51 protein-coding genes and 2 riboswitches (2 of these 53 cut by a window edge) are annotated in these 57,391 nt (G+C 71.1%); of the genes, 20 read left to right on the top strand and 31 right to left on the bottom strand.

Annotated features, from left to right (window positions below):
• Both V1633_RS09315 and V1633_RS09310 read left to right on the top strand, forming a co-directional pair.
• Positions 1-955, top strand: partial view of an AMP-binding protein gene (locus V1633_RS09315; protein WP_331213776.1) — the 3' portion only. The gene continues 146 nt to the left of window position 1, outside the view; the window shows 955 of its 1,101 coding nt (coding positions 147-1,101); its start codon lies off the left edge, out of view; the stop codon is at positions 953-955.
• 16 nt (positions 956-971) lie between these two features.
• Positions 972-2,363, top strand: a complete 1,392-nt coding sequence (locus tag V1633_RS09310; RefSeq protein ID WP_331213775.1) for a B12-binding domain-containing radical SAM protein — start codon at positions 972-974, stop codon at positions 2,361-2,363.
• Between the two features lie 3 nt (positions 2,364-2,366).
• Here the strand turns inward: V1633_RS09310 and argJ are convergent, their stop codons facing one another.
• The 8 genes from argJ to V1633_RS09270 form a co-directional block, all read right to left on the bottom strand.
• Positions 2,367-3,521: a bifunctional glutamate N-acetyltransferase/amino-acid acetyltransferase ArgJ gene (argJ, locus tag V1633_RS09305; protein WP_331213774.1), complete on the bottom strand. Its 1,155-nt coding sequence runs from the start codon at positions 3,519-3,521 to the stop codon at positions 2,367-2,369.
• A gap of 57 nt (positions 3,522-3,578) precedes the next feature.
• On the bottom strand, positions 3,579-4,823 hold the full coding sequence (locus V1633_RS09300; protein ID WP_331213773.1) for an MFS transporter: 1,245 nt from the start codon (positions 4,821-4,823) through the stop codon (positions 3,579-3,581).
• Entirely contained in the window at positions 4,820-6,082 is a 1,263-nt protein-coding gene (locus tag V1633_RS09295; protein ID WP_331213772.1) for an ATP-grasp domain-containing protein, read from the bottom strand. The genes V1633_RS09300 and V1633_RS09295 overlap by 4 nt, the downstream gene beginning before the upstream one ends.
• A complete protein-coding gene (locus V1633_RS09290; RefSeq protein WP_331213771.1) occupies positions 6,079-7,305 on the bottom strand; it encodes a GNAT family N-acetyltransferase in 1,227 nt (408 codons plus the stop codon). Before V1633_RS09290 ends, V1633_RS09295 begins: the two co-directional genes overlap by 4 nt.
• Before the next feature lie 9 nt (positions 7,306-7,314).
• Positions 7,315-8,544, bottom strand: a complete 1,230-nt coding sequence (locus tag V1633_RS09285; protein ID WP_331213770.1) for an MFS transporter — start codon at positions 8,542-8,544, stop codon at positions 7,315-7,317.
• Positions 8,541-9,767 carry an argininosuccinate synthase gene (locus V1633_RS09280; RefSeq protein ID WP_331213769.1) on the bottom strand — a complete coding sequence of 409 codons (1,227 nt, stop codon included), beginning with the start codon at positions 9,765-9,767 and terminating at the stop codon, positions 8,541-8,543. The genes V1633_RS09285 and V1633_RS09280 overlap by 4 nt, the downstream gene beginning before the upstream one ends.
• A gap of 34 nt (positions 9,768-9,801) precedes the next feature.
• Positions 9,802-11,241, bottom strand: coding sequence for an argininosuccinate lyase (argH, locus tag V1633_RS09275; protein WP_331213768.1), 1,440 nt, complete (start codon positions 11,239-11,241; stop codon positions 9,802-9,804).
• 146 nt (positions 11,242-11,387) lie between these two features.
• Positions 11,388-11,975 carry a GNAT family N-acetyltransferase gene (locus tag V1633_RS09270; RefSeq protein WP_331213767.1) on the bottom strand — a complete coding sequence of 196 codons (588 nt, stop codon included), beginning with the start codon at positions 11,973-11,975 and terminating at the stop codon, positions 11,388-11,390.
• Positions 11,976-12,960: 985 nt separating this feature from the next.
• Between V1633_RS09270 and V1633_RS09265 the strand changes: the two genes are divergently transcribed.
• Both V1633_RS09265 and V1633_RS09260 read left to right on the top strand, forming a co-directional pair.
• Positions 12,961-13,977 carry an aldo/keto reductase gene (locus tag V1633_RS09265; protein WP_331213766.1) on the top strand — a complete coding sequence of 339 codons (1,017 nt, stop codon included), beginning with the start codon at positions 12,961-12,963 and terminating at the stop codon, positions 13,975-13,977.
• A 187-nt stretch (positions 13,978-14,164) separates the two neighbouring features.
• Positions 14,165-14,356: a hypothetical protein gene (locus tag V1633_RS09260; RefSeq protein WP_331213765.1), complete on the top strand. Its 192-nt coding sequence runs from the start codon at positions 14,165-14,167 to the stop codon at positions 14,354-14,356.
• Between the two features lie 57 nt (positions 14,357-14,413).
• Here V1633_RS09260 and V1633_RS09255 read toward each other — a convergent pair whose 3' ends face one another.
• The 9 genes from V1633_RS09255 to V1633_RS09215 form a co-directional block, all read right to left on the bottom strand.
• Positions 14,414-16,474: an acyl-CoA dehydrogenase family protein gene (locus V1633_RS09255; RefSeq protein WP_407951984.1), complete on the bottom strand. Its 2,061-nt coding sequence runs from the start codon at positions 16,472-16,474 to the stop codon at positions 14,414-14,416.
• 153 nt (positions 16,475-16,627) lie between these two features.
• Positions 16,628-17,239 (bottom strand): DinB family protein, encoded by a 612-nt coding sequence (locus V1633_RS09250; RefSeq protein ID WP_331213764.1) that lies wholly within the window; start codon positions 17,237-17,239, stop codon positions 16,628-16,630.
• A gap of 123 nt (positions 17,240-17,362) precedes the next feature.
• Positions 17,363-18,283 (bottom strand): serine hydrolase, encoded by a 921-nt coding sequence (locus V1633_RS09245; protein ID WP_331213763.1) that lies wholly within the window; start codon positions 18,281-18,283, stop codon positions 17,363-17,365.
• Entirely contained in the window at positions 18,276-19,055 is a 780-nt protein-coding gene (locus V1633_RS09240) for a hypothetical protein (protein ID WP_331213762.1), read from the bottom strand. Before V1633_RS09240 ends, V1633_RS09245 begins: the two co-directional genes overlap by 8 nt.
• Positions 19,056-19,122: 67 nt before the next feature.
• Positions 19,123-21,075 (bottom strand): EAL domain-containing protein, encoded by a 1,953-nt coding sequence (locus tag V1633_RS09235; protein WP_331213761.1) that lies wholly within the window; start codon positions 21,073-21,075, stop codon positions 19,123-19,125.
• Complete coding sequence (locus V1633_RS09230; RefSeq protein ID WP_331213760.1) at positions 21,072-21,626, bottom strand: RNA polymerase sigma factor; 555 nt, start codon at positions 21,624-21,626, stop codon at positions 21,072-21,074. Before V1633_RS09230 ends, V1633_RS09235 begins: the two co-directional genes overlap by 4 nt.
• A 440-nt stretch (positions 21,627-22,066) precedes the next feature.
• Positions 22,067-22,579, bottom strand: a complete 513-nt coding sequence (locus V1633_RS09225) for a DUF6328 family protein (protein WP_331213759.1) — start codon at positions 22,577-22,579, stop codon at positions 22,067-22,069.
• A gap of 258 nt (positions 22,580-22,837) precedes the next feature.
• The gene (locus V1633_RS09220) at positions 22,838-23,587 is read right to left on the bottom strand and encodes an SIS domain-containing protein (RefSeq protein ID WP_331213758.1); all 750 of its coding nucleotides are present in this window, start codon (positions 23,585-23,587) and stop codon (positions 22,838-22,840) included.
• A gap of 73 nt (positions 23,588-23,660) precedes the next feature.
• Positions 23,661-24,488 (bottom strand): alpha/beta fold hydrolase, encoded by an 828-nt coding sequence (locus V1633_RS09215; protein WP_331213757.1) that lies wholly within the window; start codon positions 24,486-24,488, stop codon positions 23,661-23,663.
• A gap of 64 nt (positions 24,489-24,552) precedes the next feature.
• Positions 24,553-24,661: riboswitch (TPP riboswitch) on the top strand.
• A 79-nt stretch (positions 24,662-24,740) separates the two neighbouring features.
• Between V1633_RS09215 and V1633_RS09210 the strand changes: the two genes are divergently transcribed.
• Genes V1633_RS09210 through V1633_RS09200 form a run of 3 tightly spaced genes read left to right on the top strand, consistent with a single transcriptional unit; the run spans position 24,741 to position 27,667 of the window.
• Positions 24,741-25,331, top strand: a complete 591-nt coding sequence (locus V1633_RS09210) for an ECF transporter S component (RefSeq protein WP_331213756.1) — start codon at positions 24,741-24,743, stop codon at positions 25,329-25,331.
• 36 nt (positions 25,332-25,367) lie between these two features.
• The gene (locus V1633_RS09205; RefSeq protein ID WP_331213755.1) at positions 25,368-26,870 is read left to right on the top strand and encodes an ABC transporter ATP-binding protein; all 1,503 of its coding nucleotides are present in this window, start codon (positions 25,368-25,370) and stop codon (positions 26,868-26,870) included.
• Positions 26,867-27,667 carry an energy-coupling factor transporter transmembrane component T family protein gene (locus tag V1633_RS09200; protein ID WP_331213754.1) on the top strand — a complete coding sequence of 267 codons (801 nt, stop codon included), beginning with the start codon at positions 26,867-26,869 and terminating at the stop codon, positions 27,665-27,667. The genes V1633_RS09205 and V1633_RS09200 overlap by 4 nt, the downstream gene beginning before the upstream one ends.
• A 33-nt stretch (positions 27,668-27,700) precedes the next feature.
• Here the strand turns inward: V1633_RS09200 and V1633_RS09195 are convergent, their stop codons facing one another.
• The 3 genes from V1633_RS09195 to V1633_RS09185 form a co-directional block, all read right to left on the bottom strand.
• A complete protein-coding gene (locus V1633_RS09195; protein WP_331213753.1) occupies positions 27,701-28,555 on the bottom strand; it encodes a phosphotransferase family protein in 855 nt (284 codons plus the stop codon).
• A 240-nt stretch (positions 28,556-28,795) separates the two neighbouring features.
• Entirely contained in the window at positions 28,796-30,754 is a 1,959-nt protein-coding gene (locus V1633_RS09190; protein WP_331213752.1) for a metallophosphoesterase family protein, read from the bottom strand.
• A 162-nt stretch (positions 30,755-30,916) separates the two neighbouring features.
• Positions 30,917-31,975 (bottom strand): HupE/UreJ family protein, encoded by a 1,059-nt coding sequence (locus V1633_RS09185; RefSeq protein ID WP_331213751.1) that lies wholly within the window; start codon positions 31,973-31,975, stop codon positions 30,917-30,919.
• Positions 31,976-32,319: 344 nt separating this feature from the next.
• Here V1633_RS09185 and V1633_RS09180 point away from each other — a divergent pair, with 344 nt between their 5' ends.
• Complete coding sequence (locus V1633_RS09180) at positions 32,320-32,985, top strand: type 1 periplasmic-binding domain-containing protein (protein ID WP_331213750.1); 666 nt, start codon at positions 32,320-32,322, stop codon at positions 32,983-32,985.
• Positions 32,986-33,141: 156 nt separating this feature from the next.
• Here the strand turns inward: V1633_RS09180 and V1633_RS09175 are convergent, their stop codons facing one another.
• From V1633_RS09175 to V1633_RS09165, 3 genes are all read right to left on the bottom strand, one after another.
• Positions 33,142-33,936, bottom strand: a complete 795-nt coding sequence (locus V1633_RS09175; protein ID WP_331213749.1) for an SDR family NAD(P)-dependent oxidoreductase — start codon at positions 33,934-33,936, stop codon at positions 33,142-33,144.
• A 232-nt stretch (positions 33,937-34,168) separates the two neighbouring features.
• Positions 34,169-35,608 carry an MFS transporter gene (locus tag V1633_RS09170; RefSeq protein WP_331213748.1) on the bottom strand — a complete coding sequence of 480 codons (1,440 nt, stop codon included), beginning with the start codon at positions 35,606-35,608 and terminating at the stop codon, positions 34,169-34,171.
• Between the two features lie 177 nt (positions 35,609-35,785).
• The gene (locus V1633_RS09165) at positions 35,786-36,490 is read right to left on the bottom strand and encodes a type 1 glutamine amidotransferase domain-containing protein (protein ID WP_331213747.1); all 705 of its coding nucleotides are present in this window, start codon (positions 36,488-36,490) and stop codon (positions 35,786-35,788) included.
• 126 nt (positions 36,491-36,616) lie between these two features.
• On the opposite strand from V1633_RS09165, the gene V1633_RS09160 reads away from it, so the two are divergent.
• The 6 genes from V1633_RS09160 (at position 36,617) to groL (ending at position 44,884) form a co-directional block, all read left to right on the top strand.
• A complete protein-coding gene (locus V1633_RS09160; protein WP_331213746.1) occupies positions 36,617-37,540 on the top strand; it encodes a LysR family transcriptional regulator in 924 nt (307 codons plus the stop codon).
• Between the two features lie 576 nt (positions 37,541-38,116).
• Positions 38,117-39,106 (top strand): glycoside hydrolase family 11 protein, encoded by a 990-nt coding sequence (locus V1633_RS09155; RefSeq protein WP_331213745.1) that lies wholly within the window; start codon positions 38,117-38,119, stop codon positions 39,104-39,106.
• 270 nt (positions 39,107-39,376) lie between these two features.
• Positions 39,377-39,593: riboswitch (cobalamin riboswitch) on the top strand.
• A gap of 116 nt (positions 39,594-39,709) precedes the next feature.
• Positions 39,710-41,962 carry a 5-methyltetrahydropteroyltriglutamate--homocysteine S-methyltransferase gene (gene metE / locus V1633_RS09150; RefSeq protein WP_331213744.1) on the top strand — a complete coding sequence of 751 codons (2,253 nt, stop codon included), beginning with the start codon at positions 39,710-39,712 and terminating at the stop codon, positions 41,960-41,962.
• A 202-nt stretch (positions 41,963-42,164) separates the two neighbouring features.
• Positions 42,165-42,512, top strand: coding sequence for a LapA family protein (locus V1633_RS09145; protein ID WP_331213743.1), 348 nt, complete (start codon positions 42,165-42,167; stop codon positions 42,510-42,512).
• A 95-nt stretch (positions 42,513-42,607) separates the two neighbouring features.
• Positions 42,608-43,144, top strand: a complete 537-nt coding sequence (locus V1633_RS09140; RefSeq protein ID WP_331213742.1) for a DUF5994 family protein — start codon at positions 42,608-42,610, stop codon at positions 43,142-43,144.
• Positions 43,145-43,312: 168 nt separating this feature from the next.
• Positions 43,313-44,884 carry a chaperonin GroEL gene (gene groL, locus V1633_RS09135; RefSeq protein ID WP_331213741.1) on the top strand — a complete coding sequence of 524 codons (1,572 nt, stop codon included), beginning with the start codon at positions 43,313-43,315 and terminating at the stop codon, positions 44,882-44,884.
• A 227-nt stretch (positions 44,885-45,111) separates the two neighbouring features.
• Here groL and V1633_RS09130 read toward each other — a convergent pair whose 3' ends face one another.
• Positions 45,112-46,374, bottom strand: coding sequence for an MFS transporter (locus V1633_RS09130; protein ID WP_331213740.1), 1,263 nt, complete (start codon positions 46,372-46,374; stop codon positions 45,112-45,114).
• A gap of 90 nt (positions 46,375-46,464) precedes the next feature.
• Between V1633_RS09130 and V1633_RS09125 the strand changes: the two genes are divergently transcribed.
• Both V1633_RS09125 and V1633_RS09120 read left to right on the top strand, forming a co-directional pair.
• Positions 46,465-47,085 carry a CGNR zinc finger domain-containing protein gene (locus V1633_RS09125; protein WP_331213739.1) on the top strand — a complete coding sequence of 207 codons (621 nt, stop codon included), beginning with the start codon at positions 46,465-46,467 and terminating at the stop codon, positions 47,083-47,085.
• An 86-nt stretch (positions 47,086-47,171) separates the two neighbouring features.
• Entirely contained in the window at positions 47,172-47,945 is a 774-nt protein-coding gene (locus V1633_RS09120; RefSeq protein ID WP_331213738.1) for a hypothetical protein, read from the top strand.
• A 16-nt stretch (positions 47,946-47,961) separates the two neighbouring features.
• Here the strand turns inward: V1633_RS09120 and V1633_RS09115 are convergent, their stop codons facing one another.
• Positions 47,962-48,597, bottom strand: coding sequence for a response regulator transcription factor (locus V1633_RS09115; RefSeq protein WP_331213737.1), 636 nt, complete (start codon positions 48,595-48,597; stop codon positions 47,962-47,964).
• Positions 48,549-49,784 carry a sensor histidine kinase gene (locus tag V1633_RS09110; RefSeq protein ID WP_331213736.1) on the bottom strand — a complete coding sequence of 412 codons (1,236 nt, stop codon included), beginning with the start codon at positions 49,782-49,784 and terminating at the stop codon, positions 48,549-48,551. Before V1633_RS09110 ends, V1633_RS09115 begins: the two co-directional genes overlap by 49 nt.
• A 180-nt stretch (positions 49,785-49,964) precedes the next feature.
• Here V1633_RS09110 and V1633_RS09105 point away from each other — a divergent pair, with 180 nt between their 5' ends.
• Positions 49,965-50,996: a fatty acid desaturase family protein gene (locus V1633_RS09105; protein ID WP_331213735.1), complete on the top strand. Its 1,032-nt coding sequence runs from the start codon at positions 49,965-49,967 to the stop codon at positions 50,994-50,996.
• Between the two features lie 76 nt (positions 50,997-51,072).
• Here the strand turns inward: V1633_RS09105 and V1633_RS09100 are convergent, their stop codons facing one another.
• The 3 genes from V1633_RS09100 to V1633_RS09090 form a co-directional block, all read right to left on the bottom strand.
• On the bottom strand, positions 51,073-51,489 hold the full coding sequence (locus tag V1633_RS09100) for an arsenate reductase ArsC (protein ID WP_331213734.1): 417 nt from the start codon (positions 51,487-51,489) through the stop codon (positions 51,073-51,075).
• A gap of 95 nt (positions 51,490-51,584) precedes the next feature.
• The gene (gene arsB, locus V1633_RS09095; RefSeq protein WP_331213733.1) at positions 51,585-52,733 is read right to left on the bottom strand and encodes an ACR3 family arsenite efflux transporter; all 1,149 of its coding nucleotides are present in this window, start codon (positions 52,731-52,733) and stop codon (positions 51,585-51,587) included.
• Positions 52,734-52,771: 38 nt separating this feature from the next.
• On the bottom strand, positions 52,772-53,149 hold the full coding sequence (locus tag V1633_RS09090; protein ID WP_331213732.1) for an ArsR/SmtB family transcription factor: 378 nt from the start codon (positions 53,147-53,149) through the stop codon (positions 52,772-52,774).
• Between the two features lie 117 nt (positions 53,150-53,266).
• On the opposite strand from V1633_RS09090, the gene V1633_RS09085 reads away from it, so the two are divergent.
• Positions 53,267-54,010, top strand: coding sequence for a metallophosphoesterase (locus tag V1633_RS09085; protein WP_331213731.1), 744 nt, complete (start codon positions 53,267-53,269; stop codon positions 54,008-54,010).
• Positions 54,011-54,179: 169 nt separating this feature from the next.
• Complete coding sequence (locus tag V1633_RS09080; RefSeq protein ID WP_331213730.1) at positions 54,180-54,893, top strand: alpha/beta fold hydrolase; 714 nt, start codon at positions 54,180-54,182, stop codon at positions 54,891-54,893.
• 114 nt (positions 54,894-55,007) lie between these two features.
• On the opposite strand, the gene V1633_RS09075 is transcribed toward V1633_RS09080, so the two are convergent.
• Positions 55,008-56,150, bottom strand: a complete 1,143-nt coding sequence (locus V1633_RS09075; protein WP_331213729.1) for an epoxide hydrolase family protein — start codon at positions 56,148-56,150, stop codon at positions 55,008-55,010.
• A gap of 275 nt (positions 56,151-56,425) precedes the next feature.
• Positions 56,426-56,959, bottom strand: coding sequence for a hypothetical protein (locus tag V1633_RS09070; protein WP_331213728.1), 534 nt, complete (start codon positions 56,957-56,959; stop codon positions 56,426-56,428).
• 153 nt (positions 56,960-57,112) lie between these two features.
• On the opposite strand from V1633_RS09070, the gene V1633_RS09065 reads away from it, so the two are divergent.
• Positions 57,113-57,391 carry the 5' portion of a YdeI/OmpD-associated family protein gene (locus V1633_RS09065; protein WP_331213727.1) on the top strand. 342 nt of this gene lie beyond the right edge of the window, so 279 of the gene's 621 nt are visible here — the first part of the coding sequence; the start codon lies at positions 57,113-57,115; the stop codon falls past the right edge of the window.

Genomic DNA, 57,391 nt, shown 5'->3' with positions numbered 1-57,391 from the left:
GGCCGACGCGGTACGGCTGGTGGGCCTGCGCGACGCCACCGACCAGGAGAGGTACGAGGAGGCGACCCGTCGTCGCCCGGTCGAGGACTTCGTGCCCCGCGACGTACGCGAGAGCGAACGGTTCCTCTGGGCGTCCCAGACCGGCGGCACCACCGGCGCGCCGAAACACGGCACCTGGGGCAGCACCTACTGGCGCGCGGTCCTTGACTGCTCGGATCACTTCCTTGACCGGCACGGCGTGCCGCGCGGACGGAACTGGCTGTTCGTGGGGCCGATGGGTCCACACACGACCGGCCGGCTCGTGGTCAACTTCGCCGAACGGCGTGGCGGGCGGTGCTTCTCCATCGACCTCGACCCTCGGATCGTGAAGATCTACGGCGAGGAGGGGATGACCGCCGCCTCGGACCGCTACCTGCGGCACATCTGGGACCAGGTGGAGGCGGTCGTCCGCAGCCAGGACGTCGGGGTGCTGTTCTGCACCTCCCGACTGCTCGAGATGCTGCCGGAATACCTGGACCCGGCGCTGCTCGGCGGCGTCCGCGCGATCGTGCACGCCGGTACCACCATGGAACCGGAGAGCCACCGGATCCTGCGCGAGTCGGTCTTCCCGGGCGTTCCGGTTGTCGGCATGTACGGCACGTCGACCACCGGCATCAGCTGGCAGAAGCCGTTCGAGCCGGCGGACGAGCACCGGGTGGTGTACGTACCCAGCTCCCCGCACCTGCTGCTGGACCTCGTCGACGACAACGGCGACGAGGTCCCGTACGGGGCGCAGGGGCGGGTACGCGTCTGGCGGCTCACCGACGACCAGCTCATTCCCGGCTTCCTCGAACGCGACCGGGCACGCCGGGTACGTCCGTACGGCGCGGCCGCCGAGGAGTTCCCGTGGCCGTGGATCGGCGATCCGTACAGCCCCGAATTCACCGAGCTGGGACGCGTCGAAGGCGTCTACTGACCTCCGGGAGGCAACCATGCGCATCCTGCTCGTCTGGCCCCGCAACCCACGGGCGGTGCTCAGCGACGCGCTGAGCTGCTGCGAACCGCTGCCGTTGGAGTACCTTGCCGGCGCGCTGCGCGGACACCACGACGTGACGATCCACGACCTGCGGCTCGATCCCCCGCTGGCCGAGTACGCCGCGACCGCCGAACCGCCGGACCTGGTCGGGGTCGCCGTCCCGTACACGACCAACGTCACCGTGGCCCGGGAGGTCACCCGGGAGGTCAAGCGGCTCTGGCCGCAGGTGCCGGTGGTGATCGGCGGCCACCATCCGACGGTCTCGACCGAGTGGCTGGACGGGTTCGCGGCCGACTACGTGGTGGCCGGCGAGGGTGCCGAGCCGCTGCGCCGGCTGATCGCGGCGGTGGAGGCCGGACGACCGGTCGAGCCGGTGATCGGTCTGGCCCCGTACCAGGCCCGGGCCGCGCTGCGCCGGGTGACCAAGCCCGCGCCGGCGACCCTCAACGAGCTGCCCGCCCCGGACCGGACACTGCTCGCCCGGCACCGGGGCTCGTACTTCCACTCCATCTACCGCCCGGTGGCCCTGGCCAGGTTCAGCGCGGGGTGTCCGTACCGCTGCCACTTCTGCTCGCTGTGGCGGATGACGGACCGGCGCTACCTGGTCAAGGAGGCCGAGCGGGTGGTCGGCGAACTCCAGCAGATCGACCAGGCCAACGTGTACGTCGTCGACGACGAGGCGTTCATCCAGCCGGAGCGGATGGGTGAACTGGCCGACGCCATCGAGGCGGCCGGGTTGCGCAAGCGGTACCACATGTACGTCCGGACCGACACGGCGCTGCGCCGCCCGGACGTCATCACCCGCTGGGCCGAGGTCGGGCTGGACTCGGTGCTGATCGGCGCCGAGTCGACGGCCGACGACGAGCTGACCGGGTACCAGAAGGGCACCACCGCGCGGCAGACCCGGCAGGCGTTGCGCCTGTTCCGGGAGTTGGGGGTCAAGGTACGGGCGAACTTCATCGTGCGCCCGTCCTGGGGCGAGGAGGACTTCGACCGGCTCGCCCGGACGGTCGACGAGCTGGCCGTGGACATGCCGAGCTTCTCCGTCCTGACCCCTCTTCCCGGCACCGACCTGTACGACGAGGTGCGGCAGGAACTCATCAGCGACGACCCGGAACTGTTCGACTGCTACCACACCCTGTTCCCGACGCGGCTGGCGCCGGCCCGGTTCTACCAGCGCCTGGCGGACGTACTGCTCGGCGCCAGTGCACGGGCCGGCGGCAGCGGAGGCGATCCGGCGGTCTTCTACTTCTCCACCGACGACGCCTTCGGCCGGATGGTGCAGACGGTCCGGAACGGTCACCTGGGCTTCCCGGATCCGGCTGACCCGGTCACCGCGGCGGTGTGACGGTCAGGTGGTGTAGTCGGCGTTCAGCCGGACGTACCCCTCGGTGAGATCGCAGCCGTACACCGTGAACGAGCCGTCGGCGATGCCGAGTCCGACCTCGATCAGCACCTCGTCGCCGGAGAGGTAGTCGGCGAGCCGGTGCAGCGTCTCCGCGCTCGGCTCGCTCGGATACAGCTCGGTGCCGCCGAACGCGATGCTGACCCGCTCCGGCACGATGTCGAGGTCGTCCTGGCACTTGCCGATCGCCATCGCGACCCGGCCCCAGTTGGGGTCGGCGCCGTGCACCGCCGTCTTCACCAGCGGCGAGTTGACGATGGTCTTACCGACCCGCTTGGCCTGCGCGTCGTCCCGGGCGCCGGACACCCGTACCTCGATCAGCTTGCTCGCACCCTCGCCGTCCCGGGCGATGGCCCGGACCAGTTGGAGCGCGACGTCGTACAACGCGTCGGTGAACTCGGCCCGGTCCACCGGGCCGGCCAGCCCGTTGGCGAAGATGGCCGCGGTGTCGCTGGTCGAGGTGTCGGTGTCGATGCTCACCGCGTTGAAGGTCCGGGCCACGACGTTCCGGAACGCCTCGTCCAGCTCGTCGGGGGCCAACTGGGCGTCCGTACAGAAGAAAGCCAGCATGGTCGCCATGTCCGGCTCGATCATGCCGACCCCCTTGGCGATGCCGACCAGTGTGGCCGCGCCGCAGCGCGCACTGACGACCTTCGGACGGGTGTCGGTGGTCATGATCGCCCGGGCCGCGCCGGCCAGGTCGGCGGCCGGGAACGGCCAGCTGAGTTCCGCCAGCCGGTGCCGGAGCTCGGCCATCGGGTACTGCCGGCCGATCACGCCGGTGGAGGCGATGAGAAGGTCGGTCTCGGTGAGGCCGACCGCGTCGGCGACGATCCGCCGGACCTCCTCGGCGTTGGCCAGGCCCTGCCGCCCGGTGGCCACGTTGGCGTTGCGGGCGAGCACCACGACACCCCGCGCCGTGCCACCCTTCGCGGCCTCCCGGCTGAGCAGCACGCTCGGCCCGACGAAGCGGGACCGGGTGAAGACCGCGCTGCACGACGCCGGCACCTCCGACACCAGCACCATGAAGTCGTCGGCCGAGTCCTTCAGGCCGACGTTCGCCAGGTAGGTACGGAAACCCTGCGGCGAAGGAACCTGCATTGGCGACCACCCCTGAGAACGAGAAGCATCGATGACTGCATGCAACGGATAGGCAGCTTACCCGGCGGATGTCCGGCCAGGCGGCGCTTGACGCGTCGTGCCGCGTACGGTCCGCGCCGAGCCGGCGGCCAGCGCGGACAGCGCGAGCACCCCCCACCACAGCACGGCCGGCCAGCGGGCCAGCAGCGCGGTGACGACAACCGGGACCAGCGCCCCCGCGGCGCCGACGAGCATCTGGTGGAACGCGAGGTGCCGGCCACGTCGGGCGGGCGGCGGCAGTTCGGTGAGCAGGACGAGCCCGGCCTGTGCGGCGACCAGTTCCCCGAGGGTGTAGCCGACCATGCCGACCAGCAGCAGCACCAGGAGCAGCGCCACGGCGTACCGCTCGACCACGAGGAAGGCCACCGCGAGGGTGCCGTGCAGCAGCGCACCGACGGCCAGCACCCGCCAGGGGTCGTGGCGGGTCAGCGCGGCACCCACCGGTACGTGACAGAGCGCGAGCAGTGCGGTGTTGACGGCGAAGAGCGTCCCGGCCACCCACGCCGGCTGCCCGAGTTGCACGATCACCACCACCGGCAGGGCGGCCTCGACCGCGAGCGCCACCGCCCACAGCGTCGCGGTGATCAGGCTGACCCGCAGGAATCGCGGGGTACGCCACGGCGGGTCGGGTTTGCGGTGCCCGTCGGCCGTACCGGACTCCGCCGAGGATCTCCCGGCGGGTAGCGACCCGTGCAGGAGCGCGGTGGCCAGGAAACTCACCGCGTTGGCGAGGGTGAGCACCAGGAAGCCGGTCCGCCCGTGGCCGACGAAGGCGCTGGCGATCAGCGCTCCCCCGCCGATACCGGCGTTGAACACCGCCCGGGACAGCGCGAGCCAGCGTCCCGCCTGACCGTCCGGCGCCAGCGCGACGGCGAGCGCCGGTGACGCCACCTGCTCCGCCCGGTTCGCGATCGCGACCAGCACACTGATCAGCAGGAAGGGCAGCACGCCCGGCAACGCCACGTACCCGACGAAGGCGGCGGCCCGGCTCAGCGACGCCACGACCAGCACCGTACGCGGACCGGCCCGGTCCACCGCCCGGCCGACCAGCGACATCGCCGGCAGCGCCGCGAACGCGGCGACGGTGAGGACGATCCCGACGGTACGCAGCGGCAGCCGGGCCACCTCCTGGAAGACCAGCAGGGCGTACGGGTAGAAGACGCCGGTGCCGAGGGCGTTCAACAGTCCCGCCGCGCCGTACCGGATCACTCCGGGCCCCCGGGCCAGCACGGCTGGTCGACCGGATCGGCGGAGTCGGTTCACCCGGGATCGATCTCGAAACTCAACTGGCCGACGGCGCTGTCCGCCCGACGCGCCGCCTCCGCCGCGGTCGTACCGACGGCCACCAGATATCCCAACAGGTCGACGTTGCTGCGGGGTGGGGCCAGCCGGGCACCCGGCTCGACGTCGACGACCAGGGCGGCCAGGCCCGGCAGCCGGCGTGCCAGGGACACGCCGTGCACCGCCCGCAGCCGGCCGGGTCCGGGCGCGGTCAGGTACCGCGAGGCCGCGCCGCGCACCGGCCCGGTACCCAGCACCGGTGCCAGTCCGATGTGCTGCCGGACGAGTTCGGCCGGCAGGTCGAGTCCGGTGCTCTCGCGGATCAGCCGGGTGATCTGGGCGCCCGCGACACGGGGGTTCACCTCCACCAGCTTCGGCCCGTCCGAGGTGATCTTGACTTCCACGTGGGCCGCCCCGAAGTCGTGCCCGACCGCCCGCAACGCCTCGGTGGCCAGCCCGACGCAGAGCCGCGTCACATCGGGCGGCAGCAGCGAGGGAAAGGTCTCCCCGAGTTCCACGAAGTACGGGTGCGGGCCGAGGAGTTTGTCGGTGACCCCGACCACGAGGTGGTGGCCGTCGACCGTGACCGTCTCCACGCTGGTCTCGTATCCGACGAGATACTCCTCGACCAACGCCCCGGGCGGGCGCGGCCGACCCCGGTAGTCGGTCGTCACCCCGATTGTCGCCCGTACCCGCTCCACCGCCTCGCGCTCCGTACGGCACAGTGTCACGCCGACGCTGCCCGCCTCGGTCAGCGGTTTGACGACACAGGGCAGACCGACCCGCGCGACGGCGTCCGGCGTCTCCTCCGGTGTCCGTACCCACTGGAACCGTGGCGCCGCCACACCCGCCGCCGCACAGGCGCGCCGGGTCGCCAGTTTGTCCCGGGCGGTCGCCGCCGCCGTCGGGTCGAGCCCGGGAAGGTGCAACTCCTGGGCGACGCGGGCCGCGACGTGGACGTTGTAGTCGGTCAGGGAGAAGACGCCGCGCAGGTCGGGGGCCAGGTCGGCGATGCTGCGCAGGACCGCGCCGGGGTCGGCGGTGTCGGCCTGCCGGACCTCGGTGACGTGTTCGGCGAAAGCCCGGGAGAGAGCGGGCGAGCCGGTGTAGCGGTTCGGGTCGGCGGTGACGAAGACGGTACGGAGTCCGAGTGCGCGGGCGGCGGCCAGCGGCGCGAATCCGAAGTCGGACAGGCTCGTCTCCACCACCGCGAAGCAGCCGTCCCCGGTCTGCCCGGTCATCCGGGCACCCCGGGCAGGGTTCGGAGCCAGCAGCGCTGGTCGGTGACGTGGCAGCCCCGGGACCGCTTGGCCTCGGTGCTGCCGAGCCCGTAGTGGATGGTGGTGACTCCGGCACCGGCCGCCTCCGCCACCAGGTGGTAGAAGAGCAGTTCGAAGTAGAGGGGCAACCGGGTCCGGCGCTGGTAGGGGTAGTCGAAGCCGGCCTGCCGGCAGTACCACTGGTCTGCGTGCGCGAGGACCAGCACGAACCCCCGGAGACCGCCGTCGGCGTACGCCTGCACCACGAACGCGTGCTGCCCGAAGGACTCGGCGACGGCGGCCAGGATGGCGGCTCCGCGATCCGGGTCCCAGTCGATGCCGTGTTTGCGCAGCAGGGCGACCTCCAGCCGGGCGAGTACGGCCAGGTCCACGTCCGCGAGGGGACGCGTGGTGAGCACCACACCCGCCGACCGGATCCGACGCCGTTCCGCGGCGACGGAGACCCGACGCTTGCGGGGCAGCGCGGCGAGGTATCCGGGAAACCCGTCCGCCGGCACGGTCAGGGTGCTGTAGCGGCCGGACACGAAGGAGCGGTAGCCACGGCCGCGCAGCACGCCGCCGAGCGTGTCGTCGCGGTCGTCGAGATACGGAAACGCCACCGACGCCGCCCGCCACCCGGTGGCGAGCTGTTCCAGGGCGGCCAGCAGCCGGTCCAGGTCGGCGGCGGTGGTGGCCGGGCCGGACAGCATCCGGGTGTGGCCGAGGTGTCGGCCACCGGCCACCAGGCCGGGCATCAGCGCGCCCGTCGCCGACCAGCCGGAGTCGGCGGGATCCGGCGGGCCGGCGGCGCCCGGCAGGCCGGCGAGGAACCCGGCGGCGTCCGGCAGGCCGGCGGCGAGGCTGTTGTGGAGGATCACGTCGGGCCGGCTGAGGACCCATGGCACGTCCACCGTGGCCAGCACCGCCGGCACCGCGGCGACGACCTGCCCGGCCCGGTCCAGCCAGAGATACCGCAGCGGTGCGGTGAGGCCCTCCTCGACCACCCGCAACCAGCGCCGGGTGAGGAAGAGGTCGTCCGGCCCGGCCAGCGCGTCCCACCCGGCGGGAAGCCCGGCCTCGTGCCCGCCGGACCGGGTCTGCCCGCCGGCACCCACCCGGGCACCGGCCGTGGGCAGGTCAACCCGGCGGTGTACCGACCCGCGCCCCACGCCCGACGTCAACGTCCCGGCCCCGGCACGTCCCACGCCCGGACGCTACAGCCGTACGACATCGGCTGCCCCGCGCTGCCCGGACCGGATCCCCCGTCGCAGCCCGACGATGGTGACGCCGAGCGCGACCGCCCACAGCGCCGCCAGCGACCAGGGCAGCCCGGAGGCGCCGAGCCAGTCCATGGCCGCACCCACGTACGGCGGACCGATCACGCCGCCGACCCCCCAGACGATCGCGAACGCGGTGTTGCCGAGCAGCAGACTCTCCCCGGGCAGGCTCTCGCCGAGAATGGCGAGTACCAGGGGGTAGCCGGCGAACGCCGCGCCGCCCCAGACCGCCACCAGCGGCCAGTACCAGAACCCGTTGCTGACGGCGGCGGGCAGGAGAAGCGCGCCGACACCGCCGGCGACGAGCGAGACCATCAGGGCGGAGCGGGCACCCAGCCGGTCGGCGAACCAGCCGAGCGGGTACTGGAAGACCACCTGGCCGATCAGCAGCACCGTGAGGGAGAGCGCCGCCAGCGCGGTGGAGAGCCCGGACTGTGTGCCGTACATCGGAAGGAACTGGAGGGTGACGCTGTCGAAGACGGAGACCGCCAGCACCGCGACCAGCAGCACGGACAGCGCCCTGGCCAGGGGACGCAGCGGGATGCCGCCGTCGACGAGCATCTGCGGCACCCGGTCCCGGGCCCACCAGAGCGGGACCAGGGCGAGGACCGGACTGGCGACGGCGACCAGCAGTCCCGCCGTGACCGAGCCGTCCGAGACCGCCAGCACGGCGGGACCGACCGAGAAACCCAGGGCCAGCACCGAGGTGTACGCGGTGAGCAGTTGCCCACGGTTCGACGCGCCGGCGATCGCGCCGATCCAGGTCTCGCTGAGGATGAACAGCGCCACGGTGCAGATGCCGAGCACGAAGCGGAGCGGGAACCACAACCACAGGCTCTCGGTGAGCCCCACGGCCACCAGGAGCACCGACACCCCGACCGTGGCGGCCACCATGACCCGCCACGGCCCGAGCAGCCGCACCATGGGCGGCACCAGCGGCGCGGCCAGCACCATGCCGAGCGGGGTCATCGCACCGTTGACGCCCATCACCGTCTCGGAGACCCCCTGCCGCTCCAGCATCATCGCGAGCAGTGGGTAGCTGATGCCCAGCGTGATCCCGAAGACCCCGCTGATGATGATGGGTACGATCGCCGCCCCCGTGCCGGGCGGCGCGGCGGACGCCGGCCGGCCCGGGGATCCCCGCTCGGCGCCGGAGGGGACCGTCATGCCAGCTCCGGTTCCGGCACCATGCCGTGGTTACGCGCCCAGACCCGGCTGGGCAGACCGAAGATGTCGATGAAGCCCTCCGCGCTGTCCTGGTTGAACGCGGACTCGGGGCCGTACGTGACGAGGTCGTACCGGTACATCGACTTCGGCGCGCTCCGTCCCACCACGGTCGAGACACCCTTGTAGAGCTTCAGCCTGATGTCGCCGGTGACGTACTGCTGGAGCGATCCGACGAAGCCGTCGAGTGCCTGCCGGAGCGGGCCGAACCAGAGCCCGTCGTAGACCTGCTTGGCGTACGCCTGCTCGATCGGTGCCTTGTGGGTGAGGACGTCGGCCGGCAGGACCAGGTTCTCCAGTTCGCGGTGCGCCTGGAGCAGCAGGGTCAGCGCGGGAGCCTCGTACAGCTCCCGTGACTTCAGACCGACGACCCGGTTCTCGATCATGTCGACCCGACCGACGCCGTGCCGGCCGCCGAGCTCGTTCAGCCGGGCCACCAGGTCGAGCGGTGCGCACGGCTCGCCGTCCAGACTGACCGGGACTCCCGCCACGAAGCCGATCGTCACGTACTCGGGGACAGCCGGCGCCGCCTCGGCGGACTGGGTGAGGGCCCACACCTCCTCGGTGGGCTCCCAGCTCAGGTCCTCGATCAGGCCCGCCTCGACGTTGCGGCCGAGGATGTTGAGGTCGATCGCCCAGGGCTTCTCCTTCGACACGTGCGGGGCGATGCCGAAGTTCTCCGAGTAGGCGATCGTCTCCGCCCGGCTGAACCCCCACCGCCGGGCCGGCGCCAGGATGGCCAGCCGGGGGTCCAGCAGGGCCACGGCGAGGTCGAGCCGGACCTGGTCGTTCCCCTTGCCGGTGCACCCGTGGGCGACGGCGTCGCAGTCGTACTCGTGGGCGAGGCCGACGAGGAGGTCGGCGATCAGCGGCCGGCCGAGGGCCGACGAGAGCGGGTACTGGCCGTCGTAGACGGCGTTGGCGGCCACCGCGGGGAAGCCGAACTCCCGCACGAACCGTTCCTTGGCGTCGACCACCACGGCGACGTCCGCGCCAGCCTTGAGGGCCTTCTCGCGTACGGGCTCCAGTTCGTCGCCCTGGCCGAGATCGGCGGTCATCGCCACGATGTACTCGCAGCCCATCTCGTGTCGGAGGTAGGGGATGCAGGCGGTGGTGTCCACTCCGCCGGAGTAGGCGAGGACCACGCGTCGGGGAGAAGCAGCCATGAGTTCGTCCTTGTCGTCTCGGTGTGCCGGGGAGTCAGGATGACCGGACCGGCGAGATCCGGTCGTTGCGGTCACGCATGGCCAGGGCCGCCTCGCGGACCAGGGCGGGTGCCGGACCGCCCGGGGAGTCGCGGCGTTGGACCGCGTGCTGGACGGAGAGGAACTCGGCCGGCAGGCCGGCGAACCGCGGGTCGTACGCGCTCACCACGTCGGGTGTGACGTCCTTCAGCTCCTTGCCCTGGACCTCGAGGAACTTGACCAGTCCGCCGACGACGAGGTGCGACTCCCGGAACGGCACCTGTCGGGCGTTCACCAGCCAGTCCGCGAGATCGGTGGCGACGGCGTTGCCCAGTTCGGCGTCGAGCGCCGTCTTGGCCGGCCGGAAGGTGATTCCCTCGATCATCGCGGTGGTCGCCCGGACGCAGACCTCGAGCGTGTCCGCGGAGTCGAAGAGAGCCTCCTTGTCCTCCTGCATGTCGCGGCTGTACGCGAGCGGAAGGCCCTTCATGACGGTCAGTACGGCGGTGAGGTTGCCGAAGACCCGGCCGGCTTTGGCCCGCATCAGTTCGGCGGTGTCCGGGTTACGTTTCTGCGGCATGATCGACGACCCGGCGGAGAGGTCTTCCGGCAGGTCGATGAAGGCGAACTGGGGGGTGCTCCAGAGCACCAGCTCCTCGCCGAGCCGGGAGACGTGCACCGCCAGGATCGCGCCGGCCGCGAGGTAGTCGAGGATGAAGTCCCGGTCGGAGACGGCGTCCAGGGAATTCCGCGTCGCGCGTTCGAAACCGAGTGCCCGGGCCGTCATGGCGGGGTCGATCGGGTGACTCGTACCGGCGAGGGCGGCGGCGCCCAGCGGCGACTCGTCGAGCCGCTGGCGGGCCTCCCGCAACCGGTCCCGGTCACGCAGGAACATCTCGCCGTAGGCCAGCAGGTGGTGCCCGATGGTGACCGGCTGCGCGCACTGCAGGTGTGTGAAGCCCGGCATGACGTCGGCGTGGTGGGCCAGTGCCTTGTCGACGACGGCCTCGATCGTCCGGTGCAGCAGGCCGTCGAGCCGGTCGATGGCGTCCCGTACCCACATCTTCGTGTCGACCGCCACCTGGTCGTTGCGGGACCGGCCGGTGTGCAGCCGGCCGGCGGTCGGTCCGATCAGCTCCCGGAGCCGTGCCTCGATGTTCATGTGCACGTCTTCCAGCGCGGGGTCGAACCGGAAGTCGCCGCTCGCGATCTCGGCCTCGATCTTGCGCAATCCGTCGATGATCTCCGTGGCCTCGGTCGGGTCGATCACGCCCCGGGCACCGAGCATCTCGGCGTGTGCGATGGAGCCGGTGATGTCCTGGCGGGCGAGCCGCCAATCGAAATGAACCGACGAGTTTATTTCCTCCAGCAGCGAACTCGCCCCTTGGTGGAACCGGCCACCCCACAACGGGTTGGCATCCTGGGTCTGTCGCACGGTCGTCTGATCTGTTGTCATGTCCTGCCTTGTCGTCGATTCCACGCCGGTGAACCCTCTCGGCACCACGCGGCGCCTGCGGCCCGACGGACCGCAGGGCCGAGATTGGCTCTATGGGAACAGTGCTCGCGGAGCGGCGGTTGTCACCCACCGCGTCCGGGATGCCGTCAGGGATTCAGCACCGCGATCTGGAATTTGAACTCACTGCCGAGTTCACGGGTCTTCCGACGCAATTCGCGGATCCGGTAGACGCTCCACAACCACTGCACCTTGTAAACAACCTTGAGGAAGAGCCAGCGACCGGCACGTCCACCGACGAATTCGTCCTCCTCGGTGAAGATGCGGAAGCCGCAGTCTCGGACGAGCTTCTCCATCACCGCGTCCGAGAAGAAGAGGATTTTGCGCCGGCCGTCGACCTTGAGCGTCCGCAGCACCGCCTGCAGCATGAATTTTCCGAAGCCCTGTCCGCGGAACTCCTCACGGACGTACACCACCGCTATCTCGCTCCAGTTGCCAGCCAGTTGGTGGACCAGGGTGGCACCGATGACCTCTCCGCCGTCCAGCCCGACCAGTACGAAGGTGTCACGCCCGCCGGTCCACTCCCGCCGACTGTAGCCCGTGATGTTCGGGGCGCGTCCGATTTCCGTCGTCATCAGTGCCGCCTCGTCCGAGGTCAGGGGCCGTCGCTGCACCTCTGCGGCACGCTGTCGCAGCAGCATGGCACCCCGTCCGCCGGTACCGCGTTGATCGGACATGGTCCTCCTCCTGATAGACGCTCCCGTGGTGCCGACGTCGCTCACATTGGCGGTCGGCGGTTTCCGTGGGCTCCGCAGCACGCCACCGAAGGGCGCTGAGCGGTCGGTGACCCATCACTGTGGACAGGCGGCGGCCCGCACGACGCTCACGATTCGCCACCCAGGGCCGTACGGCCGTAGGCAGCATGTGACAGGAGCACCATGGGTCGGGCCCGGATCTGTGCGAACGCGATCTTCCGCACCGGTCGAGGTGACGACAGGTCGCCCAGCTCGACAGGCACGCCCTAACCGGCGTTCTCCGTTATCTGGGTGATCCCCCCGCCGCACCCGGCGAACTCACCCGAGCGCCCTGCGCGGGGAGGGGTGGGTGTCTCCACATCATGCCTCGTCCCCCGTTTCAGCAAATCCCCGTCGTCGGCGCGCACCGACGGCCGACACCCGGTCGCCCCGGGTGAGTCACACAAAGGAATCCTGCTTCCAGCCACAATGCTGGAATGGCCCCGGAAGTGATCATGCGACAGCATGAGCCGTCGGCCGACATACGGTCTGGGATACCTCACCGCGTCAACGCCGATCATCTGTCGTCGATGTTACGTGGCCGCAATCTCCCGCACAGCCCCCGTCCCGGCAACTGAGATGGAGGTTTAGCGATCATTCCGCGTCCGGTCCGACCATCGACAGGACGGCCCAATCGGCTGCGAAACACCTGAAGACTTCCTGGACAACACTGATCACAGCCCCGGTTGAGGCAGCCGGAAGGGACATCACCGAAACAGTTTCTGTATCTCCGGAACAACATTGTTTATTTTTTGCGGCGGAGTTGTTTCGACCGCTGGTCATGGCCTACCCGGGTCAGCCGACGCCCGCCCGTCACGACCGGTTCCCCGGCCGGGCCGCCGGGCGATCCACCGCATCCGCCACCGACCTGGGCCGGTACGGTCCGACCGCCGCCGGGCCTTCCCGCCGCTGGCGGCAGAATCAGCCCGTGACCGAAACGAACCGTGATCGACAGACCGGCGGCCCGGGACAACCGGCGACCCGGGACGGCCATCCGACCGAGGAATTCCTCCGTCGACCGCTCGGCTCCACCGGACTGCCGGTGACCCCGATCTGCGTCGGCGGCGGTCCGCTGGGCAGCATGCCCGACCTCTTCGGGTACGACGTCAGCGCCGAACGCGGCACCGAGACCGCGCTCGCCGCGCTCACCGGACCGTTCAACTTCCTCGACACCGCCGCCGGCTACAGCGACGGGGAGAGTGAACGACGGATCGGCGCCGCGCTGGCCCGGATCGGTGGCGTGCCGGAGGGTTTTGTCCTGGCGACCAAGGTCGACCGGAACTTCGCCACCGGCGACTTCTCCGGCGACCAGGTACGCCGCTCCGCCGAGGAGAGCCTGGCACGACTCGGCCTGGACCACCTGCCGCTGGTCTACCTGCACGACCCCGAGAACATCAGCTTCGCGGCGGGAATGGCGCCGGGCGGACCGGTGGAGACACTGCTGGAGCTGCAACGCGAGGGAATCGTCGGGCAGCTCGGGGTGGCCGGCGGGCCGGTGGCGCTGATGGCGGAGTACCTACGCACCGGACACTTCTCCGCGCTGATCACGCACAACCGGTGGACCCTGGTGGACCGCTCGGCCTGCGACCTGCTCGACGAGGCGGTGTCGCTCGGCGTCGGCGTGGTCAACGGAGCGCCCTTCGGCAGCGGCATCCTGGCCAAGGGCCCGGCCCACTTCACCAAGTACGCCTACCGGCAGGCCGACCCGGAGGTGCTGCGCCGGATCCGGGCGATGGAGGAGGCGTGTGCACTGCACGGCGTACCGCTGGCCGCGGCGGCGCTGCAGTTCTCGCTCCGCGACCCGCGGATCACCTCCACCATCGTCGGCGTCTCCCGCCCGGAGCGGATCGCCGAGACCGCCCGACTCGCCACCTGGGACATCCCCGAGGAACTGTGGGAGACCCTGGCCCCGCTCACCGCCCCGAAGGACTTCTGGCTCTGGTGACGGACCGGCGCCGGGCCAGCCGGCCCGTCCGTCCGGCGGACGGCCGGTGTCGCGGCGCCGCCACGGCCGACACCGGGAAGACCGGACCACGACCAGCACTCGGAGAACGAGGTCGCGTCTCCGGAGGGGATTCGCTCGGCCTGGTCCTGGAAACGTATCGAGCACCGTGGGAGAAGGGACGGTGCGGATGAGGGAACAACGGCAACGGCGGTCACCGGTGGTCGTGACCCTGGTGATCGGACTCCTGCTCCTGGTCGCCTGGTTCGTGCTGGTGACCACGGTCGACCTCGGTGTCGGCGTCGGAAGCGCGATGATAGGGGCGGCGGCCGGCGTCCTCGCGGCAACCGTCTCCGTCGCCCTCCTCCGGCGACGGGACTGACCGCAGGGGCCGACTTCCGGCGAAGCGGAGGTCGGCCCCTGCCCGGTACCCGGCGGGTCAGGCGGAACCGGCCGCCGGCTCGGCGGGCGGAATCCGGCGGCGGACGTCCTCGGTCTCCGACGGGCCGGGCTGCCAGGTGGTCACCCAGGGCTGGTCACCGGACGGGGTGACGATCCCGTCCTCCAGGAAGGCGTACCGGCCGGCGAGGATGCGCTTCGCCGCCGTACCGTCGACCGGATCGGTGTTCTCCCACAGGGCCCGGAACAGGGCCGCGACCCGTACCTCGGCCTGCCGGCAGAACAGGTCGGCCAGCTCGACGCCCTCCGGCCGGACGTCACGCTCGGCGTGTGCCCGTACGCAGACCGCCGACATCGCGAACAGCTCGGCACCGATGTCGACGATCCGGCCCAGGAACGCCTGCTTGCGTTCCATCTTTCCCTGCCAGCGGGACATCGCGTAGAAGGTGGACCGGGCCAGTTTGCGAGAGGCCCGCTCGACCTGCCGCAGGTGGCCGGCGAGCACGCCGTACCCGGCGTACCCGGTGGGGTTCTGGCCGCGACCGACCGCGAGGGTCGGTAGCCACTTCGCGTAGAAGGCGCCGGCCTTCGCCCCGGCCCGGACCTTGCGGCCCAGTTCGGCGTCAGGGTCGATGATGTCGCCGGCCACCGAGAGGTGCGCGTCGACCGCCTCCCGGGCGATCAGCAGGTGCATGATCTCGGTGGAGCCCTCGAAGATCCGGTTGATCCGCAGGTCACGCAGCAACTGCTCGACCGCGACCGGACGTTCGCCACGGGCGGCCAGCGAGTCGGCGGTCTCGTAACCGCGTCCGCCCCGGATCTGGACCAGGTCGTCCGCGATCCGCCAGGCCATCTCGCTGGCGTAGAGCTTGACCAGCGCCGCCTCGATCCGGATGTCGTTGGTGTCGTCGTCGGCGAGCAGGCAGCAGAGGTCGAGCATGGTCTCCATGCCGTACGTCGTCGCGGCCATGAACGCGAGTTTGCCGGCCACCGCCTCGTGTTCGCCGACCGGCCGGCCCCACTGGACCCGTTCGGCGGCCCATTCCCGGGCCACGTTCAGCGCCCACTTGCCGGCACCGACACACATCGCGGGCAGCGAGAGACGCCCGGTGTTCAGCGTGCTCAACGCGATCCGCAGACCCCGCCCCTCGCCGCCGATGACGTTCTCGACGGGTACGAACACGTCGTCGAAGCGGGTGACGCTGTTCTCCAGCCCGCGCAGTCCGAGGAAGGCGTTGCGCCGCTCGACGGTGATCCCCGGCGTGTCGGCCTCGACGACAAACGCGGTGATCCCGCCACGCCGGTCCGCCGTCTTCGGCACCCGGGCCATCACGACCAGCAGGTTCGCCACCGTACCGTTGGTGGCCCAGAGCTTGACGCCGTTGAGCCGGTAGCCGGTGCCGTCCTCGGTCGGCTCGGCCGTACTGCCGAGCCGGGCCGGGTCGGAGCCGACGTCGGGTTCGGTGAGCAGGAACGCCGACACCTCGCCGGCGGCGAGCCGGGGCAGGAAGCGCTGCTTCTGCTCCTCGTTGCCGAACATCTTCAGCGGCTGCGGCACCCCGATCGACTGGTGCGCGGAGAGCAGCGCGCCGATCGCCGGGCTCACCGAACCGGCCAGCATCAACGCCCGGCAGTAGTGCAGGTTCGACAGCCCGAGGCCGCCGTACCTCTCGTCGATCTTCATGCCGAAGGCGCCGAGCCGGGCCAGTCCCTGGAACACCTCGTCGGGGATCCGGGCGTCCCGCTCGATGGCCGCACCGTCCACCTCGGAGCGGCAGTACGCGTCGAGCCGGCCGAGGAACTCCTCGGCCTTCGCCGTCCGCTCCGGGTCGGGTCGGGGCCAGGGCTCGATCAGGTCGAGCCGGAACCGGCCGAGGAACAGTTCCTTGCCGAAGCTCGGCTTGCGCCACTCCGACTCCCGGGCCGCCTCGGCGACCTGTCGGGCCTCGCGCTCGGAGACCTGGCCGCCCTCCTGGGGTGACGAGCCGACCTCCTTGGGCATCGGACCGACCCCGTCAGCGAGCGAACCGGCTCCGCCGGGCGGTGACCCGACGCCGTCGGATTCACCCGCCGCCGACGTGTTGTGCTGAGTCGTGGTCACGGCAACCCCCTGACGTGTGAGGAAGGGCCCCTGTTATCGGTTTTTGTCGAGGAGGGGCCCCCTGTTAACGCCTACAACCAGTAAGGACAAAGCTACTCCCATTTGTTACCCAGCGGTAGCAAGAGTTATGCCAGCCTGCGGCGATCTTGTCCTCTACCGTGGACGGCCGGCGGGGCCAGCGTCCCGGGCCTGCTCCGCCGCGTACTGCACCCGCCTGTGGTACTCCACCCACCAGGCCTGGCCGACCGAGGGCAGGTTGCTGTTCCCCTGCTGCATCCCCGCCTCCCCGTCGATCAGCTCACGGACGATGTCCGCGTGCCCGGCGTGCCGGTGGGTCTCGGCGATCACGTGCACCAGGACCCGGTGCAGCGTCACCTCGTTGCGGTCCTTCGGCCACCAGGCCACCCGACCGACCGCGTCCAGGCCCAGGGTGTCGACCGTCGTGTCGGAGTGCGCCCACACCCGCCGGTAGAGCCCGACGATCCACTCCCGCGGCTCGTCGGCGGTGGCCCACATGTCACCGTTCGGCTCGGTGTGGTCGGTCAGCCACGGCAACGGTTCACCGAACGGACGACCGAAACAGTCGCCGAAGTACCCCGCCTCGACCGTGGCCGCGTGCTTGACCAGCCCCAGCAGATTGGTGCCGGTCGGGGTCAGCGGGCGACGGATGTCGTACTCGGCGAGGCCGTCGAGCTTCCACAGCAGCGCGTCGCGGGCCGACTGGAGGTAGCGGTGCAGGTCCGCCTTCGGATCCGATCCCATCATGACCAGCAGCCTGCCACCAGTCCTGAGCTGCGCCGTCACCGGCCCGGCCCGCCCTGACCGAGGGTCACCGGCCGCCCGGGCCTCCGCGACGCCGCAGGCTCCACCGGTACGAGACCGGACCGCTCAGTGGGTCTGATCCTCCGGCGCCGGGATGGGCCGCAACTGGTTCAGGGTGTACTTCGCCACCCGCTCCACCAGTTTGATGCCCTTCTCCTGGCTGGCGTGGTGGTCGGAGAGTACGGCGATCAGCCAGTCCCGGTCCGGTTCGATGATCCGTCCGATGCTGTTCACCTGCCAGAGCCCGTTGTCGATGTCGATGGTGTCCCAGCCGTTCTTGACATAACTCGCGGTGGCGTCCTCGCCGGCCGCTGCGGTGATGCCCCAGTCCTGGGCCTCGTCGACGTCGCCCATCAGGCCGAGCAGGTATTTCCGGCTCGCCTCGGTCAGCGGACCGTCCGGATCGGTGATCGTCTTCAGCAGCCGGAGCTGGTCGGCGGCCGTGGTGGTGGTCATCCCCCAGCTCGCGTTCGGCTTCGTCTCCTTCAACCCGAGGGTCTTGTTCGCCTCGGTGAGGCCGGCCCGGTAGCCGATGGTCTGGTACAGGCTGGTCGTGGCGTTGTTGTCGCTGAGCACGATCATGGGACGGGCGAGGTTCCGCTCGTACGAGGTGAGGGACTTGCCCTGCTCCTGGCGGTGCAGCAGCAACGCGGCGAGGATGTCGACCTTGACGATGCTGGCGGTCTGGAAACGCCGCTTGCCGACGGTGAGCTCCAGACCGGTCACCTGGTCGCGTACCGCGACGGTGACCCGGTCACCCGCGTCCCGCAGGTACTTCTCGATCTTGGATCGGGCGATGCCCTGGTAGTCCGGGGTCGGGGTGGGCGGAGTCGGCGGCGGGACCAGGGCCGCTGACGTCCCGCTGGCACCGTCCTCCCACCACCGGGTGATCCCACTGCCGACAACACCCACTCCGAGCAGCGCGGTGGCACCGGAGAGAAGAATCTCCCGACGACCCACACCCCGCCGCCGCGATCGGCTAGCCAAGAAGATCCACCAACTTCTCCGCCGTCTCGTACGCTCGCCACTCGTCCATCGGACCCGGCACGTTCAGCGTCGAGAGTAAATCACCCCGGCGTACGGTCAGAAAGAGGGTGAACCGCTCGGGTGCCCCGGGAGCCTCGATCCGGCCCAGCACCAGCACACCCTCCTCGGCCCGGAGTCGACTGTGCAGAACGGTGAACGAGATCGTTCCGCCCCAGGCCGCGTACCGGGAACAGATCCGGACAACCCGGCGTACGTCGTCCAGCGCGCGCACCGCCCAACCGGCCTGGTACGCCTCGACGACGTGCATCGCCGCCTGCTGTGACGACTCGTGCTGGTAGCGACGCTGTACCGCGTCGCGGCGATGCCGCTGGGCGGGATAGTCCCCGTCCCGGTACGCCGGACAGTCGGTCTGCAGCCACGGCCAGGGTGGCGCCTCCGCTGGCGAACCGCCCTCCCGCCACCCCGCACCCAGCTCAGCGGGCCCCAACAGGGCCGCCACGAGGACATCTCGGGACGGACCGTCGGTGGTGGCCGGGGCCCCGGTCGTCGAGCCGGTGACCGGGCCACCCACCGGAGCCTCGGTGACCGGAACACCGACGGTTCCGGCGGTCGCACCCCGCTTCGCGGGCTCCGGCGCTCCGGCTCCGTCACAGCCCGTGACCAGGGTGGCGAGGCTGAGGAGAACGGGCAGCAGCGCGGTGCGGACGGACCGCAACGCCGCCGCGCCCGGCTCTGTCGCCTGCCCGCGCCGCCACGCCCGCTGATCCGTCACACCCCTACTACGGTGACGGGGGCTCACGACGTTGCATGACGTGGCACACTCGTCGAGATTCCCGGGGTCACCCCGGGGCGGCCGATGGCCGCAGCGCCGGATCGGACGGGACGGACCCGCCGGCCGTCGACAGGGTCCGGTGCGGGCCGGTGACCGCCTTGGGACGGCCGACCAGGTAGCCCTGGGCGAAATCGACCCCGTACTCGCGGAGCAGGTCCCGGGTGGCGTGGTCCCGGACGTGTTGCGCCGCCGTCCGGATGCCCAGCTCGCGGCAGGTCTCGACGACCGACCGTACGGCCCGCTGGTGCGGGCGGGAGGTGCGGAGCCCGGAGGTCAGCTCGCCGTCGATCCGGACCAGGTCCACCGGAAGGCAGGTGAGCGAGTCGGCGGCCGCGTGCCCGGGATCGAAGTCGTCGAGGGCGAGTTGACAACCGAGCTGCCGGAGGCCGTGTGTGAAGTCCACCGCCCTGGTCGGATCGCCGGTCAGCGCCGCCTCGCTGATCGCGAAGGTGAGCTGGCCAGGGTCGACGTCGTACCGCCTCAACCGCTGCTGCAGGTGCTCCAGCAGCTCCGGGTCGCCGGGCGACCGGTCGGAGAGACTCACCTGGTAGTGCGAGGTACCGGCGCCCCGGGCGACCAGTTCGAGGGCGTGGTCGACCACCCAACGGTCGAGTGGCACGACCTCGCCGGCCGGTCCCGCCGCCCCGTGCGGACCGGCCACCGGGTACGGATCGACGCCCTCGTCGGCCAGCCGGAGCAGGATCTCCTGCCGGGTGATCTGGTTCAGCCGCAGGTCGAGGATCGGCTGGGTGTGCAGGGTGAACCGGTGCGCGGGCGGGGTCACCGGGGTCGAGCCCCGCGTACCCCGCCGTTGATCCGACCCGTCCGCCGCCTGCTCGGGTGCCACGCAGTCGACCCCGGCCACCCGGGCCAGTCGCCACGCCGCCTCGGCGTCGAGCAGCACGTCGAGGGCCCGACTCCCGTGCCGGCCCGGATAACGGATCAGACCGGCCCAGGCGTTGAGCCGCAGCCGGCTCCGGCCGAGCAGGAAGGACTGGTTCCGGATCCCGGCGACCACCGCCTCCGCGACCGCCCGGGCCGCCCCGAGGGTGGTCCGGTGCATCAGCACACCGAACTCGCCGGGCGCGGTACGGCCGTAGACGTCGGCACGCCGTACCGCCCGTCGGACGACGGCACCGACGGCGACGTCCAGCCGGTCGTGGTCGTCACCACCGGCCACGTCCGGATGTCCGGGGTGGACACCGGTCGGGTCGGTACCCCTCGGGCCGGCTCCGGACGGGATCGGGACGACCGGCGCGACGGCCACCACCAGCAGCACGCCCGGCCCGGCCCGCTGGGCGGCGTTGATCTCGTTGATGAACCTCGGCCGGCTGAGCGGATCCGCGCCCGGGTCCCGTCCGGCCAGCTCGGTCCGGACCGTCTCCCGGCGCCGGGCCAGCCGGGCCCGCTCCTGTCGGTCCAGTTCCGCCTCGGTGACATCCTGACCGGTGGCGACGATGCCGCACGGGCGGTTCCGCGCGTCGACCACGATCTCGACCAGCGCGGAGACGTACCGGACGATCTTGTCCGGGCGGACCACCCGGAAGCTCGTCTCGCGGACCGTCTCCGCCTGCCAGGCGGATTCGACGGTCCGGCGGACCTCCGCGACGTCGTCCGGATGGATCAGCCGGGAGAGCAGCTCCACCGACGGTCGGACCGTGCCGGGTGGATAGCCGAAGACCAACGACATCTCGTCCGACCAGCGCAGTCCGCCGTCCTTCCGGTTCCACCACAGGCTGCCCAGTTTGGCCAGTTGGGCGGCCCGGATGATCCGGGCCGCCTCGTCGACGTCGTCGGCCAGCGGGTCGCGTACGTCGACGTCGCTGATCGGGTCGACGCCTGCGGACTCGGCGCGCTGGTACTCCTGCTGGATCCGCCGGGTCGCCCGGCGGGCCCGGGCCCGTTCCAGTTCACTCAGACCGCCCGCACCGGCCAGGGCGAGAACCTCGTCCAGGTTCATCGCCCTCCCCGCGCCTCGCCCTCGGGAAGGTCCGCCCGCTCGGCGACCTCACGGAGCCGGCGCCGCGCCTGTCGCCGGTAGCTGCGCGCGGTGCGGTACGCGACACCGAGCACCCGGGCGATCTCCTGATCGGACCATCCGTCGAGAGCCAGCGCGAGGACCTCCGCCTGACGTGGTGGCAGTTGTCGCAGCCAACCCTGGAGCAGTTCGCGGGCCACGGCGGCCGAGCCGGCCAGCGGTTCGTCCGGTGGCCCGGCCGACAGGACATCCGGTCCACCCTGCTCCGCCGCCGCGCGCCGCCGGACGATCGACAACCTGTGCCGGGCGGTCTGCACCACCCAGGCCAACGGCTTCCGGTAGCCACGGATCTGGTCCCACTCGGCGCGGGCGGCGACAAACGCCTCCAGTACGGCGTCCTCGACCACACCCGGGTCCGGACACTGATACAGCAGGAAACGCTCCACCAGCACGAAGTTCTGCTGGCAGAACTCCTCGAAACCGACGTCCAGGTCGGTCTGTTCCCGGTCCCCCAACCGAGTGCCGGACTCCACCCGTACTGCCGCCTTGCCGTGCCCCCTCACGCCGTCCCGCCCCCTCCTGGTCCGCGTCCCGCTCCCCCGAACGGCCCCGCCACAGCTGCCACCGGGTCCCCGGCGTGCAACCCCCCCTGCAGGTGATCCATTCTCGTCTCTCGTCTCCGTAGGTGTCGTTCCCCGTATAACTCTCCGTCAATGACGGTGATGTCGGCGGCGACGCGCGGAGCTCAGGATGACGATGATCGAATAGACGACGCCCACCTGCGATACCTCGGATGATCGGTCAATGGAGAGAACCAGATCATACGAGGTTGGATACTGTCCAGTATGGATCGCGGAGCGTAGTACTTCAATACTTCGGAGTGTTGGCAGTCTCGTCCACGGTCGATTGGCGGGCGGAACCGGTCGCGACGCGCCGACGGGCGGGGTGGACCACGGGGCGCCGCGAGCCGTTCTCAGGCCCCGACCACCTCGTCCCGGTCGGGAAACTCGCCCTCGCCCTCCTCGTCGTCGGGCTCACCCCAGTTCCGACGCAGCCACGGCAGCCCGACCCAGAAGGTCAGGAACCATGCGCCGGTCAGCCCACTGAGCACCAGCGCCACCCCTCGGGGCAGGACGAAGTCCGTGATCAGCAGCACCGAGCTGACCATCGCGATCAACATGAAGGCCAGACCACCGGTTGCCACGGCATGGGCGAACCGGACCAGCTCCGGCTTGCGCCCCTGCCGGAAAAGCGCCCGGTGGAACGCGACCGGAGAGATGATCAACGCGGTCGCGGCGGCCGCGGCGATCAACGCGACGATGTACGTGTCCTTCTGGAACTCGGTGGCCCGGGGAAAACCGTTGCTGAACGGCAGGGTGAGCAGAAACGCGAAAAGGATCTGGACACCGGTCTGCGCCACCCGCAGCTCCTGGAGCAGGTCGGTGAAGTTGCGCTGCCAGCGCTGCTTCTCGGTCTCGACACTCACCCAGCCACCTCCGCTGCCACCGCCACACCCGTTCGTCGGAATCGAGTGCGGAGCAGTGTGCCCCGCATCGACGTACCCGAAACGCGAGTCCGGTTCGTCATGCTTCGGCCCGGACGTCCCGACGTCGCCATCGATTCCGGTTCAGGTGGCGCCCCTGCCGCGCCCGATCCGGCCGACGGCCGCCGGCCGGATCACGACAGACGGGTTCGCTACCTCGGGTTCGGGCCCCACCCCGTCCCCGACCTCGGGCTCCACCGGTCAGGAGCCGCGCCGGATCCGGCCCGCGTACCGGGCCTCCAGCACCTTGTTGTGCTCGTCGCCGGTAGGGATGTTGGCCGACAGGTAGACCGGTGGTGTCTCCCCCGCCTCGATCAGCCGGGCCACCACCTCGACGGTGATCTGCTGGGCGAGCAGCGCGGCGGTGATCGACGAGACGGCGCCGACCGCGCCGCCACCGGGCAGCGGCAACGTCGCGTCGCCGTACGGGGCACCGTTGTCCAGCACCACGTCGGCCAGGTCACCGAGCCTGCGCCCGGAGGGATGCCGGGACGGTACGCCGGCCGAGTGCTCCGCCGAGGTGATCGCGATCAGCGCGTGTCCACGCTCCTTCACCAGGGCGGCGAACTCGACGATCGTGCCGTTCACGCCCGAGTTGGAGGCGATCACGAAGATGTCCGGCGGCTGGACCGGAGCCAGTTCCAGCAGCCGACGGGCCACCGTGGGGTCACGTTCGAGGGTCGGGCCGAGGATGTCCGCCGGCGCACCGCCGTACAGCACCAGGTCACGCAGGGCGATCCGGTTCGTCGGGACCAGTCCACCGGCCCGGCCGGCGATCTCCATCGAGAGCGCCTCCGAGTGGCCGGTGCCGAACGCGTGCACCACGCCGCCGGCCCGGAGCGCCGTGGTGACCAGGTCGGCCGCCCGGCGTACGTTGTCCCGCTGCCCCGCCGCCACCCGGGTCATCAGCCCGGTCACGACCTCCAGGTAGCCCTCCGCGCTCAGTGTCACCTGTCCACGTCCCTTCGCCCCACTGTCGATCATGCGGTCCGTGTCGACGATGCCATGCCCGGCCCCCGAGGGCTCACCGTGTGCCGAGTATCCGGGACAGTACGGCGTCGGCGAGCGCCTCCGTCGCCTCCTCCGGTACCCAGTGCCCGATCCCGGCCAGCGGTACGAAGCGGTAGTCGCCGGTGACGTGGTCGGCGCAGTTCCGGGCCGCGACCGGACCCACCGCCACGTCGGCGTCGCCCCAGACGAACGTGGTCGGCACCACCACCGGCCCGGTCTTGGCCAGGCCCTCCGTCGACATCGCCCGGTACCAGTTCAACGCGGCGGTCAGCGCACCGGGCTCGCGCAGCGGCGCGACGTACCGGTCGATCCGGTCCTCGGGCAGGCCGCTGAGCACCCGACGCAGCACCGCCGCCCCGTCGGCGAGCAGGACGTGCTCGGCCTTGCCGGTCTCCCGGAAGAGCTGCATGTACGCCGAGCGGGACCGCTGGTCCGGGTCCTCCGCGATCGCCCGTGCGAAGGCGGTCGGATGCGGTACGGAGACCGCGGTCAGGGTACGGACCCGGTCCTGGTGGTCGGCGGCGAGCCGCCAGGCGACCGCCGCACCCCAGTCGTGCCCCACCACGTGCGCCGCGGGCAGGTCGAGCGCGTCGAGCACCGCCACCGCGTCGGCGACCAGTTCGGTCAGCTGGTACGCCGCGACCTCGGTCGGCCGCGCCTGCGGCGAGTAGCCCCGCTGGTCCAGGACGAGGCTGCGCAGCCCCGCCGCGTGCAGGGCCGGCAGCAGGTCGTCCCATTGCGCGCCACGCTGGGGGAAACCGTGCAGCAGCAGGACGGGCTCGCCGTCCGCCGGGCCACCGGTGTGCAGGTCGAAGGTCAGGTCCCGGACGGTGATCCGCATGACCCGACCCTAGTCGTGGCTATCGGCGCGGACGGATCCGGTGCTAGCGTTCGCGAAACAACTGCACATCCGACAGGGGAGCGCGCAGCGCTGAGAGTGCGGGCAGACACGCCCGCAGACCCTCGAACCTGATCTGGGTAATGCCAGCGCAGGGAGTTCGGTCGAGTCTCCAGCCACGCCACGGTCCGGGCCCACCCGGACCGTGGCGTGCGTTCCGCCCCTGGATCGCCAAGCGACTGGGAGGCATCACCCATGAAAGAGTCCGGCAGCACCGGATGGCGGACCGTCGACATCGTCGTCGCCTCGGTCATCGCGGTCGCCTTCGGCGTCATCTTCTGGGCCTGGAACCTGGTCTGGGGCGCCACCGAGGGCGCCTTCACCTTCTTTCCGCCGGCCCAGGCGGTCATCTACGGCGTCTGGCTGGTGCCGGGGGTGCTCGGCGGCCTGGTGATCCGCAAGCCGGGCGCGGCTCTGTACTGCGAGTTCCTCGCCGCGTTCGTCTCGGTGATGCTCGGCAGCCAGTGGGGCACGATGGCCGTCCTCCAGGGCCTCTTCCAGGGTGTCGGCGCCGAACTGGCCTTCCTGGCCTTCGGCTACCGCCTGTTCCGGCTGCCGGTCGCGGTGCTCTCCGGCGCCCTGGCCGGGCTCGCCGCCGCGATCTTCGACCAGATCCGCTACTACTCGGAGAGCGACTTCGCCTCGTTCCGGCTGCCGGTCTTTGTCATCACCGTGGTCAGCTCGGCGATCATCGCCGGCGTCGGCGGCTGGGCGCTGACCCGGGCGTTGGCCCAGACCGGCGTACTGGACCGTTTCCCGGCCGGCCGGGACCGGGCCCCGGTCTGAGCAGGGCCACCCGATGACGGAGCGGACGGTGTCACGGTGAGCGCGGTCGAGCTGCGCGGCTTCGGCTGGCGGCACGCCGGACGCCGGGCCTGGGCGGTCCGTGACGTCGACCTGCGGATCGAGCACGGTGAGCGGGTCCTGCTGCTCGGGGCCTCCGGGGCCGGCAAGAGCACCCTGCTGGCGGCACTCGCCGGCCTGCTCGCCGAGGACTCCGGTGAGCAGGCCGGCAGCGTCGAGATCGACGGGCTGGACCCGCGCAAGGCCCGGGAGCGGGTCGGCGTCGTCTTCCAGGACCCGCAGACCCAACTGGTGATGGCCCGGGCCGGTGACGACGTGGCGTTCGGCCTGGAGAACCGGGGAGTTCCGGCGGCGGAGATCTGGCCCCGGGTCGCCGAGGCCCTGGACCGGGTCGGCTTCCCGTACCGGCCGGACCGGTCCACCAGCGCACTCTCCGGCGGTGAGCAGCAACGGCTCGCCCTGGCCGGGGTGCTCGCCCTGCGCCCGGGACTGCTGCTGCTCGACGAGCCGACCGCCAACCTGGATCCGGCGGGCGCCGCCCTGGTCCGAGGCGCGATCGGCGCCGCACTGGACGCCGACACCACGCTGATCCTGGTCGAGCACCGGGTGGCGGAGGCGCTGCCGCTGGTCGACCGGGTCGTCGTGCTGGAACCGGGTGGCGGGGTCCGGGCCGACGGGCCGCCGGCCGAGGTGTTCGCGACGCACGGGGCCGAGCTGGCCGCCGCCGGGGTCTGGGTGCCCGGTCCGCCGCCGGCGCCCCGCCGGTCCACCTCCCCGGCCGGGGAGGTGCTGCTCACCGCCGAGCGGCTCGGCCTGCCACCGCGGCTGGCCCCGGCCGACCTGACCGTACGCGCCGGCGAGGCGCTCGCCGTGCTCGGACCGAACGGCGCCGGCAAGTCGACCCTCGCCCTGCTCCTCGGCGGTCTGCTCAAGCCCGGCACCGGCACCCTCCGGGCGACCCCGGCACTCGCCGGCCGGTACGCGGACAGCCCACCGCACCGCTGGCGGGCACCGGTGCTGGCGCAACGGATCGGTTCGGTCTTCCAGGATCCGGAGCACCAGTTCGTCACCGGCACGGTACGGGCGGAACTGGCGCTCGGCCCACGTCGGGCCGGCCGTTCCGAGGCCGAGGTGTCGTCCACCGTGGACGAGTTGCTCTCCCGGCTCCGGCTGGACCAGTTGGCCGCCGCCAACCCGTACACCCTCTCCGGTGGGCAGGCGCGGCGGCTCAGCGTGGCGACCGCGCTGGCCACCGCGCCCCGGCTGCTGATCCTGGACGAGCCGACGTTCGGCCAGGACCGGCGGACCTGGCTGGAGCTGGTCGAGCTGCTCGCCGGGCTGCGCGACACCGGGCACGGCGTCGTCGCGGTCACCCACGACGCGGACTTTGTCACCGCCCTGGCCGACCGGACGTGGCGGCTCGGTGCTGATGCGGCGCCAACCGCCGCGCCGACGGTGCGCAGGGACGGCGATCCGGCACCGACGGTGCCGACGGACGATCCGCGGCCGGTGTCGGGATGATCCCGTACCCGATGGTCACCGCGCCCGCCGCGCCGCTGGCCCGACGTAACCCGGTGGCGAAGCTCGCCGCCGCGCTGCTCTTCTCGGTGCCGCTGCTCGCCACCCTCGACCCGCTCGTCCCGTCCCTGGCCATCGCGGTGGAACTGCTGGCCGCGCCGCTGTTCGGCGTCTCCTACCGACTGCTTGCCCGACGTGCCTGGCCACTGCTGTTCAGCGCGCTCGGCGTCCTGGTCACGATGCTGCTCTTCGCCGCCGAGCGGACCGGTGACGTCCTCGTCTCCGCCGGTCCGCTGCTGGTCACCACCGGGGTGCTCGGTACCGGCCTGGGGCTGGCGCTGCGGGTGATCGCGGTCGCGCTGCCCGGGGTACTGGTCTTCGCCACCACCGACCCGACCGATCTCGCCGACGCGCTGGTGCAGAACGCCAAGGCCCCACCGAGGTTCGCGATCGGCGCCCTGGCCGCGTTCCGGCTGGTGCCGCTGCTCGGGATGGAATGGCGGATGATCAGCATGGCCCGGCGGGCCCGGGGCGTGGACGCCGGGCGCAACCCGCTGGCCCGGCTGCGGCTCTTCGGCTCGACGGCGTTCACGCTGCTGGTCGGGGCGATCCGGCGGGGCACCCGGTTGGCCACCGCGATGGACGCCCGCGGCTTCGACTCCGGCGTCCCGCGTACGTCGGCCCGGCGACAACACTTCACCGGGGCGGACACCGTCCTGGTCGTCGGGGCGGTGGTACTCGCCGCAGCCATCCTCGCGACCAGCGTGGTACTCGGCACGTACCGGCCGCTGATCGGCTGAGCCCGTGGCAGACCGCCGGCGAGCCGTCACGGCTCACCGGAACAACCAGTCGAGCGCGGCCAGCGACTTGTCGACGTAGCGGAGGTCGTCGGTCTCCAGCCCGTACGCGAGGTCCTCGATAACCGAACACCGGGCGTAGAAGACAGCGCGCTGCCGTAGCGCCGCGTCATCGGCATGGTAGCGGCACAGGGCCGCGTCCAGCGCGACCGGACCGAGGTCGCGGTAGAGCAGACCGAAGTCGTAGGCCGGGTCGACGAACGCCGCGTCGCCCCAGTCGATGACGCCGGTCACCGTGCCGTGCACGGGATCGACGAGCAGATGCTCGATGCCCAGGTCGTTGTGGGAGAAGACCAGGGGGTACCCGCCGGACGGCGGTGCGGTGGCCACGAACGCCTCGATGGCGGCACGGTGGATCTCCGGCACCCGCGCCGACACCGCCTCGTAGTGGTCGCCCGCCTCCGCCAGCCACTCTTCCGGCGGTGAGTCGTCCGGCACGGCCACCGCCGCGAGTCGTTCGGTGCCGGTCGTATGGAGCGCGGCGAGGAGTTCTCCGACCATGGCGCCGACCGACTCCCGATGCGCCGAGCGCCACGACGGCGAAAGCTCAAGCAGCGGACGACCACGCAGTTTCACGTAGGCCAGGCAGCCCAACTCGGGGACGGCGAACGCCGGCACCGGTACGGGCAGCGGGGAGACCCCGGCGACGGCGGTCAACAGCCGCGCCTCCCGCGCCACCTCGGCGGCGTCCTCGGCCCTCCTGACGAGCCGCACGACCAACTCGTCGTTGACCTCGTACGCGACGTTGTCGGCGCCCTCGCCCAGCAGGACGACCGTCCGGGGCACGTACCCGGGCAGATGCGCCGCCACCAGATCACGGATCTCGTCCATGTGGGACATCATCCCCAGGCTGTGCCAGACACCGGACGTCCGGTCCGGACCGTCATCCGACCTGGCTGACCCGGGGGGGGGGGGGGGGGCGCCCGCCCCCCCCCCCCCCGCCCGCGGGGCGGGGGGGGGGGGGGGGGGGGCCGGGGGGGGGGGGGGGTGGGGTGGGGGGGGGGGGGGGGGGGGGGGGGGGGGGGCCCCCCCCCCCCCCCCCCCCCCCCCACCGGGTGGAACAGGTCCGCGTCAGCTGCTCAGCGCGGTGATCGTCAGGGTGGCGCGGTAGCTACCCTTCTCGACCTCGGTCGGGAACTTCAGGTCCAGGTCGGCACCGAGCTTGGCGCCACCCCGGGGGTGACCCTGCGCGGCCGCGGCGAGCCCGCTCGCGACCGACAGGCCCTTGCCCTGGTCGTCGTAGGCCGACAGGACCGGGGCGCCCGCCTCGGCGCCGGCACCGGCGTCGAGCAGGTACGGCGTCCAGCCGAGGTAGGTGCTGGACAGGGTCCGGTCGCCGTCGGTGAAGTCGCCGACGCTGGCCGAGATCGACCACGGGGCGAGCGAGCGACGGCTGTCCGACACCAGGATCGGGTTGATCTTTCCGGCGGCCTCGAAGTACTCGCCGTTGTGCTCGGTCGCGGTGCCGAGGTCGACCAGGCCGTTGTAGCCGTCGATCGTCCAGCCGAACTCACCCGGCGCGGCGTTCGGCACGTTGACCTGGATGTCCTGGCCGTTGCCGTGGTACGGGTGCACGGTCACCTTGTCGACGACCGAGCCGATCGGCTGACCGTCGGGGGTGTTGACGCAGGAGAGGCCCTTCTCGACGGCCGCGTTCGGCGCCGCGCAGGTGCCGCTGCGCAGGTTCTCCAGGACCAGCTTGTCGGCCTTGACCTGCACCTTGACGTAGCTGCGGACGTGCTCCTGGTTCTGCACCGAGTTGTACCAGTACTTGCTCGGGTCCAGCGGGTCCGGACCGTTGCCGTGCGGCTTGCCGGCTTCGTCGGCCTTCGGCGGGCTGATGTCGTAGTACTTCGAGCCGGAGGCCGAGTTCGCCGTCACGTAGATGACGCCGCCCGGGCCGGGGAAGACCTCGGCCGCGCCGGGCTGCTCCGCCGGGTTCTCCTTCTCGCCGTTCTTGATCGAGTAGCTGCGGGAGTAGCTGTGGTCGTGCCCCTGCAGCACCAGGTCGACACCGAGGTCGGAGAAGGTGGTGGTGAAGTCCTTCCGCCGCTGCACGTTGTCCCCGTCGTCGGCGTGGCTGGCCGGCGAGTAGATGGAGTGGTGGTAGACCAGCACCTTCCACTTGGCCTCGGCGCCGTGCTTGTTGATCACGTCGGTGACGTACGCGACGTGCGCCGCGTCGCCGCCGGGCGAGCCGTTCGTCGGGTTGGCGTAGCTGTTGCTGTTCAGGTCGATGAACAGCACGTCCTTGTAGACGAACCAGTAGTCACCGCCGGACCGGGTCGCCGGGTCCCCGGCGTAGTACTGCGCCGAGCGGTCGGTGTTCGGCGTGAAGTGGTGCTGCTCGTAGGACTTGCCACCGACGTCGTGGTTGCCGATGGTGGCGACCAGCGGGTACTGGCGGAGCTGGTCGGGCGCCAGGAACGAGGTCCACTGGATCTCGTTGTTGGCGCTCTCGACGTGGTCACCGCCGGACACCAGCAGCTCGGCGTTCGGGTTGGCGCCGGTGGCGACCTTCAGGGTCTCCGCCCAACCGGCCTGGTCCTTCAGCGGGTCGCCGGAGGAACCGATCTGCGGGTCGCCGAAGAACAGGAAGTCGTAGTTGCCCTCGAAGTCCTGGGTCTTGAACGCGTACGCCGGGGACCAGTTGCCCTCGCCACCGACCCGGTAGGAGTACGCCGTGTTCTCCCGCAGGTTGGTGATGGTGGCGTGCCGGTTGAAACCGGTGGTGGAGGTGTTCGCCGCACCGACGGCGTCGAAGGTGACGGCGTCGGCCGGGAACTCGCCGTTGGCGACCGAGGCGGTCGGGGCGAGCTGGATCTTCTGCGCGGTGTCGGCCGAGGAGTACCAGGTCACGATGCGCTGGGACTCGTCGGCACCCACGCCGAGAATGATGCCGCTGTACGTGGCGGGCTCGGCGGCGCTCGCGGTGGCCGACAGGCCACTACCGAAGGCCAGGGCCAGGCCCAGGAATCCCGCGCTGGCTCCGACGGCCATACGGCGCCGCGCGAGCCCGGGAGTCCGCATTGAGTCACTCAATGCCATCGACTTTGTTCCCTCTTCCGATAAAGAGATATGGAAAAGCTTTCCCATAATGCGGAGAAGCGTTCTCAACCTTTCGCCGCACAGTGAACCCGCCATGAACGCGATCTTGCGGCTGGTTGCACTTCACGAAATCCTGCGGCGTTCTCAGAGCCCGGACAGGCGCTGTACGAACCAGACCAACCCCATAACGGACACGCCTGCGGAAACGGCGCCGGTGGCCCAGGTGCCGAGTTTCGGCGAACGACGGCGCAATACGAACAGCAGCGGGAAGACAACCGCGATGATGGCCAACTGAACGGTTTCGATACCGACGTTGAACACCAGCAGGGACCAGAGCAGGGTCCACGACCACGCCTCGTCGATCCCCAGCGCGCCCGCGAAACCCAGCCCGTGCACGAGGCCGAAACAGAACACCACGCCGAGGCGGATCCAGCCGGCCCGGTCGAGACTGAGATGGCCACGCCCCACCGGTTCAAGGTCGGCGGCGTGGTCGCCACGCCGCCAGACCCGCCACAGGTGCCAGCCGGCGACCACGGCGATCGACAGCGCGATGACCGGCTCCACGACGCTCCCGGGCACGTCGACCAGGCCGAGAGCGGCGAGCATGAAGGTCACCGAGTGGGCGAGGGTGAAGCTCGTGGCGGCGAGCACGATCTCCCGGAGCCGCCGGGAGCCGGCGATCAGCGCCAGCAGGAAGAGAATGTGGTCGATCCCGGTCAGCAGGTGCTCGGCACCCAGCCGGAAGAACTCCCAGAACCGCTCGTACCAGGCCTGGGCGGTGGAGAAGGACGGGTGGGCGGCGTCGATCGCGGCACTGCCCGAGTGACCGTCGAGCTCGTAGGTGACGATCGTCTTGGTGCCCTTGACGTAACCCTCGGCGTCGGGGAACAGCCCGCCGCGCACCTCGTGCCGGTCGCCCCCACCCGGGCAGGCCCAGTCGAGCAGCAGGTCGGCGTAGGGCACGCCCTCCCGCTGGCCGACGGTGAAGTCGCCGACCCGGGTCGGCGTGCACGTCCGGTCGGCCGAGCTGACCGAGAAACGCTCGGTGACGTACCGGACCGCCGTCTGCGCGTGGGTGTTGAGCGCCCTGGCCTGTCCGTCGGCGTCACCGGCGTCGAACGCGGCGGTGCCGGCGCGGAACAGCGGATCGTCGTCCTCGAAGTCGGCGGCGGACACGACAAAGAGGTCGTATTCGAGTTCCAACTTCGTACGAATGTGATCCTCGTCGCCTGCCGTCACATCGACATAAACCGTCGACGTGAAGCCGTGGGCATGGGCCGGCGCGGCAGTCAGAAAAGCGATCACCGCGGCGGCGATCCCGACGACGAGGACGATAATGGCACGACGGACGCGCGGTAACATTGCGGCTCCTTCAGGTTAGCCAGTGCACGTTGCACGCCACGGGTGAACACCAGCCCGACCATCGGAGAACCGCTGGAGAACAAACCGCCGGAACGGCGCCCGGCGTACGGGATCGAACCCGGACTGGGATAGGAATGCGGATAGCCACGCGGACTTTCCCGCCACCATCCGAGAGGACGATCACCTTGCGCGCCCCGCTTCGGGCCCTCGCCGTACTGGCGGCGGCCGCCGTGCTGGTCACCGGATGCGGCTCCGGCGACGACTGGTCCCAGCCGCACGCCAAGCCCAGCCCCGTCGGCACGCTCGGCCCGGGATTCGTCGACTCCGCCGCCAGGCCCACCCCGGAGGGGACGGTCACCCCCCGACCCGGCTCGTGGAGCGGGGTCCACCCGTCGAAGGACTACCGGGTGGTGCTGCTGACCACGGGTGACGACAGCCCGACGAAGGCACTCGTGACGGCGGTCCGGGACTGGGCCGAGGACGAGGAGGTCGACCTCCGGACGGTGGTCGCCAAGGACGCCCAGGACCTGGTACCCAGCATCGTCAGGGCCATCGGGATGGGCCCGGACCTCATCGTCAGCGCGGGCAACGACCTCGTCGACCCGCTCGCGCTGGTCACCGCGAGCCACCTGTCACAGCAGTTCCTCGTGGTGGGCGCCGAACTGGCCGAGCCGACACACAACGTCACCGCGGTCGACTGGTCCGGCGCGTCGTTCCGGGGCGAGGGGCTCGGCGCGTCCTCGACGTACGACGCCGGTTCGTTCACCGCCGAGCGTTGTGCGGCCGCGATCAGGGCGGGTGTCGCGGCCGTGCTCAACGACCTGACCGGAATCGTGGTCTGGCTCGACTGAGCCGGTCAAGCGCCCCAGTCCACCCCACCGGTACGACCGGACGGCTGACGGCGGTCGGACGCCTCGCGGTGGGTCGGATGGTCCGGACAGCCGTGGACGCCGCCGGTGTGGGAACCGGTTCGGCACAGATCCCGGGTTCCGTCGGGTGACGGCGGCTCAGAACCCGGTCAGCAGTTCCCGGGTCAACTCACGCAGCCGCTGCCGGTAGCCGGGGTCATAGGCCTCCCCGGCGGCCCGCGCCTCCCGGTCGCTGTCGAAGTAGCGACCGGTCACACCGGCGAGGTCCGCCCCGTCCACCAGCCGCCGGGTGGCGGACACCCCCTTCTCCAGGCTGTCGACGACCTCCACCCCGGCCCGCGCCGACATGCCCGTCGGCATGTACGAGGCCGGATGGACACTGTTCACGCTGACCCCGCTGTCCGCCAGCTCGGCGGCCAGGTCCATGGTGTGGCAGATCAGAGCCAGCTTCGACCGGCAGTACGCGGCCACGTCGGTGTAGTCGTGTGCCAACTGCGGATCGTCGAAGTCGATCGGCTGCTGGCCGATGGAGGCGACGTTCACCACCCGGGCCGGCCGCCCCCGACGCAGCAGCGGCAGCAGTTCTCGGGTGAGCAGGACCGGGGCGAGATAGTTGACCGCGAGCCGCAGCTCGTACCCGTCGGCGGAGAGCTGACGCGTACCGCCGTCCACGTGGAAGCCGACGCCCGCGTTGTTGACCAGGACGTCCAGCCGGTCGTGGGCCTGCCCGACCCGCGTGGCGAGACGCTTCACCTCGTGCAGCGCGGAGAGGTCGGCCCGCAGTGCGGTACCGCCGGTGGCCTCGGCGACCTCCGCGAGCCGGTCGGCGTCGCGGCCGTGCAGCAGCAACCGGTGCCGGCCGGTCGCCGCCAGGTCCTCGGCGAGAGCACGGCCGAGCCCGTCGGAGGCTCCGGTGATCAGGATCAGTGGCATGGTCGTCCTTCCGGTGAGGTGCGCCGCGGTCGCGGCGCAACGGTGTGCCGGGGTGGCGTCGGTCGCGCACCCCGGACGACGGCGGGTCAGCCGCGCCCGTGGCGGTCTGCCGAGGTGGCGGAGGCCGAGGCGCGGTACGTCAGCCCCGCTCATGGCGGTGGCTGGGGGAGCCGGCGGGTCAGCCCCGCTCGTGGCGGGAGCTGCCGGCGGCCGGGTGGGTTCGACGGGCGGGTCAGCCGTCTCCGGTCGGAGTCGGTGCCGCCCGTCGGCCGAGCAGGGCGACGCAGGCCACCACCGCGAAGGCGGCGGCGGCGAGGGAGAAGGCGAGGGTGAACCGGCTCTGCGCGGGTAGCGCGGGCTGCGCCGCACCCGGGCGGCCCACCGCGCCGGTGGCCAGCAGCGCACCCAGCAGAGCGCTCGCCACCGAACTGCCGACCGAGCGGAAGACCGAGTTGACGCCGTTGGCCACCCCGGTCTGCGCCCGGGGCACGGCGTCGAGCAGGACCGCCGGCAGCGTGGCGAAACCGAAGCTGATCGCGACACCGACCAGCACCCCGCCGGCGAGCACCCCGGCGGGCCGGTCGTGCACCACGGCCAGCAGGCCGAAGCCGGTCACCCCGGAGACGCTCCCGGCGGCCAGCGCCCGGCGGGCCCCGAACCGGTGGGTCAGCGTACCGGCGAGCCGGGCGGCGAGCAGCGAGGCCAGGGCCGGGGGCAGCAGGTAGCCGATCGCCGCCTGCGAGACACTGGCCCCGAGCCCGTACCCGGCGGGGGCGGCTGGTAGCTGGACCACCGTCGACACCCCGATGAACTGCATGAACATGGCGAACCCGAGCAGGAAGCCGGCGAGGTTGACCGCCGCCACCACGGGTCGGGCGAAGACCCCCAGTTGCACCAGCGGGTCCGGTCGACGACGTTCGACGCGTACCCAGACACCGCCCAGTACCAGGGCCCCGGTGAGGCAGCCGACGGTCGGCACCGACGTCCATCCCCAGTCGGCGCCCCGGGACAGCGGCAACAGGAGCAGGGTGAGCGACGCGGCCAGCAGCACGGCGCCGAGCCAGTCCGTACGCCCCGCGCCCGTCCCGGCGGCACCGGGCACGACCAGGGCGGTGGCCAGGAGCGCGAGTCCGGACACCCCGGCCGCCAGCCAGAAGACCAGGTGGTAGTCGGCCGTGGATGCCCCGCTGAGCAACCCCGCGCTGACCAGCGCCACGGCGTTGCCGAGGGCCAGCGCACCGCTGATCGTCCCCATCGCCCCGGGCATCCGTGCGGTGGGCAGCTGGTTCCGCAGCACCGACTGGGCGAGTGGGAAGAGCGCGGTCGAGACGCCCTGCAGTGCCCGGGCGACGATCAGCCACGCCAGCGTGCGGGTGGTGGCGGCGAGGACAGACCCGGCGAGGGTGAGGGCGAGCACGCCGAGGAAGACCCGGCGGCTGCCGTACTGGTCGCCGAGCCGGCCGGCGAGTGGCGTACAGACCGCCGCCGCGAGCAGGGTGGCGGTGGTGAGCCAGGTGGCATCGGCGGTGGAGGCGTGCAGGTCCTGTCGGATGACGCCCAGGATCGGCACGACGAGGGTCTGCATCATCGACACGATGACCGCGCCGAGCCCGAGGACCGCGACCAGGACGGGGATCGGAGACCGGATGCTGAGACTTGGTTGGGTTGCCATGGGAAGGTCGAACTTTCGCGGTGTTGAGGGGTGCGGTGCGACGCCGGGCGAGGCGCGACCGTCGGCGTCGACAGCAGCCGGGTGGGGCGCGACCGCCGGGCACGACGGCGGAACGGACAGTGGTCCGCCCCGGGGGCGCGGGACGCGGTGCCGGACCGCGTCCCGCGTACTCCGGAATCAGGCGCCCGTGCCGAGCCGCTCCACCAGGGTGGCGGCGAGCCGGGCGGAGGAGGCAGGGTTCTGCCCCGTGATCAGGTTGCGGTCGGTCACCACGTGCGGCGCCCACGCGTCACCCTCGCTGAACCGCACGCCGAGCGCGACCAGCCGGTCCTGCAGCAGCCACCTGGCCCGGTCGGCGAGCCCGGTCTGGGTCTCCTCGTTCCGGGTGAAACCGGTGACCTGGTACCCGTGCAGCGGTGACACCCGGTCCGGCGTCTCGGTCGCCAGCAGGGCCGCCACGCCGTGGCAGACCAGCGCCAGGGGCCTGCCGGAGTCCAGGGTCTCGGTGATCACCCGGGCCGACTCGGCGTCCCCGGACAGGTCCTCCATCGGACCGTGGCCGCCCGGGTAGAAGACCGCCGCGTAGTCGGCGGGGTCGACGTCGGCCAGGCGGATCGGTCGGCGCAGCACCTCCGCCTCGTCGAGCAGCGCGACGACCGCGTCCGCGCCCTGCTGACCGCCGTTGAGGTGGGGGGCCAGGCTGGCCTGGTCGACCGTCGGGACCACACCACCCGGGGTGGCGACGACCACCTCGTAGCCGGCTGCGGTGAGTGCCCGGTACGGGGCGGCGAACTCCTCGCCCCAGTAGCCGGTGGGATGCCGTTCACCGTCGGCCAGCGTCCAGTGGTCCGCGCCGGTCATCACAAACAGGATCTTCGCCATGTTGTCCACTCCGTCGGTTGTTTCCGGCCGATACCGGCCGAAGGGCTGGTCACCGGCGGCAGCACGCCGGTTGACGGTCTCGACGGTAGGTCGGCCTGCCCTCAGCAAACCAATAGGATTACTGGTGTGGACCCAAGGAATTCCGATGGCTCGGCGGCCGGGCGGCCACTCGATCTCACCCAGCTCCGGACCTTTCTCGCGGTGTACCGGGCCGGCTCGCTCACCGAGGCCGCGCGCCGCCTCGGACTGGCCCAGCCGACCGTGACCGGCCAGATCCGCGCGCTCGAACAGCAACTCGACCACCAGCTGTTCGAACGGCTGCCGCGCGGCGTGGCGCCCACCGCCGTCGCCAACGACCTGGCCGCCCGGATCTCGGCACCCATGGACCAACTCGCCCTCGTCGCCGAACGCGACGCCACGGCCCCCGCCAAACCAGTACACCTGGGCGGGCCCGCCGAGCTGCTGGCCGTCCGGGTACTGCCGGCCCTCGCGCCGCTCGTCGCGCATGGCGTACGACTACGGGTCAGCACCGGACTCGCCGAGGAACTGCTCGACGGCCTGCGCGCCCGGCGTTTCGACCTCGTCCTGTCCGCCGTACGCCCGCGCGGGCGCTCGGTCGTCGCCACACCGCTGATGGACGAGGAGTTCGTCCTGGTGTCCGCGCCGACCTGGAGTGTCCGGATCGGCCCCCTAAGCGCGGACGACTCGACGCCCCTGGAGGGCGTACCGCTGATCACCTATGCCGAGGACCTGCCGATCCTCCGCCGCTACTGGCGGCACGTCTTCCGCCACCGACTGACCGGCGTGGCCGCCCTGGTGGTCCCCGATCTGCGCGGTGTGCTGGCCGCCGCCGTGGCGGGCGCGGGTGTCACCGTCCTGCCGCGCTACCTGTGCGCCGACGAACTGCGCACCGGGGCCCTGGTCCCGCTCCTCGAACCCGAGGAGCCGCCGATCAACACCGGCTTCATCGCCGAGCGCGTGAACTCCGTACTCAGTCCGGAGGCGACCCGGGTTCGCGACACCATCCTCCGGACCGCCCGCTCCTGGTGACCACCGCCCGGTGGTGACCCGCCGCTGGCCGTCGCCGCGGTCCTGAGCCGGCCGGACACCCGCGCACCCTGGTGGACGACACCCCCGGTGGGATCGCCAGGGGCGACATGGTCCGGAAGATCTCCGGAACTTTCGGAGCCGGTGACGCGGATCCCGATCCTTCTACCAGAGCTCCGGCAGGTCGACCCCGTACCTGACCCCACCCGCCGTAACTACTGGCCAGGCCGGATGTCTCCGACGCCGAAATCCGTGGCCCGGGGCAGGTTTCCACAACGTTTCCGATAGTTGTTGACAAGGCAACGACGCGGGGCCAATACTGACGCCATCGACGGGCCTCAATCGCCGCCGATGCCACCCACCGCGACCTACTCCTCCGGTCGTCGTGCAGTACGACCGGCCCCACCACCACCGCGCGACATGTGCACCGACCCCGGTGGCCGTCCCCCGGCCGCCGAAAGCTCACCCGTCGGGTCGTGCCGCGCTGCTGGCCCCGGCCAGCCCTCACGAGGAGGAAGCAAGTACATGAACGCACCCCCCGTCCAGTCCAGGGGCCGCAGACGCGGCGGACGCCTCAGGATGCTCATCGGCAGTGCCTGCGCCATCGCGTTGGTCACCGCCGGAATGACCGCACTCGTGTCCAGCCCCGCCCAGGCCGAGGCGGACCGGCAGGTCTGCTCGAGCACGGAAGGCACGCACAACGGGTTCTTCTTCTCGTTCTGGAAGGACAGCGGCGACGCCTGCGTAGTGTTGCGCGAGAACGGCCGGTACTCCAGCTCGTGGAGCAGGAGCACCAACAACTGGGTCGGCGGCAAGGGCTGGAACCCCGGAACCCGCCGGACGATCACCTACTCGGGCACCTACAACCCGGGCAACAACAACACCTACCTCGCCCTGTACGGCTGGACGCGGAACCCGCTCATCGAGTACTACATCGTCGAGAACTTCGGCAGCTACAACCCGAGCAGCGGCGCCACCCGGATGGGTACCGTCACCACCGACGGCGGCACCTACGACATCCTCCGCAGCCAGCGGGTGAACCAGCCGTCGATCGACGGCACCGCCACGTTCTACCAGTACTGGTCTGTCCGCCAGCAGAAGCGGAGCAGCGGCACCATCACCACCGCCAACCACTTCGACGCCTGGGCCCGCGCCGGTCTGAACCTCGGCAACCACTACTACCAGATCATGGCCACCGAGGGCTACCAGAGCCAGGGAAGCTCCGACATCACCGTCCGGGAGGGCGGCGGTGGCGGTGGCAACCCCAACCCGAACCCCACGACCACGCCGCCCGGTGGTGGCGGTGGTAGCTGCTCGGTCAGCGTGAGCCGCGCCGAGGAATGGTCCGACCGGTTCAACACGACCTTCTCGGTCAGCGGTGCCAGCAACTGGGTCGTCACCATCCGCACCAACGGCGGCCAGAGCCTGCAGAGCAGCTGGAACGCGTCGGTCAGCGGCAGCAGCGGCACGCTCACCGCGCGTCCGAACGGCAACGGCAACAACTTCGGCATCACGCTCTACAAGAACGGCAACAACACGACACCAACCGCGTCCTGCGGAACCGGCTGACCTGAGCGCGGGTGGGGTGTCGACGCGGTCGGCCCCCACCCGCGCCGGGCACCCCCGGACCACGGTCATCCGGCGGAACCCCCCTCACGGGACTTCGGGTTCTGCCGGATGACCTTTGTGTGCCGGGGCCGGCACCCACCCGCCACCGGTTCCGACAGCACCCGCACCGGTCGCCGTGGCGCCACGCTGCCGGCCCGTCCCGCCGGTCACCGGCCTCGTGTCGGACCCGACACCGTCGGACGAACCGTCCGGGATCGGCTCGCCCGCCGTACGATGTCCGGTAGTGCTGGTTCGCCCCGGCAGCCAGTCGGGGCGTCGTAAGAGGGAACCCGGTGTGAGTCCGGGACTGCCCCGCAGCGGTGAGTGGGAACGACCGCCGTCATCGAGCACTGGACCCATCCGGGGTCTGGGAAGCGACGGCCAGTAGGAGACCGGTTGTCCGGTCGCGCCCACAAGTCCGAAGACCTGCCCGCACCGCGTACACCGACGGTGTGCGCCGCCGACGGCCTCTCGGGAGGGCCAGGGGCGGAAGCGCGGTCGTGCCGTGCCCTTCCCCCGTGCCCTCGCCAGCTGTCGTCGGGCACTTCGAGGGAAGGACCCTTTGTGACCACCGGATTCGGGCAGAGCACCGTGCTCGGCTACCCGCGCATCGGCGGGAACCGCGAACTCAAGAAAGCCGTCGAGGCGTACTGGGCGGGCAGCATCGACGCCGCCGCGCTGGAGCGCACCGCGGCCGGGCTGCGCGCCGAGGTCTGGCAGACGCTGCGTGACGCGCGCCTGGACGCGATCCCGTCGAACACCTTCTCCTACTACGACCACATGCTCGACACCGCCGTGGCGGTCGGTGCGGTCCCGACCCGCTTCACCCGGCTCGGCCTGAGCGAACTGGACACCTACTTCGCGATGGCGCGCGGCGTGGACACCGAGCCGGCCCTGGAGCTGACGAAGTGGTTCGACACCAACTACCACTACCTCGTCCCGGAGATCGGCCCGGACACCGTCTTCGCGGCCAACCCCGCCAAGGCGCTGGCGGAGTACGCCGAAGCCCGCGACCTCGGTGTGCGTACGCGCCCCGTGCTGGTCGGGCCGGCCACGTTCCTGTTGCTCGCCAAGTCCCCGGCGTCGAGTGGTGAACCGTTCGACCGGCTGGACGACCTGGTCGAGACGTACGCCGAGATCCTGCGGGCGCTGGCCGACGCCGGCGTCGAGTGGGTGCAACTGGACGAGCCCGGTTACGTCGCCGACCGCGACCCGACCCGGATCACCGCGCTACGCGACGCCTACACCCGACTCTGCGCCGTGGAACGCCGGCCGAAGATCTTCGTGGCCAGCTACTTCGGCGAACTCGGCGACGCACTGCCCGCCCTGCTCGACACACCGGTCGAAGCACTCGGCCTGGACCTGGTGGCCGGCGGCCCCGGCAACCTGACCCGGCTCGCCGGCGCCGGCCCACTGAGGGGCAGGACGATCGTCGCCGGACTGGTCGACGGGCGCAACGTCTGGCGTACCGACCTGCGCACCGCGACCGCGTCCGGCGCGGTCGTGACCGGGCTCGCCGACCACGTCGCCGTCTCGACGTCGTGCTCACTGCTGCACGTGCCGGTGGACCTGTCCAGCGAGACGAGCCTCGACCCCGACCTGCGTCAGCGGCTCGCGTTCGCCCGACAGAAGGTCGACGAGGTCGTACTGCTCAGCCGCGCCCTGCGCGACGGCGCCGCCCGACTGCCCGAGCCGCTGCCGGCAGCCCCGGCCGGATGGCGCGACACCACGGTACGGTCCCGGTTGGCCACGCTGACCCCGGCCGACCGGCGACGCGGGCCCTACCCGGAGCGGTCCGCCGCCCAGCGGGCCCGGCTCGACCTGCCACCACTGCCGACCACCACCATCGGCTCGTTCCCGCAGACCGACGAACTGCGCAGGGCCCGGGCCGACCATCGGGCCGGCCGACTCGACGACGCCGGTTACCGCCAGCGGATGCGTACCGAGATCGAGCACGTCATCCGGTTGCAGGAGCGGCTGGGCCTGGACGTGCTGGTGCACGGCGAGCCGGAACGCAACGACATGGTCCAGTACTTCGGCGAGCAGTTGGCCGGGTTCGCCGCCACCGGGCACGGCTGGGTGCAGTCCTACGGCTCGCGCTGTGTCCGCCCGCCGATCATCTACGCCGACGTCGCCCGTCGGGCCCCGATGACGGTCGAGTGGTCCCGCTACGCCCAGTCGCTGACCGACCAGCCGGTCAAGGGCATGCTCACCGGCCCGGTCACCATCCTGGCCTGGTCGTTCGTCCGTACCGACCAGCCACTCGCCGACACCGCCGACCAGGTCGCCCTTGCCCTGCGCGACGAGTGTCAGGACCTTGAGCGGGCCGGGATCCGGGTCATCCAGGTCGACGAGCCCGCGCTGCGGGAGACGCTGCCACTGCGCGCGGCGGACCAGAAGGCGTACCTCGACTGGGCCGTCGGCGCGTTCCGGCTGGCGACCAGCGGTGTCGCCGACGACACCCAGATCCACACCCATCTCTGCTACAGCGAGTTCGGCGAGGTGATCACCGCCATCGACGCCCTGGACGCGGACGTCACCAGCATCGAGGCGTCCCGGTCGAAGATGGAGGTGCTCGACGACCTCGCGGAGATCGGCTACGGCCGCGGCGTCGGTCCGGGCGTGTGGGACATCCACTCGCCACGGGTGCCGTCGCACGACGAGGTCGTCGAGGCACTGCGCCGGGCGGTCGCGGCCGTGCCCGCGCAGCGGCTGTGGGTCAACCCCGACTGCGGCCTCAAGACCCGCGGCTACCCCGAGGTCGAGGCGTCACTGCGGCACCTCGTCGCCGCCGCGGCCGAGGTACGCGGCGGCTGAACCCGGCCGGGGTGGGACATCGCCTCGCGGTGTGCCACCCCGGTACCGCTCCTGGACCGCGCCACCAACCCCGGTGCAGGTGCACCCGCCCGAGACCAGACATGTCGGGCCGAACAAGCGTACGATGGGGTCATTCCGGAAGCGATGACATCCCAGCCTTGAGGTGCCCGCCATACCGGCCCCACCCCCAGAGGGGGTTGCCATGTCCGACGACCTGCACCACATCGGAAGCACGTCGACCGACCCGGGCACCACGGCACCAGCACGGCCTCCGGGCGCCCCGCCGTCGCCGACCACCCGGCTGCCGCACACCCGTACCGGCGCCGCCTGGGTCGGGATCTGCGTCGCCGCGCTCATCTGCGTGGTGCTCATCGTCTTCATGCTGCAGAACACGCAGAGTGTCGAGGTCACCTTCCTGTGGATGCACGGGACCCTGCCGACGGCCCTGGCCATGCTGATCGCCGGTGTCGGCGCCGCGATCCTGACCATGGTGGTCGGTGCCGCCCGCATCACCCAACTGCGCCGCCTGTCCCGTCGGCAGCACCACTGACCCGCACCCTGCGCACAGCCGACGCCCTGCTCCACCTCCTTCCCACCGCAGCCCTCGCCGCGTCTTCTCGCGGCGACGGGCGTGAAGGGCCTGCCATGACACAGACAATCCCCGCGAGCCGCGCCCCGACGCACTCGCCGACGCCACCGTCCACTCCCCGACTGCGGATGGAGCCGACCGGCTCCCGCCGAACCCTGCTGGACGGTGGCTGGTGGCCCCGCTCGACCGACCCGGTGGCGGAGTTGCCGGGGCTCGTCCTGGCCATCGACAGGCTCCGGGGACCGGTGACCCGGCTCGTCCTCGCCGCCGACGGATGGGACAGCCGTCCCCGCCGTCTGGGGGTGGCCGGCCGGGTCCTACGGCTCGGCTACTTCACCAGCCAGCCCGTCAGCCTGCTCACCGCCCTGTGCGACAACGGCGACCGCGTCGACCTGCTGGTCGTCGCGCCGGACACCGCGAGCAACATCGCCGACGCGGCGATGGTCCTCGCCGCCATAGCCAGCAACCGGATCGGTCCCCGACACATCCTCCGCACCGTGACCACAGCCAGCACCGGCGAGGTCGACGACTCCGCCCCGGAGGCCGTCTGGGAGGACGAAGGCGGCCGGTCCGGCCGCCGCGTGGTGGGCTAGTGGGCCGGGTGGACAGGCCGGTGACCAGCGCGGTCGCCGGGGCGTGGATCGCACCCGCCCTTCGCGGGTGTCAACCGAATGGGATGCGCCCCTCGTGGGGCGGGTACGTCATCACAGGTCGGTCCGAACAGTGCTGGACGCCAGCACGACGAGTGGAGGACGACACAGATGGCCAAGTTGATCGCATTCGGTGAGGACGCCCGTCGTGGTCTCGAACGTGGGATGAACATCCTCGCCGACACGGTGAAGGTGACGCTGGGCCCGAAGGGCCGCAACGTCGTACTGGGCAGCGACTGGGGTGCACCGACCATCACCAACGACGGGGTCAGCATCGCCAGGGAGATCAGGCTCGACGATCCGTACGAGAAGCTCGGCGCCGAACTGGTCAAAGAGGTCGCCAAGAAGACCGACGACGTCGCCGGCGACGGCACCACGACGGCCACCGTCCTGGCCCAGGCCCTGGTACGCGAAGGGCTGCGCAACGTCGCCGCCGGCGCGAACCCGGTCTCGCTCAAGCGCGGCATCGAGCAGGCCGTCAGCGCGGTGACCGAGGCACTCCGTCACCAGGCCCAGGATGTCGAGACCAGGGCACAGATCGCGGCCACCGCGTCCATCTCCGCCAACGACCCCGGCGTCGGCGAGATCATCGCCGAAGCGATGGACAGGGTCGGCAAGGAAGGCGTCATCACCGTCGAGGAGAGCAACGGCTTCGGCCTGGAGCTTGAACTCACCGAGGGCATGCGCGTCGACAAGGGCTACCTCTCGCCCTACTTCATCACGGACAGTGAGCGGATGGAGAGTGTGCTCGACGACCCCTACCTCCTCATCGTCGAGAACAGGATCTCGAGTCTGCTCAGCCTGCTCCCTGTCCTGGAGAAGGTGCAGCAGGCGGGTAGGCCGCTGGTCATCATCGCCGAGGACGTCGAGGGTGACGCCCTCGCCACCCTGGTCGTCAACAAGGCGCGGGGTACCTTCGCCTCGCTGGCCGTCAAGGCGCCGGGTTTCGGTGAACGTCGCGCGGCGATGCTGACCGACCTCGCCGTCCTGACCAACGGTCAGGTCGTCAGCGACACCGTGGGCCTCACCCTGGAATCGGTCACCCTCGACATGCTGGGCCGGGCCCGCAGGGTGATCGCCACCCTGGACGGGACCACGATCGTCGACGGCGCCGGTGACCCGGACCAGATCGCCGGCCGGGTCGCCCAGCTCCGCGCCGAGATCCAGCACAGCGAGTCGGACCACGACCGGGAGAGGCTGCAGGAACGACTGGCCAAGCTGGCCGGCGGTATCGCCGTGATCAAGGTCGGTGCGGCCACCGAGGTGGAACTCAAGGAGCGCAAGCACCGCATCGAGGACGCCGTCCGCAACGCCAGGGCCGCCATCGAGGAGGGTCTGCTCCCCGGCGGCGGGGTGGCCCTGGCCAATGCCGCCGTGACGGCGTTCGACAAGCTCGACCTGGTCGGCGACGAGGCCACCGGCGCCAACATCGTGCGGGTCGCGTTGACCGCCCCGCTCAGGCAGATCGCCGACAACGCCGGTCTTGAGGGTGCCGTGGTGGCCGAGAGGGTCGGTTCACTTCCGCCTGGCCACGGCCTCGACGCCGCCACCGGTGCGTACGTCGACATGCTCGGAGCGGGGATCGTCGAGCCGGCCAAGGTGACCCGCTCCGCGCTGCAGAACGCCGCGTCGATCGCCGCCCTGTTCCTGACCACCGAGGTGCTCGTCGTCGACAAGCCGTAGACGCCCCCGGCACCGGAGGCGTCGGGCGGCCCGGTCGCAGCCGGGGTCCGGCCGGTGCGACGGTGTGCCAGACCCGACGATCATCGTTGACCGACGGGTCTGGCCAAGCGGCGACCGGGCTCGCCCATCGCCGTTGACCGACAGGTCCGGTCAACGGCAAAGGGCGAGCGGCACGGTCGACGAGGCGGGTGTCCAGGTCCGTGGTGGACCACTGACCTGGACACCCTTCACCCGGCGCTGTGGCCGGGCACCGGAGCTGGTCGCGTCCTGCCGCGCCGGAGCACGTGAACGCGGCGGTCATGCTCACCTTCGCCGAGGTCCGACGACGTGGCCTCGGCGCGTCCGGCGGGCCGGATGAACCGTTCGCCGAGTGCCGTCAGCAGGGCGACGACACCGAGCAGGGTGCCGATCAGCACCGTGCTGCGCACGCCGTGGCTCGGCAGGGCAAGACCGCCGACGAAGGCACCACCGGTGATGCCGACGTTGACCGCGGCGGAGACCGTGGCGGCGGCGAGGTCGGAGCGCCCGGGCGCCACCTGCAGCACGAGGCCACCGAGTGCCGCGGTGAACGCGGCGAAGGCCAGTCCGGCCAGGGCGATCAGACCGACGGCCACGACCGGTTGTCGGCCGAACGCGTACAGCCCGAGCAGCGCCACCGTCTGCAACGCGACGGTCGCGACCAGAGCGGGCCACGGGCCGCGGTCCACCGCCGTTCCGATGGCGAGGATGCCGAGCACGCTGGCGAGGCCGCGTACCAACAGGACGGCCCCGACCGACGAGGCGGAGAATCCGCTGACCTCGGTGACGAAGAGGGCGACGTAGGTGTAGGCGGCGATGGCGCCAGCGGTCGCCAGGACGGCCACCGCCACCAGCAGCCAGAAGCGGCGGACGTCGGGCGTGGCGCCCCGGGCGGCATGTCCCTCCTCGGGCCGGGTCGAAGGCAGCAGCGAGGCCACCACGACGAGCACGATCGCGCCGAGCCCGGCCACCGCCAGGAATGACACCCGCCAACCGGCGCGCTCGCCCAGCCAGGTGCCCGCGGGTACGCCCAGGGCCAACGCGACGGTGCCGCCGGCGAACACGACCGCGACCACCCTTCCGCGTAGTCCGGGTCGGAACAGCTCCGCGGCGGCCGGCACCACGACCGCCCAGAACAGCGCATGGGTCGCGGCGGTCGCCATCCTGGCCGCCAGCATCAGCGGGAACGTGTTCGCGAACACCGTGATCGCGGTGCTGACGACAAAACCGGCCAGCAGCGCCGACAGCAACCGTCGGCGAGGAACCCTCCGGACCAGCGCCGTCAACGGGACCGAGGCGACCATCACCACCGCTCCGTACACGGTGACGAGCATGCCCACTTGCGACGGTGCGACGGCCAGGTCGCCGGCCATCGGGAGGAGCAGCCCGATCGGCAGCGCCTCGGCGGTGGTGTAGAGGAACGTCCCGCCGGACAACCCGATCAGCGCCCCGACTGCCCGGCTACGCCCCATCTGCCCTCCCATCGTTACCCCCTAAACGAGTTATGATGGGAACACGCTAGCGACACCCCGGACACGGGTCAACTGGTAAAGTTGGTTTCGATGGAAACAGTCGAGGACGTGACACGGATGCGCCTGGTGGGCGGCAACCTCGCCCTGGACTTCGTCAACACCCGCAGTGGTCCACCCGACGGCACCCCCGACGACGACGTGCTCACCGGCTACCCCGAGTTGATCGCCTGGGGCGTCTACGCGGGCGCCCTCACCGAGGCAGAGGCGACAGCACTGCGCCGACTGTCCCGCGACGACCCGGGCGGCGCCCGGCACGCCCTCAGGCGATCACTGCGTACCCGGGACGATCTCGACGACGTGTTCCGGGCACTGGCCACCGGTGGGAGCCCGGGCACGTCCGCACTGGCCCGGCTGCGCGACGACGAAGCGGACGCGCTCGGCCACGCACAGCTCGACCGGGCAGACACGTTCGTGTGGACCTGGCGGGACGACCACACGCTCGCCCGCCCGCTGCGGCCGGTGGTGCACGCGGCGGTTCAGCTGCTCACCACGGGCGCACTGGACCGGATCAAAGGATGCGGCGGCTGCCGCTTCCTCTTCAACGACGAGAGCAAGAACCGCAGTCGCCGCTGGTGCAGCATGGACGACTGCGGAACCACGGAGAAGATCCGGCGCTACGTCGCCGCGCGACGTACGCGTGCGACGCGGTGAGCGCCGGCGGGTTGGCACGTCGCGGGCTGCGTGCGACCAGGTGGTCGTCGCGTCGAGGGCCGGACGCGACCAGGTGGCACCACAGGGTGAAGACGGACAACGCCGACGGGGACAACCGGCCGGGCGACAGGAAGCCGCGACGGCGCCGGTGGCTGAGGCGGACGGTCGCCGGGCTCGTCGTCACGCTGGTCGCCGCCGTCGTCGGACTCGTCGTGGCGTACCCGGTCGTCGCCGCGGCGGCCTGCCCCGGCTGCTACGGACTGCGGAAGGCCGGCCCGGGCGTGTACGTCGACGGCGACGCGACACCGGAACAGCGGCGTCAGATGGTGGACATGGTCGCGGCGGCGCGTCAGCGGGTCCGCGACTTCTACCGCGACATCCGCAGCGACCCACGGGTCCTGGTCTGCCTCAGCGCCGACTGCTATCGGCACATCGGCGGTGGCGGCGAGAAGGGCCGGGCGCTACTCGACCGCGTCCTGCTGCTGTCCCCGGACGGCGCCAACGTGGTGATCGCCAGCCACGAGCTGGCGCACACCGAGCTGTACCGACGGCTCGGCTCCCGGTACGCGCAGGTGCCAAGGTGGTTCAACGAGGGACTCGCGGTGCTGATCTCCGACGACGCGCGGTATCTCACCGCGAGGCCGGCCGCCGAACGCTGCCCGATCGACCATCCCGAGGCGCTGGCGGCGACACGCGCCACGACGACTCCCGCTCCGGGCGCGGAGCAGGACTTCTACCGCAACGGCGCCTGCGTGGTGGACCGCTGGGTCGCCACCCACGGCGGGGCCGACGCCGTACACGATCTCATCCGCCGCCTGCTGGCCGGTGAACCCTTCACCGACATCGTCGTCACGGCCTGACCAGGCATCCAGGTCTTCAGGCGTCCAGGTACGCGAGGACGGCGAGGACCCGCCGGTTGTCGTCGTCGGACGGCGGCATGTCCAGTTTCGTGAGGATGTTGTTGATGTGCTTGCTCACGGCTTTTTCGGTGATCCGGAGCTTGACCGCGATCGCCGCGTTGGAGCGGCCTTCGGCCATCACCCCGAGCACCTCGCGTTCCCGGGCGGTGAGCACGGCGAGTGGCTCCCGGCGGTCGAGCAGTTGCGAGACCACTTCCGGGTCCATGGCGGTTCCACCGCCGGCGACTCTGCGGACGGCGTCGACGAACTCGCTGATGTTCGACACCCGGTCCTTGAGGAGGTAGCCGACCCCGCCGTGCGGGGTGCTGAGCAGTTCACGGGCGTAGAGGGGCTCGACGTGCTGGGAGAGCATGAGGATCGGCAGGCCGGGCATCTGGTTGCGGGCCGCGATCGCAGCCTGCAACCCTTCGTCGGTGAAGGTCGGGGGCAGGCGGACGTCGATCACCGCCACCTGCGGCTTGTGTGTGACCAGGACGGGAAGCAACGCGGGGCCGTTGTCGACCATCGCGACGACGTCGAAGTCGAAGGCTCGCAGGAGCCGGGTCAGTCCGTCCCGAAGGAGGGCATTGTCCTCGGCGATGACAACGCGCACGGAACCTCCATGGTGATGACGGTCGGTCCCCCGGGCGGGCTCGACAGTGCGATCGTGCCGTCGAACGCGGCGAGGCGGCGTTCGATACCGCGCAGACCGGTACCGGCAGCGGGATCGGCACCACCGGCACCGTCGTCGGTGACCACCATCGTCAGCACACCCACCGTATGCCGTAACGACACCGATCCGGTGCTGGCCCGGCTGTACCGGATCATGTTGGTCAGCGTCTCGGCGACGGCGAAGTACGCCGCGGACTCGACCGGCGTGTCCGGCCGTCCCGGCAGGTCGACGTCGACCGTGATCGGCAGCGGCAGACTGAGCGCCAACGCACGGACGGCACCGCCGAGCCCGCGTTCGGCGAGCACCGGCGGGTGAATGCCACGGACCAGGTGTCGCAGCTCGACGAGCGCCGTACCGCTGGACTCGCGCGCTTCGACGAGCAGTTCGTGGGCCGCCGCCGGGTCCCGGTCGATCAGTTCGTCGGCCAGACCGATCATCATGCTCAGCGAGACGAGGCGCGCCTGGACGCCGTCGTGCAGGTCGCGTTCGATGCGACGCAGCTCCGCCGCCTGGGCGTCCACCGTGTCAGCGCGGGTCACCGTCAGCTGGGTCACCCGCAGCCGGAGTTCGGCGGCCCTGGTCGGCGCGAGGAACAGCCGGGCGAAGTAGGCGTCGACACGGCGCAGCCACGGCGCGGCCCACAGACCGACGACGAGGATCACCGCGCCTTGCGGTATGCAGAGCAGCCCGTCACTGAACGTGTCGATGGACCAGATGGCGCCGTAGCCGTACCAGCCGGTACCGAGCCAGATCAACAACGGTGCCAGTGTCAGACCCGCGAGGCCGTACAACGGCACCGCCGCGCAGATCGTCCCGAGGCCGAATCCGACGATCGCGCCGGGCCCGAGCCAGGCGAGGTCCCGCCAGGTGGCCGGGTCCGTCACGGTCCACCGGAAGCGCTGCCAGCCACCGGCCACGGCCCGCTCCGGGGGCGGATGGTACGGACGGGTCACCAGGACACCGGTCCGGGAGGCACGCCTGCGCTCAAGATCGGCACGCATCCGCACCAGTGTCATCGTCCAGGGCACCAACGCCAGACCGAGGAACGGCACCGGAGTCAGCGCCAACGTGACGGCGGACACGGCGAGCAGCGGCAGGTTGGTCAACGCCAGACCGATCCCGGCCATGCCGGACAACACGGAGCGCCCGCTGTCCCGGGCCCACCGGACGACCCTCTCGCCAGTCCCGGCCACGTCCACAGCTCTCATTGTGCCCGCGGATCCACGGCGCAATCGTGGTGCTAGCACCCCCGTGCCGGAGGATGTAGCGCTCCTGACGATCCGGGCGCCGAGCGCTTTGATAGAAACATGACGACAACCGTGATGCCGTCCCGGACGACAACCGGCAGCGATTTCGCCGCCCTGTCCCGCCGGATCAACGGCGAGGGGCTGATGCAGCGCCGGCCCGCCTACTACGCCGTACGGCTGAGCGTCGTTGCGCTCATGTTCCTCGGCGGTTGGACCGCGTTTTTTGTCATCGGCTCGTCCTGGTGGCAGTTGGTGACAGCGGCATTCCTGGCTGTCACGTTCACCCAGGTCGCGCTCGTGGCGCACGACCTGGCGCACCGCCAGGTGTTCCGCACGAAACGCCCCGGAGAATTCGCCGGACGGCTGGCCGGAAACCTTGGCGTCGGGATGAGTTACGGCTGGTGGATGGACAAGCACACCCGCCACCACAACAATCCCAACCATGACGACCTCGACCCGGACGTCGCGCCCGAGGTGCTCATCTGGGCCACGGAGTCGGCCCTGGGCCGCCGTGGGCTGAAGGGCTTCATCACCCGCCACCAGGCCGTACTGTTCTTCCCGCTGCTCACCCTGCTCGCGATCGACCTGAAGGTGTCCAGCGTCAAGGCGTTGCGCAACGGTACGGTGAAGCGCCGCGGCCTGGAATCCGCCCTGCTGATCCTGCACGCGGTCAGCTACCTGTCCGCACTGCTGATCGTCCTCTCGCCGCTGCAGGCCATCGCCTTCCTGCTGGTGCACCAGGCACTGTTCGGCGTCTACCTCGGCATGACGTTCGCGCCCAACCACAAGGGCATGCCGCACCCGACCGGCGACGAGGACTTCCTCCGCAAGCAGGTGCTGACCTCCCGCAACGTCCGGGGCGGCTGGCTCACCGACGCGGCGCTGGGCGGCCTGAACTACCAGATCGAGCACCACCTGTTCCCCGGCATGCCGACCCCCAACCTGCGGAAGGCCCAGCCGATCGTGCAGGCGTACTGCGCCGAGATCGGGGTCGCCTACGAACAGACCAGCCTCGTCACCTCCTACCGTGAGGCCCTGCAGTACCTGCACCAGGTCGGTGCACCGGCCCGCGCCGAGCACGCGGCACGCTGAGCCAGCCGCCAGAGCGCGCGCCGCGGCCCCGGCCCCGGCGCGCTCCGCGTCCCACCACCGCGTTGTCCGCAGCGCCTCACCCTGCGGCCTGACCTGCGGCCAACTCGGTCAACAGCTTCTCGACCCGGGTACGGATCTCGTCGCGGATCGGCCGGACCGCGTCGATGCCCTGGCCTGCCGGGTCGTCGAGCTGCCAGTCCTCGTAGCGTTTGCCGGGGAAGACCGGACAGGCGTCGCCGCAGCCCATGGTGACGATCACGTCGGAGGTCTCGGCCGTCTCCCACTCCAGCAGCTTCGGGGTCTGGTCGGTGATGTCGATGCCGACCTCGCGCATCGCCTCGACGGCGGCGGGGTTGACCTGGTCGGCGGGGGCGGAGCCGGCGGAGCGGACCTCGACGCTGTCACCGGCGAGGTGGCGCAGCCAGCCGGCGGCCATCTGGGAGCGGCCGGCGTTGTGTACACAGACGAACAGGACACTGGGCTTTTCGGGCATGGTCGGTTCCTTCGCGGCAGGGTGGAGAGGCCGTGGCTGGTGGTCGAGCCGGGCAGCGGAGAAACGCCCGAGGTACGGGTCGTTGATGTAGCGGCTCATCGTGGCCGTCCCCCCGGTCCCGGCCGGCCAACCGGATCGGACGGCTCGGGCCGACCCGCCGGGACGGACCGCTCGGGCGGGAACAGGCGTCGGCGCAGGGCGAGGCTGACGTAGACCAGCGCAACGAGGACGGGGACCTCGATCAGGGGTCCGACGACGCCGGCGAGGGCCTGGCCGCTGGTGACCCCGAAGGTGCCGATCGCCACGGCGATGGCGAGTTCGAAGTTGTTGCCGGCGGCGGTGAAGGCCAGGGTGGTGGTCCGCTCGTAGTTGAGCCCGATGCCCCGACCGAGGGCGTACGAGCCGGCCCACATGATCGCGAAGTAGACCAGCAGCGGTACGGCGATCAGTGCGACGTCCCACGGTCGGCTGGTGATCGCGTCGCCCTGCAGGGCGAACAGGATGACGATGGTGAACAGCAGCCCGTACAGGGCGACCGGACCGATCGACGGCAGGAACGACCTCTCGTACCAGGTGCGGCCCTTTGCCCGTTCGCCTTGGCGGCGGGTGAGGTAGCCGGCGAGCAGCGGGACACCCAGGAAGATCAGCACGTTGCGGGCGATGTCCCAGCCGGAGACGGTGAGCGCCTCGCCGGACAGCCCCAGCCAGTCCGGCAGCACCGACAGGTAGAACCAGCCGAGTACGCCGAAGGCGAGGACCTGGAAGACGGAGTTGAGGGCGACGAGCACGGCGGCGGCCTCCCGGTCGCCGCAGGCGAGGTCGTTCCAGATGATCACCATGGCGATGCACCGGGCCAGGCCGACGATGATCAGGCCGGTGCGGTACTCGGCGTGGTCGGCGAGGAAGATCCAGGCCAGGGCGAACATGACCGCCGGGCCGAGCAGCCAGTTCAGCACCAGCGACGAGATCAGCAGGCGACGGTCGCCGGTGACGGTGTCGAGCCGGTCGTAGCGGACCTTGGCCAGCACCGGGTACATCATGACCAGGAGCCCGACGGCGATAGGCAGCGAGATCCCGCCGACCTTGACCGCTTCCAGCGCGGTGTTCAGGCCGGGGACGACACGACCGAGCAGCAGCCCGGCGACCATCGCCAGGCCGATCCACAACGGCAGGAACCGGTCGAGGCGGGACAACCGGGCGACGACGGCGGACGTGGCGTCGGCGGTCGGGACATTGGCGGTCATCGGCACTCCCGTCCGGCGTCGCGCAGGTGCCCGGCCACCTACGCGCTCGCCGGCATGCCGACTTCGAGCAGGCTCGCGAGCTGCCTCATGAGCCCCGACCGCGCCCGGTAGTAGACCCAGGTGCCTCGGCGCTCGGCATCGACGAGGCCGGCCTCGCGCAGGGTCTTCAGGTGGTGGGAGATCGTCGGACCGGACAGCTCGAACGCCGGGGTGAGTTCGCAGACACAGATCTCCCCGCCGGGTGCCGAGGCGATCATCGACATCAACCGCAGCCGCACGGGATCGCCGAGCGCCTTGAAGGCCGGGGCGAGCACGGCGGCGGTCTCCGCCGGGATCCGCTGTTCGCTGATCGGCGCGCAGCAGGGCTTTCCGGCGTTGAGATCCGCCAGGGTGAGCGCCGGCGTTTGCTTCGACATGTGTCTAGGTTGACAGACCTCGAATCAGGGTGCAAATCCCTGCTCTGAAGCACGCCGAGGCAGCCCGACGCCGACCACTCTTTACTACCCCGTACGGCAGCGTCGATGATGTGCCCCATGTCGATCATCGCGCATCTGAGCGACCCGCACTTCGACGGCAGCGAACGCGCACTGGCCCGCTCCCGGCGGACCATGGCTTATCTGCGCGGCTGCGACGTCGACGTCATCCTGGTGACCGGCGATCTCACCGACCACGGCGACGTCAAAGAATACGAGCAGGTCAAGGCTGAACTCGTGGCGGACGTCCCGGTCCTGCTGCTACCCGGCAACCATGACGACCGGGCCGCCTACCGTAAGGTCCTGCTCGGTGACGACGGCACCGCGCCGATCAACCAGCTGCGCCGAGCCGGCGGTGCACTTTTCGCGCTCTGCGACTCCACGATTCCGGGCAAGCACGAGGGCCTGCTCGCGCCCGAGACCCTCGATTGGCTCCGAGGTGTCCTCGCCGAAGCCGAAGAGCCGGTCTTCGTCTGCCTCCACCACCATCCGATCCGGGTGAACAATCCCCTGCTCGACAGCATCCGGCTTCGCAACCCCGATGAACTCGCCGCGGTGGTGAGCGCGTCCTCAACGGTGGCCGCCGTCCTGTGCGGACACGCGCATGCCGCCGCCGCAGCGACCTTCGCCGGCCTGCCACTGGTCGCGGCGCCCGGAATCTTCTCCACCACCCGCCTGCCCTGGACCACGACGGACGAACTCGCCTGGTCGAACACCTTCGACCGCGATGACGTACCTGGCCTGGTGTTCCACGTTCTGGAGGACGGCCAACTGACAAGCCACTTCCGCAGCGTCCCCTCGTGACATCATTGCCGCCAACCGGGAAGTCACCGGGAATCCGTGGGTGCCGGTAGGTTGTCGGCTCGCGAGCGCAGACTGGTGCCTGGGCGAGGCCGCGCGCTACCCGGCACCGTGACGGGTCGCCCCGGCTTTGGCGCCGTGACCACCAGCCGTCGGTCGTTACTGTGTCCGCATGGCCGAATTCAGCAACGGGGCGCTCCATACCGTCGAAGCCAACGGAATCCTGCTGGCGTACCGGGTCGCCGGTGACCCGGCCCGCCCGCCGATGGTGCTGCTGCACGGCCTCGGCGACGACGGGCGAGAATGGCGGACCGTACTGCCCGCCCTCGCCGAGGGCTACCGCGTGTACGCGCTCGACCTGCGGGGTCACGGCCGCAGTGGGCACCCGGGCCACTACTCGTTCGAGTTGATGCGCGACGACGTGATCGGCTTCCTCGACGTCCTCGGCATCGAACGTTGTGTGCTGATCGGCCACTCCATGGGAGCGGTGGTGGCGACCCTGGTGGCGCAGACCGCCGCTCACCGGCTCACCCACCTCGTCCTGGAGGACGCCACGCCACCGCGCCCAGGGGATCTGGAGCGTCCTCCGCTGGACGCGCCGGACGCGCCCACCCCCTACGACTTCGCCGTGGTCAACGCCATCCGCGCGCAACTCGGCAACCCTGACCCGGCCTGGTGGGACGGCACCGCGGCGGTCAAGGTCCCCACCCTGATCGTCGGCGGGGCGCACAGCAGCATCCCGCAGAGCCTGCTCGCGGCGACGGCGGACCGGATGCCCGACGCCACCCTGGTCACCATCGCCGCTGGCCACTACGTGCACCAGGAGCAACCCGCGGAGTTCCTCGCCGCCGTCGACGGCTTCCTCGCCGCGCGGGCGGTCAGCTGAATCCGCACCGGTCACCGGCTGGCCGGACATCCGTACGACGATCCGGCCCCACACCCGCGACCTCGTGGACGACGAGGAGGCCGGTGAGCCCGTTCGACCGGGCCGCGTCCTCGGTCAGCGCAGCCGTCGGAAGAACGTCCGGATGTCGTCCACCAGCAGCTCGGGTGCTTCCAGGGCGGCGAAGTGTCCTCCCCGGTCGAACTCCGACCAGTGCACCACGTTGTGCTCCCGTTCCGAGAGCCGGCGGATCGCGGGATCGGTCGGGAAGACCGCGATGCCGGTCGGCACGGTGGAACGGACGACCGGCTCCGGCGACGCGTTCCGGGTCTCGTAGTAGAGCTGGGCCGAGGTGGCGCCGGTGCCGGTGAGCCAGTAGAGCGTGGCGTTGGTGAGCAGGATGTCCCGGTCCACCGCCTCGTGCGGCAGCTCGTACGCCGGATCGGTCCACTCCCTGAACTTGTCGACGATCCAGCCGAGTTGGCCGACCGGCGAGTCGGTCAGCGCGTACGCCAGGGTCTGGGGCCGGGTGCCCTGGATGTCGGCGTACCCGGTGCCGTACCGCCTGACCTGCTCGGCGGCGGCGAGCCTGGCCCGTTCGACATCGGTGAGCCCGACGAGCTCCGCCGGGTCGGCGGACGGGAACGCCAGCCCGCCGTTGATGTGCACCCCGACGACCCGGTCCGGGGCCAGCCGGCCGAGCAGGGGCGAGACGACGGAACCGGTGTCGCCGCCCTGCGCGCCGTACCGCTGGTAACCCAGTCGGGCCATAAGCTCCGCCCAGGCCCGGGCGATCCGGGCGTGGTTCCAGCCCGGTTCGCGCAGCGGTGTGGAGAACCCGAATCCCGGCACTGACGGTGCGACGACGTGAAAGGCGTCCGCCGGGTCGGCACCGTACCGGCGCGGATCGGTGAGCGGGCCGATGACGTGCAGGAACTCGACTATCGAGCCCGGCCAGCCGTGCGTGACCACCAGCGGCATCGCATCCGGCTCAGGTGACCGGACGTGCAGGAAGTGCAGCCGTTGACCATCGATCTCGGTGGTGAACTGGGTGAACTCGTTGAGCCGCGCCTCCCAGGCCCGCCACTCGTACCCGTGCAGCCAGTGCCGCACCAGCCCGGCCAGGTAGTCGACCGGTACGCCCCGGTCCCAGCCGACGCCGGGCAGTTCGGCCGGCCACCGGGTTCGGCGCAGCCGGTCCCGCAGGTCGTCCAGGGCGGGAAGCGGGATGTTGATCCGGAAGTCGTGGACGTCTGACATGTGAAGACCTGCTGCCCGTTCCGGCGTCGCCGTACACCGGTTCCCGAGCCGGTACCGGTCGTTGGCCGCGGCCCACGTCGACCAACCGGCCCAAGCCCGCCTTCGCCGTCTACCGCGACAACGGCCAGCCACCCGTCACCAGACGTCCCTGAGCGCGGCGCGCGTCTCCGAGCCCACCGGGATACCCGACGGCCCGGTGACGGTGAGTTCGGCTCCGCCGGCGACGTCACCGCACCACCATCGCCGGACGCGCGGGCGACGGACGTACCGCGCGATCAGATCACTGCCGGCCTGCTGCGCAACTCCCGAAGGACGCCGTGCCGCTTCAGCGCCCAGACCAGGCGGCGGGCCGGACGGTGCCGCAGGAGCAGCACTGTCGCCTCCCTGACCAGGGTCAGTCGCCGGCCGCGGAACTCGTCCTCCGCCGCCTTCCACACCAGTGTCCGCATCCCCTGCGACTCGAGGGCGTCGCGGATCTCGGCGCGTACGGCGGGATCGTCCAGAGCGGACCGGATCGAGGACGCGAGGCCCGGGCGGTCGGCGAGGTTGTCCGAGATCGCGGCGGCCAGGCTGTGCCGGATGTCGTCGGTCTCCACCAGCAGCAGGACCGCGGCGCGGATCTCCGCTGTCTCCAGCGCCGACCGCAGGAGTTCCATCGCCCGGCGCCGCACCTCGTCGTCGTGATCGTCGACGGCCAGCGCGGCGAGCAGGGACGTCACCTCGTCCAGGTCGATCAGGTGCCGCAGGCCAGCCCGGAAGTCGGGTCGTTCCCACGCGGCGAGCAGTACCTTGACCACGTTGCGATCCATGTCCTCACCTACCCGGTCGACACTCGGGACGAAACGAGTGAGGCATTTCGAGGCTTCCGCCCGCCGCCGGGACCGATCGACGTCCGCCGGTCTCCCGTCGACGCGGGGGCGAGACCTCGACCGCCGTACGGCCGCAGCGGCTAGCCTGCCGTCATGGCGAGCCCCGAACTGGATGAGTTGATCGTCGCGGACGCCGAGGCGCTGCGCGCCTGGTTGTCGGCCAACCACGCCACGTCGCCGGGCGTCTGGCTGGCCCTGACCAGAAAGGGCGGCACGGTCACCACGCTGACCTGGCAGCAGGCGGTCGACGAGGCGCTGTGCTTCGGCTGGATCGACGGGCAGGCCCGTAAGCGGGATCAGGAGACCTCTTTGATCCGGTTCACCCCTCGCCGGCCCCGCAGTTCCTGGTCGCAACGCAATGTCGCGAACGTG

The sequence above is a fragment of the Plantactinospora sonchi genome (genome assembly GCF_036422035.1).
Classification (GTDB): domain Bacteria; phylum Actinomycetota; class Actinomycetes; order Mycobacteriales; family Micromonosporaceae; genus Plantactinospora; species Plantactinospora sonchi.
The sequence above is the reverse complement of the archived record's forward strand: the minus strand, read 5'-3'. Positions and strand labels throughout refer to the sequence as shown.

What these genes read in the sequence shown, in the direction of transcription:
- V1633_RS09175 (WP_331213749.1), bottom strand. Translation starts at nt 33,936, where the DNA reads ATGCCACTGATCCTGATCACCGGAGCCTCCGACGGGCTCGGCCGTGCT.
- V1633_RS09110 (WP_331213736.1), bottom strand. Translation starts at nt 49,784, where the DNA reads ATGGCCGGGATCGGTCTGGCGTTGACCAACCTGCCGCTGCTCGCCGTG.
- V1633_RS09140 (WP_331213742.1), top strand. Translation starts at nt 42,608, where the DNA reads ATGACACAGACAATCCCCGCGAGCCGCGCCCCGACGCACTCGCCGACG.
- V1633_RS09295 (WP_331213772.1), bottom strand. Translation starts at nt 6,082, where the DNA reads ATGACCGGGCAGACCGGGGACGGCTGCTTCGCGGTGGTGGAGACGAGC.
- V1633_RS09210 (WP_331213756.1), top strand. Translation starts at nt 24,741, where the DNA reads ATGAAAGAGTCCGGCAGCACCGGATGGCGGACCGTCGACATCGTCGTC.
- V1633_RS09105 (WP_331213735.1), top strand. Translation starts at nt 49,965, where the DNA reads ATGACGACAACCGTGATGCCGTCCCGGACGACAACCGGCAGCGATTTC.
- V1633_RS09125 (WP_331213739.1), top strand. Translation starts at nt 46,465, where the DNA reads ATGGAAACAGTCGAGGACGTGACACGGATGCGCCTGGTGGGCGGCAAC.
- V1633_RS09070 (WP_331213728.1), bottom strand. Translation starts at nt 56,959, where the DNA reads ATGGATCGCAACGTGGTCAAGGTACTGCTCGCCGCGTGGGAACGACCC.
- V1633_RS09190 (WP_331213752.1), bottom strand. Translation starts at nt 30,754, where the DNA reads ATGCGGACTCCCGGGCTCGCGCGGCGCCGTATGGCCGTCGGAGCCAGC.
- V1633_RS09080 (WP_331213730.1), top strand. Translation starts at nt 54,180, where the DNA reads ATGGCCGAATTCAGCAACGGGGCGCTCCATACCGTCGAAGCCAACGGA.
- V1633_RS09310 (WP_331213775.1), top strand. Translation starts at nt 972, where the DNA reads ATGCGCATCCTGCTCGTCTGGCCCCGCAACCCACGGGCGGTGCTCAGC.
- groL (WP_331213741.1), top strand. Translation starts at nt 43,313, where the DNA reads ATGGCCAAGTTGATCGCATTCGGTGAGGACGCCCGTCGTGGTCTCGAA.
- V1633_RS09195 (WP_331213753.1), bottom strand. Translation starts at nt 28,555, where the DNA reads ATGGACGAGATCCGTGATCTGGTGGCGGCGCATCTGCCCGGGTACGTG.
- V1633_RS09200 (WP_331213754.1), top strand. Translation starts at nt 26,867, where the DNA reads ATGATCCCGTACCCGATGGTCACCGCGCCCGCCGCGCCGCTGGCCCGA.
- V1633_RS09090 (WP_331213732.1), bottom strand. Translation starts at nt 53,149, where the DNA reads ATGTCGAAGCAAACGCCGGCGCTCACCCTGGCGGATCTCAACGCCGGA.
- V1633_RS09235 (WP_331213761.1), bottom strand. Translation starts at nt 21,075, where the DNA reads ATGAACCTGGACGAGGTTCTCGCCCTGGCCGGTGCGGGCGGTCTGAGT.
- V1633_RS09260 (WP_331213765.1), top strand. Translation starts at nt 14,165, where the DNA reads ATGAGGGAACAACGGCAACGGCGGTCACCGGTGGTCGTGACCCTGGTG.
- V1633_RS09280 (WP_331213769.1), bottom strand. Translation starts at nt 9,767, where the DNA reads ATGGCTGCTTCTCCCCGACGCGTGGTCCTCGCCTACTCCGGCGGAGTG.
- V1633_RS09145 (WP_331213743.1), top strand. Translation starts at nt 42,165, where the DNA reads ATGTCCGACGACCTGCACCACATCGGAAGCACGTCGACCGACCCGGGC.
- V1633_RS09075 (WP_331213729.1), bottom strand. Translation starts at nt 56,150, where the DNA reads ATGTCAGACGTCCACGACTTCCGGATCAACATCCCGCTTCCCGCCCTG.
- V1633_RS09155 (WP_331213745.1), top strand. Translation starts at nt 38,117, where the DNA reads ATGCTCATCGGCAGTGCCTGCGCCATCGCGTTGGTCACCGCCGGAATG.
- V1633_RS09215 (WP_331213757.1), bottom strand. Translation starts at nt 24,488, where the DNA reads ATGCGGATCACCGTCCGGGACCTGACCTTCGACCTGCACACCGGTGGC.
- V1633_RS09170 (WP_331213748.1), bottom strand. Translation starts at nt 35,608, where the DNA reads ATGGCAACCCAACCAAGTCTCAGCATCCGGTCTCCGATCCCCGTCCTG.
- V1633_RS09130 (WP_331213740.1), bottom strand. Translation starts at nt 46,374, where the DNA reads ATGGGGCGTAGCCGGGCAGTCGGGGCGCTGATCGGGTTGTCCGGCGGG.
- arsB (WP_331213733.1), bottom strand. Translation starts at nt 52,733, where the DNA reads ATGACCGCCAATGTCCCGACCGCCGACGCCACGTCCGCCGTCGTCGCC.
- argH (WP_331213768.1), bottom strand. Translation starts at nt 11,241, where the DNA reads ATGACAACAGATCAGACGACCGTGCGACAGACCCAGGATGCCAACCCG.
- V1633_RS09100 (WP_331213734.1), bottom strand. Translation starts at nt 51,489, where the DNA reads ATGCCCGAAAAGCCCAGTGTCCTGTTCGTCTGTGTACACAACGCCGGC.
- V1633_RS09285 (WP_331213770.1), bottom strand. Translation starts at nt 8,544, where the DNA reads ATGACGGTCCCCTCCGGCGCCGAGCGGGGATCCCCGGGCCGGCCGGCG.
- V1633_RS09165 (WP_331213747.1), bottom strand. Translation starts at nt 36,490, where the DNA reads ATGGCGAAGATCCTGTTTGTGATGACCGGCGCGGACCACTGGACGCTG.
- V1633_RS09250 (WP_331213764.1), bottom strand. Translation starts at nt 17,239, where the DNA reads ATGATGGGATCGGATCCGAAGGCGGACCTGCACCGCTACCTCCAGTCG.
- V1633_RS09085 (WP_331213731.1), top strand. Translation starts at nt 53,267, where the DNA reads ATGTCGATCATCGCGCATCTGAGCGACCCGCACTTCGACGGCAGCGAA.
- V1633_RS09270 (WP_331213767.1), bottom strand. Translation starts at nt 11,975, where the DNA reads ATGTCCGATCAACGCGGTACCGGCGGACGGGGTGCCATGCTGCTGCGA.
- argJ (WP_331213774.1), bottom strand. Translation starts at nt 3,521, where the DNA reads ATGCAGGTTCCTTCGCCGCAGGGTTTCCGTACCTACCTGGCGAACGTC.